Source organism: Ruania zhangjianzhongii (genome assembly GCF_008000995.1).
Taxonomy (GTDB): Bacteria; Actinomycetota; Actinomycetes; order Actinomycetales; family Beutenbergiaceae; genus Ruania; species Ruania zhangjianzhongii.
Genome location: NZ_CP042828.1, coordinates 2285679 through 2343349 on the forward strand (window position 1 = coordinate 2285679; position 57671 = coordinate 2343349).

At 69.9% G+C, this 57671-nt stretch carries 45 protein-coding genes, 1 other RNA gene and 1 pseudogene (2 of these 47 cut by a window edge); 19 read left to right on the forward strand and 28 right to left on the reverse strand.

Annotated features, from left to right (window positions below):
• The 3 genes in view from FU260_RS10630 to FU260_RS10640 are tightly spaced (at most 7 nt apart) and all read left to right on the forward strand, a layout consistent with a single transcriptional unit that may run on beyond the window.
• Nucleotides 1-104, forward strand: the final stretch of a protein-coding gene (locus FU260_RS10630) for a Nif3-like dinuclear metal center hexameric protein (RefSeq protein ID WP_147917038.1). Its footprint begins 1054 nt before the window's first position; the window shows 104 of its 1158 coding nt (coding positions 1055-1158); its start codon lies beyond the left edge, outside the window; it ends in the stop codon at nt 102-104.
• The gene (locus tag FU260_RS10635; protein ID WP_147917039.1) at nt 101-832 is read left to right on the forward strand and encodes a zinc ribbon domain-containing protein; all 732 of its coding nucleotides are present in this window, start codon (nt 101-103) and stop codon (nt 830-832) included. The genes FU260_RS10630 and FU260_RS10635 overlap by 4 nt, the downstream gene beginning before the upstream one ends.
• 7 nt (nt 833-839) lie before the next feature.
• Nucleotides 840-1589, forward strand: coding sequence for a DUF1353 domain-containing protein (locus FU260_RS10640; protein ID WP_147917040.1), 750 nt, complete (start codon nt 840-842; stop codon nt 1587-1589).
• A gap of 13 nt (nt 1590-1602) precedes the next feature.
• On the opposite strand, the gene FU260_RS10645 is transcribed toward FU260_RS10640, so the two are convergent.
• Nucleotides 1603-2388, reverse strand: coding sequence for a YaaA family protein (locus FU260_RS10645; RefSeq protein ID WP_147917041.1), 786 nt, complete (start codon nt 2386-2388; stop codon nt 1603-1605).
• Nucleotides 2389-2502: 114 nt separating this feature from the next.
• Here FU260_RS10645 and rnpB point away from each other — a divergent pair.
• Nucleotides 2503-2874: RNase P RNA component class A (gene rnpB, locus FU260_RS10650), an RNA gene on the forward strand.
• A gap of 73 nt (nt 2875-2947) precedes the next feature.
• Here rnpB and ppgK read toward each other — a convergent pair.
• Entirely contained in the window at nt 2948-3739 is a 792-nt protein-coding gene (gene ppgK / locus FU260_RS10655) for a polyphosphate--glucose phosphotransferase (protein WP_147917042.1), read from the reverse strand.
• Between the two features lie 132 nt (nt 3740-3871).
• Between ppgK and FU260_RS10660 the strand changes: the two genes are divergently transcribed.
• Together FU260_RS10660 and FU260_RS10665 are read left to right on the forward strand one after the other, a co-directional pair.
• Nucleotides 3872-4078, forward strand: coding sequence for a hypothetical protein (locus FU260_RS10660; protein WP_147917043.1), 207 nt, complete (start codon nt 3872-3874; stop codon nt 4076-4078).
• Between the two features lie 15 nt (nt 4079-4093).
• Nucleotides 4094-4900 (forward strand): N-acetylmuramoyl-L-alanine amidase family protein, encoded by an 807-nt coding sequence (locus FU260_RS10665; protein WP_147917044.1) that lies wholly within the window; start codon nt 4094-4096, stop codon nt 4898-4900.
• Nucleotides 4901-5120: 220 nt separating this feature from the next.
• Here FU260_RS10665 and panB read toward each other — a convergent pair whose 3' ends face one another.
• On the reverse strand, nt 5121-5978 hold the full coding sequence (gene panB, locus FU260_RS10670; RefSeq protein ID WP_147917045.1) for a 3-methyl-2-oxobutanoate hydroxymethyltransferase: 858 nt from the start codon (nt 5976-5978) through the stop codon (nt 5121-5123).
• Between the two features lie 175 nt (nt 5979-6153).
• Between panB and glnA the strand changes: the two genes are divergently transcribed.
• Nucleotides 6154-7488, forward strand: coding sequence for a type I glutamate--ammonia ligase (glnA, locus tag FU260_RS10675; protein ID WP_147917046.1), 1335 nt, complete (start codon nt 6154-6156; stop codon nt 7486-7488).
• 10 nt (nt 7489-7498) lie between these two features.
• Nucleotides 7499-10558, forward strand: coding sequence for a bifunctional [glutamine synthetase] adenylyltransferase/[glutamine synthetase]-adenylyl-L-tyrosine phosphorylase (locus FU260_RS10680; protein ID WP_244951274.1), 3060 nt, complete (start codon nt 7499-7501; stop codon nt 10556-10558).
• A 189-nt stretch (nt 10559-10747) separates the two neighbouring features.
• Here FU260_RS10680 and FU260_RS10685 read toward each other — a convergent pair whose 3' ends face one another.
• From FU260_RS10685 to FU260_RS10715, 7 genes and pseudogenes are all read right to left on the reverse strand, one after another.
• Nucleotides 10748-11203, reverse strand: coding sequence for an SRPBCC family protein (locus tag FU260_RS10685; protein ID WP_147917048.1), 456 nt, complete (start codon nt 11201-11203; stop codon nt 10748-10750).
• A gap of 136 nt (nt 11204-11339) precedes the next feature.
• The gene (locus FU260_RS10690) at nt 11340-12197 is read right to left on the reverse strand and encodes an FAD binding domain-containing protein (protein ID WP_147917049.1); all 858 of its coding nucleotides are present in this window, start codon (nt 12195-12197) and stop codon (nt 11340-11342) included.
• Complete coding sequence (locus tag FU260_RS10695) at nt 12194-14632, reverse strand: xanthine dehydrogenase family protein molybdopterin-binding subunit (protein WP_147917050.1); 2439 nt, start codon at nt 14630-14632, stop codon at nt 12194-12196. The genes FU260_RS10690 and FU260_RS10695 overlap by 4 nt, the downstream gene beginning before the upstream one ends.
• Nucleotides 14629-15105, reverse strand: a complete 477-nt coding sequence (locus FU260_RS10700) for a (2Fe-2S)-binding protein (RefSeq protein WP_147917051.1) — start codon at nt 15103-15105, stop codon at nt 14629-14631. The genes FU260_RS10695 and FU260_RS10700 overlap by 4 nt, the downstream gene beginning before the upstream one ends.
• Before the next feature lie 82 nt (nt 15106-15187).
• A pseudogene (locus tag FU260_RS10705) lies at nt 15188-16316 on the reverse strand (XdhC family protein).
• Nucleotides 16309-17472 carry a vWA domain-containing protein gene (locus FU260_RS10710; RefSeq protein WP_147917052.1) on the reverse strand — a complete coding sequence of 388 codons (1164 nt, stop codon included), beginning with the start codon at nt 17470-17472 and terminating at the stop codon, nt 16309-16311. The pseudogene FU260_RS10705 and the gene FU260_RS10710 overlap by 8 nt, the downstream one beginning before the upstream one ends.
• A 1-nt stretch (nt 17473) precedes the next feature.
• Complete coding sequence (locus FU260_RS10715; RefSeq protein ID WP_147917053.1) at nt 17474-18394, reverse strand: AAA family ATPase; 921 nt, start codon at nt 18392-18394, stop codon at nt 17474-17476.
• A gap of 147 nt (nt 18395-18541) precedes the next feature.
• On the opposite strand from FU260_RS10715, the gene FU260_RS10720 reads away from it, so the two are divergent.
• Complete coding sequence (locus tag FU260_RS10720) at nt 18542-19189, forward strand: nucleotidyltransferase family protein (protein ID WP_147917054.1); 648 nt, start codon at nt 18542-18544, stop codon at nt 19187-19189.
• Nucleotides 19190-19358: 169 nt separating this feature from the next.
• On the opposite strand, the gene FU260_RS10725 is transcribed toward FU260_RS10720, so the two are convergent.
• From FU260_RS10725 to FU260_RS10750, 6 genes are all read right to left on the reverse strand, one after another.
• Nucleotides 19359-21938: a polysaccharide lyase family 8 super-sandwich domain-containing protein gene (locus FU260_RS10725; RefSeq protein WP_147917055.1), complete on the reverse strand. Its 2580-nt coding sequence runs from the start codon at nt 21936-21938 to the stop codon at nt 19359-19361.
• A 587-nt stretch (nt 21939-22525) separates the two neighbouring features.
• Nucleotides 22526-25051 (reverse strand): glycosyl hydrolase 53 family protein, encoded by a 2526-nt coding sequence (locus FU260_RS10730; RefSeq protein ID WP_147917056.1) that lies wholly within the window; start codon nt 25049-25051, stop codon nt 22526-22528.
• 134 nt (nt 25052-25185) lie between these two features.
• Entirely contained in the window at nt 25186-26091 is a 906-nt protein-coding gene (locus FU260_RS10735; RefSeq protein WP_147917057.1) for a sugar ABC transporter permease, read from the reverse strand.
• A 2-nt stretch (nt 26092-26093) separates the two neighbouring features.
• Entirely contained in the window at nt 26094-27797 is a 1704-nt protein-coding gene (locus tag FU260_RS10740) for an ABC transporter permease subunit (protein WP_147917058.1), read from the reverse strand.
• A 65-nt stretch (nt 27798-27862) separates the two neighbouring features.
• Complete coding sequence (locus FU260_RS10745; protein ID WP_147917059.1) at nt 27863-29125, reverse strand: sugar ABC transporter substrate-binding protein; 1263 nt, start codon at nt 29123-29125, stop codon at nt 27863-27865.
• Between the two features lie 55 nt (nt 29126-29180).
• Nucleotides 29181-31310, reverse strand: coding sequence for a beta-galactosidase (locus FU260_RS10750; protein WP_147917060.1), 2130 nt, complete (start codon nt 31308-31310; stop codon nt 29181-29183).
• A 142-nt stretch (nt 31311-31452) separates the two neighbouring features.
• Here FU260_RS10750 and FU260_RS10755 point away from each other — a divergent pair, with 142 nt between their 5' ends.
• A complete protein-coding gene (locus FU260_RS10755) occupies nt 31453-32502 on the forward strand; it encodes a LacI family DNA-binding transcriptional regulator (RefSeq protein ID WP_235912197.1) in 1050 nt (349 codons plus the stop codon).
• Nucleotides 32503-32535: 33 nt separating this feature from the next.
• Here FU260_RS10755 and FU260_RS10760 read toward each other — a convergent pair whose 3' ends face one another.
• Entirely contained in the window at nt 32536-33051 is a 516-nt protein-coding gene (locus tag FU260_RS10760) for a GNAT family N-acetyltransferase (RefSeq protein ID WP_147917062.1), read from the reverse strand.
• Nucleotides 33052-33099: 48 nt separating this feature from the next.
• Between FU260_RS10760 and FU260_RS10765 the strand changes: the two genes are divergently transcribed.
• The 9 genes from FU260_RS10765 to FU260_RS10805 all read left to right on the forward strand — a co-directional run bounded on the left by FU260_RS10765 (nt 33100) and on the right by FU260_RS10805 (nt 44465).
• A complete protein-coding gene (locus tag FU260_RS10765; RefSeq protein WP_147917063.1) occupies nt 33100-33675 on the forward strand; it encodes a GNAT family N-acetyltransferase in 576 nt (191 codons plus the stop codon).
• Nucleotides 33676-34071: 396 nt separating this feature from the next.
• On the forward strand, nt 34072-34761 hold the full coding sequence (locus tag FU260_RS10770) for a GntR family transcriptional regulator (protein ID WP_168211733.1): 690 nt from the start codon (nt 34072-34074) through the stop codon (nt 34759-34761).
• The gene (locus tag FU260_RS10775) at nt 34758-35705 is read left to right on the forward strand and encodes a carbohydrate ABC transporter permease (RefSeq protein ID WP_210418245.1); all 948 of its coding nucleotides are present in this window, start codon (nt 34758-34760) and stop codon (nt 35703-35705) included. The genes FU260_RS10770 and FU260_RS10775 overlap by 4 nt, the downstream gene beginning before the upstream one ends.
• Nucleotides 35705-36526: a carbohydrate ABC transporter permease gene (locus tag FU260_RS10780; RefSeq protein WP_147917065.1), complete on the forward strand. Its 822-nt coding sequence runs from the start codon at nt 35705-35707 to the stop codon at nt 36524-36526. Before FU260_RS10775 ends, FU260_RS10780 begins: the two co-directional genes overlap by 1 nt.
• A complete protein-coding gene (locus FU260_RS10785; RefSeq protein ID WP_147917066.1) occupies nt 36523-39216 on the forward strand; it encodes an alpha-L-rhamnosidase in 2694 nt (897 codons plus the stop codon). The genes FU260_RS10780 and FU260_RS10785 overlap by 4 nt, the downstream gene beginning before the upstream one ends.
• A gap of 115 nt (nt 39217-39331) precedes the next feature.
• Complete coding sequence (locus FU260_RS10790; RefSeq protein WP_147917067.1) at nt 39332-40594, forward strand: ABC transporter substrate-binding protein; 1263 nt, start codon at nt 39332-39334, stop codon at nt 40592-40594.
• Nucleotides 40595-40767: 173 nt separating this feature from the next.
• Nucleotides 40768-41634, forward strand: coding sequence for a dihydrodipicolinate synthase family protein (locus FU260_RS10795; RefSeq protein ID WP_147917068.1), 867 nt, complete (start codon nt 40768-40770; stop codon nt 41632-41634).
• Between the two features lie 147 nt (nt 41635-41781).
• A complete protein-coding gene (locus FU260_RS10800) occupies nt 41782-43320 on the forward strand; it encodes an exo-alpha-sialidase (RefSeq protein ID WP_168211734.1) in 1539 nt (512 codons plus the stop codon).
• Entirely contained in the window at nt 43320-44465 is a 1146-nt protein-coding gene (locus FU260_RS10805) for a sialidase family protein (protein WP_147917069.1), read from the forward strand. The genes FU260_RS10800 and FU260_RS10805 overlap by 1 nt, the downstream gene beginning before the upstream one ends.
• A gap of 33 nt (nt 44466-44498) precedes the next feature.
• Here the strand turns inward: FU260_RS10805 and FU260_RS10810 are convergent, their stop codons facing one another.
• The 11 genes from FU260_RS10810 to FU260_RS10860 all read right to left on the reverse strand — a co-directional run.
• A complete protein-coding gene (locus FU260_RS10810; protein WP_235912198.1) occupies nt 44499-45968 on the reverse strand; it encodes a DHA2 family efflux MFS transporter permease subunit in 1470 nt (489 codons plus the stop codon).
• Nucleotides 45969-46209: 241 nt separating this feature from the next.
• Entirely contained in the window at nt 46210-46650 is a 441-nt protein-coding gene (locus tag FU260_RS10815) for a CBS domain-containing protein (RefSeq protein WP_168211735.1), read from the reverse strand.
• Between the two features lie 239 nt (nt 46651-46889).
• Complete coding sequence (locus tag FU260_RS10820) at nt 46890-47354, reverse strand: SRPBCC family protein (protein ID WP_147919433.1); 465 nt, start codon at nt 47352-47354, stop codon at nt 46890-46892.
• Nucleotides 47355-47452: 98 nt separating this feature from the next.
• A complete protein-coding gene (locus tag FU260_RS10825; protein ID WP_147917071.1) occupies nt 47453-48211 on the reverse strand; it encodes a sugar isomerase domain-containing protein in 759 nt (252 codons plus the stop codon).
• Nucleotides 48204-48956 carry a 6-phosphogluconolactonase gene (locus tag FU260_RS10830; protein ID WP_147917072.1) on the reverse strand — a complete coding sequence of 251 codons (753 nt, stop codon included), beginning with the start codon at nt 48954-48956 and terminating at the stop codon, nt 48204-48206. Before FU260_RS10830 ends, FU260_RS10825 begins: the two co-directional genes overlap by 8 nt.
• Nucleotides 48953-50272: an aspartate aminotransferase family protein gene (locus FU260_RS10835; RefSeq protein WP_168211736.1), complete on the reverse strand. Its 1320-nt coding sequence runs from the start codon at nt 50270-50272 to the stop codon at nt 48953-48955. The genes FU260_RS10830 and FU260_RS10835 overlap by 4 nt, the downstream gene beginning before the upstream one ends.
• On the reverse strand, nt 50269-51657 hold the full coding sequence (locus tag FU260_RS10840) for a hypothetical protein (protein WP_147917074.1): 1389 nt from the start codon (nt 51655-51657) through the stop codon (nt 50269-50271). The genes FU260_RS10835 and FU260_RS10840 overlap by 4 nt, the downstream gene beginning before the upstream one ends.
• Nucleotides 51654-53285, reverse strand: coding sequence for an amidohydrolase family protein (locus tag FU260_RS10845; protein WP_210418246.1), 1632 nt, complete (start codon nt 53283-53285; stop codon nt 51654-51656). Before FU260_RS10845 ends, FU260_RS10840 begins: the two co-directional genes overlap by 4 nt.
• Nucleotides 53278-55506, reverse strand: coding sequence for a heparinase II/III family protein (locus tag FU260_RS10850; RefSeq protein ID WP_147917075.1), 2229 nt, complete (start codon nt 55504-55506; stop codon nt 53278-53280). Before FU260_RS10850 ends, FU260_RS10845 begins: the two co-directional genes overlap by 8 nt.
• A complete protein-coding gene (locus FU260_RS10855; protein ID WP_147917076.1) occupies nt 55503-56579 on the reverse strand; it encodes a Gfo/Idh/MocA family protein in 1077 nt (358 codons plus the stop codon). The genes FU260_RS10850 and FU260_RS10855 overlap by 4 nt, the downstream gene beginning before the upstream one ends.
• Before the next feature lie 11 nt (nt 56580-56590).
• Nucleotides 56591-57671, reverse strand: the 3' portion of a protein-coding gene (locus tag FU260_RS10860; protein ID WP_168211737.1) for an ABC transporter substrate-binding protein. The gene runs 257 nt beyond the window's last position; only the last 1081 of its 1338 coding nucleotides appear in the window; the start codon falls outside the window, past its right edge; the stop codon is at nt 56591-56593.

Below are 57671 nucleotides of genomic sequence, written 5' to 3' on the forward strand. Positions count from 1 at the left end.
TGGACGCCGATGCCGCCGGCCGGCTGGAGACCATCGTCAGCACCCGCGTGAGTGACCCATGGACCATTAGGCTGGGTGCAGCCGACCCCGGAGGAACTTCGTGACCACAGCACCCGCTGCCGACCAGCTCCGACTGCTGGACGTGCAGGCGCTCGACACCCATCTGGCTAAGCTCGCCCACCAGCGCAAGACCCATCCCACTCTGGCGGCGCACGCCGAGCTCACCGCCCGGGCCGAGGATCTGCAGCGGGCGAAGACTGCCGCCGAGGTGCTCATCTCCGACACCCGGCGTGAGCTCGCCAAGGCCGAGACCGACGTCGAGCAGGTGGAAACCCGGGCGACCCGCAACCAGCAGCGCCTGGACGCCGGCGCCGGCAGCGCCAAGGATCTGCAGGCCCTCGGTCATGAGCTCGAGTCCCTCGCCAAACGGCAGTCCGACCTGGAGGAGGTCGAGCTGGAGGTGATGGAACGGATGGAGCGCGCCGAGAAGGACGCCGTCGCTGTGAATGAGCAGCTCGAGGCGCTGCAGGCCGATATCGCCCGAACCGAGAGCGAGCGCGATGAGGCCCTGGCGGCCCTGGACGCCGAGACCGCCGAGACGCAGAGCAAGCGCGAGACGGCAGCCACCGGCATCGACGAAGGCCTGCTCGCCCTCTACGAACGGGTTCGCACCCAGACCGGGGGACTGGCCGCCGTCGCGCTGCGCGGGCTGGCCACCGAAGGAGTGCAGGTACCGCTCAGCCTGACCGAGAAGGACGCCATCGCCAATGCCGGTCCGGACGACGTGATTCGCAGCGAGGACTACGACTACATCCTCATCCGCGTGTCCTGAGCCGGGCGTGGGCCACTTCTCCGACGCCCTCGACGGCGGCCCGCTGCGCTTGGAGCTGCGCAGCATCAACGGCCGCGACTTCGCGCTGCTGCGCCCGATCGCCTACAGCGCCGACGACTACACCGAACCGTTCGTGGTGCCCGCCCAGCTGGAGACCTTCCGTACCGATATGGCCTCGGTGCCGTGGGTGTTCACCTGGCTGGTGCCGCGCAGCGGCCGGTTCCTGCCCGCCGCAGTGCTGCACGACGCCCTCGTGCTCCCGGGTTCCTATGCCGGGCCGGAGGTCACCCGCCCCGAGGCGGACCGGTTGTTCCGGGTCGCGATGCGCGGCCTCGGCACCGGCGTGATCCGGACCTGGCTGATGTGGTCGGCGGTGTCCATGGCGACCATGTGGGAGGCGAAACATCCCCGCTGGTACTGGCGGAGCGCTGTCGTCGGCCTGATCGCTGTGGTGACCGTGCTCGGCATCCTGGCCACCCTGGACCTGTTCGACGTGTGGAACCTGCTGCCCTGGATGGGGGAGCGGAGCCTCGGCGCGGAGCTGCTGGGCGGGGCCCTCGGGGCGCTGGTGATCCCGGCGGTGCTGGCCTGCAGCTGGGGTCGCACGTTCGCGCCGGCGGGCATCATCACCGCGGTGGCACTGGCGTTCCTGGTGCATGTGACGCTCGCGATCGCGCTCGTCTACACCCTGTACTGGCTGCTCGAGCGGGCGGTGAGTGGGCCGGCGGTGCGGCGCGGGCCGCCGTTCGGCGGCTGAGAACGCCCGACGGTCAGCTGAGCACCAGCTCCAGGGTGTCCGGGCCGGTGGCCGCCCGGAGGTGGTTCACCTCGCGCAGCACCGGACCGATGAGCTCGCGCGTGGCCGCGACCACCGCCGAGATCGTGCGCGGCGGGCTGCCGGGGCGGGTGAGCAGGTGGTGGGTGAGCAGACCGCGGGTGTGTTTGGCGTGGTGCGAGACGACGGTGCGCACCCCGTCGGTCTCCGCGACCACCCGCACGGTCAGCCACGGGGTGCCGGCGGGCGGTTTCCACGCCGCCAGGTAGGCCGCCGAGCGGCAGTCGATGATGACCTCAGTGTCGGTGGCGCGACCCGGGCCCGTCAGCTGGTCTCCCAGGGCCCGGCTCCAGTGCCGAGCCAGCGGACCGGTGCCCGGCAGCGAGGTGCCCATCGAGAGCCGGTAGGCGGGGACCTTGTCCGCGGGGGAGAGGACGCCCCACAGCGCAGAGACGATCCGCACACTGGTGTTCGCCCGCCGGCGGGCGGTGCCGGTCAGCTCGGCCAGGTCCGCCGCCGCGTACAGCACGCCGGTGTAGACCTTCGCTGCGGGGGCGGCGTGCGCCTGTCGGAGGGCGGTGTTCCTGGCCACCTCCTCGGACAGGGAGGCGCCGACGCCGAGCAGCGCGGGGGCGTCCGGGCGCGCGCTGACCTGCTGCAGGGCGTCCAGGACCTGGCTGCGGGCGGTGGTCAGGTCCGGTCGGGTGAGAGCGGCGAGATCGACCGGCCGGCCGCGGGCGGGAGCGGTCTTGCCCTCCGAGGGCGGCAGCAGGATGAGCACGGGGTCTGAGTCTACGGCGCGAGTGCCAATCGACGGATATACGGCGGCGTGTGCGAAATATGGCACCGCCCGCCGTATATCCGTCACTTCGACCCAGTTAGACTAGGCAGCGGATGAGTCGGCCAGGCGGTCGCGTCGCGGGGGAACCCGCGCCGAGGAACGTCCGGGCTCCACAGGGCAGGGTGGTGGGTAACGCCCACCCGGGGTGACCCGCGGGACAGTGCCACAGAAATCAGACCGCCACTCGGTTCGCCGAGCGGTAAGGGTGAAACGGTGGTGTAAGAGACCACCAGCGCACCGGGTGACCGGTGCGGCTAGGTAAACCCCACCCGGAGCAAGACCAGACAGGAAGTGTTCGAGGGCTGCTCGCCCGAGCTTCCGGGTAGGTCGCTGGAGGCGTGCGGCAACGTACGTCGTAGATGGATGGCCGCCACCGGGTCCGTCAGGATCCGGCTACAGAACCCGGCGTACCGGCCGGCTCATCCGCCCCCTTCCCCCTCGGGTCGTCAGGTGAGGGGTGCGCTATAGCGCACTCCCCGCAGGACGACCCCCGGGCAGGTCAGGCGTTGTCTGCCGCCAGCGCCGCAGCGCCCACGATCCCGGCCTTGTTCCGCAGCTTCGCCGGCACGATCGGCGTCTTCAGGTCCAGCAGCGGCAGGAACTGCTCGTGGTCCTTGGACACTCCGCCGCCGACGACGAACAGGTCCGGGGAGAACAGGAACTCCACGTGGGAGAAGTACCGCTGCAGCCGCTCGGCCCACTCGGGGTAGGAGAGGCCTTCCTCCTCCTTGATCGAGGAAGCGGCACGGCTCTCGGCGTCATAGCCGTCGATCTCCAGGTGCCCGAGCTCGAAGTTCGGAATCAGCACACCGTCGCGGATCATCGCGCTGCCGATCCCGGTGCCGAGGGTGAGAACCAGCACGGTGCCCTTCTTCCCCTTTGCCGCGCCGTAGGCGATCTCGGCGTACCCGGCGGCGTCGGCGTCGTTGGCCACATACGCGGTGTGCCCGGTCCAACGCCGCGCCACCTCGGCCACATCGGTGTCCACCCAGCGCTTGTCCACGTTCGCCGCCGAGTGCGCCACACCATCCTTCACGATCCCTGGGAACGTCACCCCGATGTGCGCCATCCCCGGCAGCTCGAAGTGCTCGACCACCTCCGCGAGCACTGCGCCCACCGCCTCCGGGCTGGACTCGGCCGGCGTGGGCCGGCGGAACCGCTTGGTGAGGAGCTCCCCAGTGCCCAGGTGCACCGGCGCACCCTTGATCCCGGACCCACCGATATCGATGCCGAAGCCGATCTTCTCGGCCTCGACCTCCGCGACCTTCGCCGCGTCCTCGTGCTTGCTCATCGTGGATCGTTCCCTTTCGTCAAGTACAGCTCCCACCCACGGACCTCACGGCAGGACTCGGGCCAAGCAGCAGTCTAGAGTTTCCGGTACGTGCCGATGCCGCCGTCGTGGAGCGAGAGGAATGGTGAGACCGTGACCGAGCACACCGACCCTGATCAGGCGTACTACTACAATCTCGAAACTGGTAAGGTCGAGCGCGGTCTGGTCAGCGACTGGACCGACCGACTTGGTCCGTACCGCACCCACGATGAGGCTGCGAACGCTCTACAGCGCGCGAGGCAGCGCAACAAGGCGTGGGAGGAACAGGACCGCGAGTGGGACGACGACCCTGAGGACTGACCGAGGAGCGCACGGATGAGGCAACGGATCCACCGGCTGGCTGGTGCGGCGGCTCTCGCCGTGGGTGCATCGCTGGCTCTGGCTCCCGCCGCCTCAGCGGATTTCTCGCCGTACGTTCCGTTTCCCGAAGGCAAAGACCCGGGCGTCAGCCTCGCCGCACAGCCGCTGATCGGCGTCCGGATCGCTGTTGACCCCGGGCACAACGGTGGGCGTGCCGACGATCCGGAGGCCGCCAACCGGCCGGTCGCCGACGGGCGCGAGGGTCGGACCGCCTGCGGCTCCACCGGTTCCGCCAGCGTCGACGGCTACGCCGAGCACGAGTTCGCCTTCGAGGTCAGCGAGCAGCTCACCGCGGACCTGGAGACCCTGGGCGCCTCGGTCTCGATGACTCGCACCGACGATGACGGCATCGGCCCGTGCGTGGACCGCCGTGGCACCTTCGCCGAAGATCAGGACGTGGACCTGATGGTCTCCATCCACGCGGCCAGCGCCGAGGACGAGGACGCGCCGGGCTTCGCCGTGGTGGTGGCCGACCCGCCGCTGTCCAGCTCGCAGCGCGAACCCAGCCGCGAGCTCGCCGAGGAGTTGGTCGATGCCCTCGAGGACGGCGGCTTCACCCCGAACGACGAGCTCGAGGACCCGATCGTTGAGCGTTCCGATGACGCGACCCTGAACTTCGCCCGCCGCCCAGCCGTACTGCTGGAGCTCGGTGAACTGCGCAACTCTGGCGACGCCGAGGTGATGCGCAGCGAGGACGGACAGCAGCGGTATGTGGAGGCGGTGACCGCAGGCGTCATCGCCTGGGTGCACGAGAACCGCTGATCGCCGTGCGCTGAGGGTGATTCGGCCGCAGGTGCGCCAGCACCCGCGTGGTTCCGCTGAGGAGCGCTCGTGTCTTCCCGCGGAGGGTCGCTCGTGTCTTCCCGCCGAGGCGCGCTCGTGTCCTCCCGCCGAGGCGCGCTCGTGTCCTCCCGCCGACGACGGCGCAGGGCGTCCTGCGTAGTCGTCGCACCCGGCGCTGGACTGCTCCAGGCGCGCCGGGTCACTCCTGGTAGGAGTGCTCCTGCGCCGGGTAGCTGCCGGTGCGCACCTCGCCGGCATAGGCCTCTGCCGCGCGTCGCAGCTCGGCACCGACCTGCCCGAACTGCTTGGCGAACCGCGGTGCCCAGTCACCCATGCCAGCCATGTCCAGCCAGACCAGGACCTGACCGTCACAGGCCGGGCCGGCGCCGATGCCGATCGTGGGTACCTGCAAGATCTCGGTGACCCGGGCGGCCACCGGGGCAGGCACCATCTCCAGCACCACGGCCACGACACCGGCCTCCTGCAAGGCGACCGCGTCCTCGCAGAGCTTCTCCACGGCGTCCTCCCCGCGGCCCTGCACCCGCTTTCCGCCGAGGATGTTCTCCGACTGCGGGGTGAAGCCGAGGTGCCCGACCACCGGGATACCGGCCCCGGTGATCAGTTCTACCTGCGCGGCCACCCGGACACCGCCTTCGAACTTCACCGCATGCGCGCCGGTCTCCTTCATCACCTGGACTGCGGCGGTGTAGGCCTGCTCCGCGCTCGCCTCGTAGCTGCCGAACGGCAGGTCGACCACCACCATCGCGCGCTTCGTCGAGCGGACCACTGCGCGGGCCGGGGGGATCATCTCCTCGACGGTCACCGGGAGGGTGTTCGCATGGCCGAGCATGTTGTCGCCGATCGAGTCGCCCACCAACAGCATGTCGATCCCGGCCTCGTCGAAGATCCGCCCCGTGGGGGCGTCATAGGCGGTGAGCATCGTCAACCGTTCACCGGCCTCTTTGGCAGCGGCGAGGTGATGCACGCGCACGCGCTTGCCAGAACCGACAGCGGGAAGGACCGAGCCTGTGGGGGCGTCCGGGGTCTGCTGTGACATGGGCACCAGCCTAGTGCGAACCCGCGGCGGCAGGGTGCCCGGCAGCGCGTCACGCTGACAGACTGGGGGCGATGACCGCACCGGCGGGCATCGGCGTGACGCAGCCCACTCCGGGGCTGACATGATGGGACTGGTCGGAGCACGCCCGGGAGCGGATCAAGAGCAGGAGCAGCGTATGGACAAGCAGCAGGAGTACGTACTGCGAGCCATCGAGGAACGCGACGTGCGGTTCATCCGGCTGTGGTTCACCGATGTGCTCGGGGTGCTGAAGTCGGTGGCGATCGCCCCGGCCGAGCTCGAGGGCGCGTTCACCGAGGGCATCGGCTTCGATGGGTCCTCGATCGAGGGGCTGTCCCGGGTGAGCGAGGCGGACATGATCGCCCAGCCCGACCCGAGCACCTTCCAGATCCTGCCCTGGCGCGGCGGCCACCACGGCACCGCCCGGATGTTCTGCGACATCCTCACCCCGGACGGGCAGCCGGCCGCAGCCGACCCACGAAACGTGCTCAAGCGCGCGCTGGCCAAGGCGGCCGACGCCGGATTCACCTTCTACACCCACCCCGAGGTGGAGTTCTACCTGTTCCAGGCGCTGGAGTCCGAGACCGACCCGCTGGTGCCGGTGGACAACGCCGGCTACTTCGACCACGTCGCCCGCGGGCAGGGCCACGACTTCCGCCGGGCGGCGATCACGCTGCTGGAGTCGATGGGCATCTCGGTGGAGTTCTCCCACCACGAGGCCGGCCCGGGGCAGAACGAGATCGACCTGCGCTACGCCGACGCGCTGAGCACTGCGGACAACATCATGACCTTCCGCTCGGTGGTCAAGGAGGTGTCCATCCAGCAGGGTTTCACCGCCTCCTTCCTGCCCAAACCGCTCGCCGGGCAGCCGGGGTCGGGGATGCACACCCATCTGTCCCTGTTCGAGGGGGACACCAACGCCTTCCACGAGCCTGGCGCCCGCTACCAGCTCTCCTCCACCGCGCGTGCCTTCATGGCCGGGCTGCTCGTGCACGGCGCGGAGATCACCGCCGTCACCAATCAGTTCGTGAACTCCTACAAGCGGCTCTGGGGCGGGCAGGAGGCCCCGAACTACCTGTGCTGGGGGCACAACAACCGGTCCGCACTGGTGCGGGTGCCGATGTACAAACCCACCAAGGGCCAGTCGGTGCGGGTGGAGTACCGCGCGCTGGACGCCTCGGCGAACCCCTACCTGGCGTTGGCGGTGCTGCTCCGGGCCGGGCTGAAGGGAATCGAGGAGGGTTACGAGCTCCCCGAGGAGGCCGAGGACAACGTCTGGGAGCTTTCGGACAACGAACGCCGCGCGCTGGGCATCGACCCGCTGCCCGGCAGCCTGGACCAGGCGGTGGGCCTGATGGAGGACTCCGAACTGGTCGCCGACACCCTCGGTGAGCAGGTCTTCTCCCATTTTCTGGCGAACAAGCGGCAGGAGTGGCACGACTACCGGGCGCAGGTCACCGGCTACGAGCTGTCCCGCCTCACCCTGATCTGAGCGGGCACTGGTGCGACCGCAGAGCCTGACCGCAGCGCTGGCCCGGGCGGGGTTCACCGACACCGCCCGTTCCGCCGACCTGCTCACCGAACCCGCACTGGCCGCCCTGCTCGACCCGGCCGATGTCACCGCCCTGATCGGGGCGTTGGGCAAGGTCGCCGACCCGGATCGGGCGCTGCTCGCCCTGGTCCGCCTGGCCGAGACCGAGGCAGACCTGAGCGTTCTCACCGGCGACGGCGCAGCATCCGGGGGCCAGTCCAGCCCGCCGGGCACGGGAGCTGGGCTGGGGCGGCTGCTCGCCGTACTCGGTGGGTCCTCGTTCTGGGCGGACTACCTGGTGGCGCACCCGGCTCAGGTGGCCGTCGTGCTCACCGGTGCTGTGGCGCTACCGGGCGCCGCCGAGTCGGACGCGACCCAGGTGCGGGCCGAGCTACTGCGCGCCGTGGGGGCCGACCCGGCCGCGCAGCTGCCGGTGGCCGCGGTTCGAGCCGCTGACGGCGGAGTGGACGATCTGCGCCGCGCCTACCGTCACCTGCTCCTCGGTATCGCCGCCGAGGACCTGTCCGCACCGGACCCGGTCGCGCTGCTGCCCCGCGTGGGTGCTGCACTGGCGAACCTGGCCGCCGCTGCACTGGACGGCGCGCTCGCGCTCGCCCGCGCCGAGCTCAGCGACCACGGCGCCGGGGTGCGCCTGGCCGTGCTCGGGATGGGCAAGACCGGTGGCATGGAGCTGAACTACATCTCCGACGTCGATGTGGTCTACGTGGCTGAACCGGTCGGCAACACCCCGGAGGACGAGGCGTTGCCGGTTGCCACCAAGCTGGCCGCCACACTGGCCCGGATGTGCTCGATGCCGTCCCGGGAGGCGCCACTGTGGGAGGTGGACGCAGCGCTGCGCCCGGAGGGGAAGAATGGGCCCCTGGTGCGCACTCTGGACTCGCACCTGGCCTACTACCGGCGCTGGGCGAAGACCTGGGAGTTCCAGGCGCTGCTCAAAGCCCGGCACGTGGCCGGGGATGCCCCGCTGAGCCAGGCGTATCTGGACGCCCTGCGCCCCATGGTGTGGACCGCCGTCGAGCGGGAGCACTTCGTGGAGGACTCCCAGGCGATGCGCCGCCGGGTGGAGGAGCATGTGCCACCGGTGGAGGCGGACCGGCAGATCAAGCTCGGCCGTGGGGGCTTGCGGGATGTGGAGTTCACCGTGCAGCTGCTGCAGCTCGTGCACGGGCGGGTGGACGAGGGCATCCGGGCCGCGAACACATTGGCAGCACTGGAGGCGTTGTCCGCTACCGGCTACGTGGGCCGGGACCACGCCGATCAGCTCGCCGGATGCTACCGGTTCCTCCGGGTGCTGGAGCATCGGGTGCAGCTGATGCGGATGCGGCGCACCCACCTGCTGCCCACCGATGAGCAAGAGCTGAACGTGCTGGCGCGGGCGGCCCGGATCGAGGGAGGTGACGCCAAGGCGCTGCTGGCGAAGTGGCGCTCGGTCCGCCGGCAGGTACGCAGCCTGCACGAGGACCTGTTCTACCGCCCACTGCTGCCGCAGGTGGCTCGGCTGTCCGCCGACGATGTCAGCCTGGACCCCGAGCGTGCCCGGGAGCGGCTGCGCGGAATCGGCTACCGGGACCCGGCCGGTGCCATCCGACACATCAACTCCCTCACCGAAGGGGTGTCCCGGCGCGCCGCGATCCAGCGCCAGCTGCTCCCGGTGATGCTCGGCTGGTTCGCCGAGGGCCCGGATCCGGACGGGGCGCTACTGGCGTTCCGGAAGATCTCCGACTCCCTCGGCGCCACCCACTGGTACTTGAAGCTGCTCCGTGATTCTGGTGCCGCCGCCGAGCGTCTGGCACACATCCTCTCTGCCAGCGCCTACGCGGCCGAACGGATCGCCGGCCTCACCGAGGCGGTCACCTGGTTGGACGAGGACGCCGACCTCGTGCCGCGCTCCCGGGAGGCGCTCGAGGCGAACATGACAGCCATGCTCGCGCGCCGCAAGGACACCGGTCAGCCAGAGCTTGCCGTGCGGTTCATCCGGCGCCGCGAACTGACCCGGGCGGCGATCTCCGACGTGCTCACCGAGGTGCCGGCGGCCACTTGCGCGGCGATCATCACCCCGGCCGCCGAGCTCGCCCTGGTGGGGGCACTCGGGATCGCCCGGCGGTCGGCGACGGCGAAGCTTGCCTTGGCGCAGGAACCGTCCCGGTTCCTCGTGGTCGCGATGGGGCGCCTGGGTGGGGCGGAGATCTCCTATGCCTCGGATGCGGACGTGATGTTCGTGCACGATCCGCTGCCCGGGACCGGCGCCGACATCGCGCAGAAGTGGGCGCTGGAGGTGGCCACCGCAGTGCCGGCGCTGCTCGGGTCCACCGGCAGCGAGCCGAAGCTGGCGGTGGACGCGGACCTGCGCCCCGAGGGCCGACAGGGGCCGATGGTGCGCACGCTCGCTTCCTACGCGGAGTACTACGCCCGGTGGGCGCAGGGCTGGGAGCGGCAGGCGTTGCTGCGGGCACGGGCGGTGGCCGGGGACACCGGCCTGGGGGAGGAGTTCACCGCGCTGATCGACCCGCTGCGCTATCCCGAGGGCGGGGTGGATCTGCACGAGCTGCGTGAGCTACGCCGGATCAAAGCGCGGGTGGGGTCCGAGCGGCTGCCGCGCGGGGTACCGGATACTCACCACCTCAAGCTCGGCAGTGGCGGACTGGCCGATGTGGAGTGGACCGCGCAGCTGCTGCAGCTCCAGCATGCGCACACCCACCCGGAGCTGCAGGTGACTGGGACGCTGGCCACGCTGGCGGCGGCCGCGGAGGCCGGGCTGATCGGCGCTGCGGATGCGGCCTCGCTCGCGCAGGCGTGGGAGCTGGCCACCCGGCTGCGGAACGCGAATGTGCTCGCCACCGGTCGGCTCACCGGAGCACGGATCGACCAGCTGCCGGCGGAGCGCTCCGCGCTGGTGCGGATCTCCCGGCTGCTCGGGTATCCGGCCGGGCATGCGGACGATCTGGAGCAGGACTGGATGCGCGCCGCCCGGCACGCCCGCAAGGTGATGGAGGACGTCTTCTACGGGTAGCCGCGCACGCCACCCACGTCACCCGCGCTGTGCCCACCGCGTCGGAGGCAACTTGCGGGGTCGGAGTGAGGCTCTACCTTGGTTCCGATCCCGCAAGGTACCTCCGATGGAACGGGGCGAGCGCGAGCGCGGCGTGGGCGAGGGGGCGGGGACAGGAGCAGGGGCGCAGCGCGGGGCACCGGCGGCGGGTCAGACCTCGGCGCCGCCCGTCATCTTCTCCCGGATGCAGGCGAGGAACCTGTCCAGCATCTTGTTCGAGATGCTCTGGATCATGCCGCGGCCGAACTGGGCCGGTTTGCCACCGATGTCCATCTCGGTGACCACGTCCACAGCGGTGCCGTCCGCCACCTCGGTGAGCACCGCCGTCACCGTGGCTCCGGCGGTGCCGTTACCGCGGCGATCCTTGCCTGAGGCCTCGATCACGATCCGCCCGGCTGCCTCGTCGCGTTCGAGGAAGCGTCCGGTGCCGTTGTAGAGCAGCGAGATCGGTCCGAGCTTGACCTTGACCGCCCCGGTGAACTCGTCGCCGTCCACCTCCCCGATCGTGGCGCCCGGGAAGCACGGCACCACCTTCTCCAGGTCGTTGAACGTGTCCCAGGTGGTCGACATCGGTGCCGGCACCTCGAACTGGTGCTCCAGCCTCACATCTGCTCCTTTCGCTGCTGCGGGCCCACCACTCGGCCGTTCCGGCCCGCCACTCGCGCTTACCGATCCACTCGCTCTTTCCGGCCCGCCACTCGCGCTTACGGATCCACTCGCTCTTTCCGGCCCGCCCCGCGGCTCAGCTGCCACCGATCGCGGTGAGCACCGCCCGCCGGGTGAGCACGGTGGCCAGGTGCCGCCGGTAGGTGGCATCACCGTTGAGGTCGTCAGTGGGATTGGTGCCCTCGGCGGCGCTGGCACAGGCTGCTGCCACGGCCTCCTCGGTGACGGAGCCGCCGGCCAGTGCCTGCTCCACGGACGAGGCCCGCACCGGCACAGTGTCCATGTTTCCCAGGGCGACTCTGGCCTCGGCGATGGAACCACCGTCGAGGCGCACCATCGCCGCGACCGAGACGATCGGCCACTGCTGGGCCACCCGGGTGAACTTCTCGTATCCGACGCCCCAGCCGTCATAGGTGGGCACCCGAATCGAGGTGAGGATCTCGTCCTCCTCGACCACCGTGGTGAAGAAGTCCACGAAGAACTCCGCTGCCGGCACGGTTCGCTCACCGCTGGCCCCGACCACGGTCATCTCGGCCTCCAGAGCGGAGAGCGTGGCGGGCATATCGCTGGCGGGGTCGGCATGGACCACCGCGCCACCGATGGTGCCCCGGTGTCGCACCTGGGGGTCGGCGATCTCACCGGCGGCCCGGGCCAACAGCGGTGCGTGGGAGGCGATCACCGGATCACCGGCGACGTCGGCATGCCGGGTCATCGCCCCGATCACGATCGACCCACCGTCGAGTCGCACCCCGCGCAGCTCATCGATCTTCGCGAGCGAGACCACCAGCTCCGGGTCGGCCATCCGCAGCTTCAGCACCGGCAGCAGAGACTGCCCGCCGGCGAGAATCTTCACATCCATCGTGTCGTCGGCCAGCAGCGACAGCGCCTCGGCCACCGTGGCCGGTGCCTTGAAGTCGAACGAGCTCGGAATCATCGTTCCTCCTTCCGCCCACCGCTGGTATCGCCGCCGGCGCTCGTACGCGGCGGGCCACTTTCGGTACCTGATCCGGCGGCCTGGATGGCGTGCCACACCCGGGACGGTGAGCACGGCATCTCCACCTCGGTCACGCCGAGGTGGCGGAGTGCATCGAGCACCCCGTTCACGATCGCCGGTGTGGAGGCGATCGTGCCCGCCTCGCCGACGCCTTTGACGCCGAGGGCGTTCGTGGTCGACGGCGTGACGGTCCGGTCGGTGATGAACTCCGGCAGGTCGGGCGCCGAGGGGACCAGATACTCGGTGAACGAACCGGTCAGCAGGGTGCCGGCGTCGTCGTAGACCGCTTCCTCGTACAGCGCCTGGGCGATCCCCTGGGCGAGACCGCCGTGCACCTGCCCCTCCACGATCAGTGGGTTGACCACGTTCCCGATGTCGTCCACGCACACGTACTTGCGGATGCTCACCTGCCCGGTCTCGGTGTCCACCTCCATCGCTGCCAGGTGGGTGCCGTGCGGGAAGGAGAAGTTCTCCGGATCGAAGGTGGCATCGGAGTCCAGGTTGGGTTCGAACCCGTCCGGGAGGTCGTGGGCTGCGAACACTGCCAGGGCGACGTCCCCGAAGGCGACGCTCTGGTCGGTGCCGCGGACGCTGAACGTGCCCGCGGTGAACTCGATGTCATCGGTGGCGGCCTCCAGCATGTGCGCGGCGACCACCTTCGCCTTCTCGATCACCTTGTCCGCGGCGGCCACCACCGCCATCCCGCCCACGGCCAGCGACCGGGAGCCGTAGGTGTCCAGGCCGCGCTGGGAGATCTGCGTATCGCCATGCAGCACCTCGACGTCCTCGAACGCCACCCCGAGCCGGTCGGCCACGATCTGGCTCCAACTGGTCACGTGCCCCTGCCCGTGCGGGCTGACACCGGTGACCACCTCGACCTTCCCGGTCGGCAGTACCCGCACCTGGGCGTGCTCCCACCCGCCGGCGGCGTAGCGCAGCGCCCCGAGGATCCGGGACGGGGCCAGACCGCACATCTCGGTGAACGTGGAGACCCCGATGCCGAGCTGGACCGGATCACCGGACTCCCGGCGCCGGGCCTGTTCGGCGCGCAGCTCGTCGTAGCCGAACAGCTCGAGAGCCTTCTCGGTGGCGGCCTCGTAGTTGCCGGAGTCGTACTCCATCGTGGAGATCGTCTGGAACGGGAACTCCTCGTGCTTGATCCAGTTCTTCTCCCGGATCTCGATCGGATCCATGCCCAGCTCGGTGGCCAGCTCGTCCATCATCCGCTCGATCGCGAACGTGGCCTCGGGCCGGCCGGCGCCGCGGTAGGCATCGGTCCAGACCTGGTTGGTGAACACGTTGGTGCACTCGAACCGGTAGGCGGGGAACTTGTAGATCCCGTTGAACATGAACGCCCCGAGGATCGGGATGCCCGAGGTGATCAGGCCCAGGTAGGCGCCCATGTTTGCCACCAGGTGCACATCCAGGCCGGTCACCGTGCCGTCCCGGTTCGCCGAGATGCGCATCGTCTGGATCTGGTCCCGCCCGTGGTGGGCGCCGATCATCGACTCCGACCGGGTCTCGGTGTACTTCACCGGCTTACCGGTGCGCTGCGCGGCGAGCAGGGTGATCACCTCTTCCGGGGTCACCTGCAGCTTCCCGCCGAATCCGCCGCCCACATCCGGGGCGATCACCCGCAGCTTCGACTCCGGGATGCCGAGGGTGAGGGCGAGCATCACCCGCAGGATGTGCGGGATCTGCGTGGCCGACCACATCGTGATCTGCTCCCCGGTCGGATCCACCACCGTCGAACGTGGTTCCATGAACGCCGGGATCAGCCGCTGCTGCCGGAAGGTTCGTTCGACCACGATCTCGGAGCCGGCGATCGCCTCCTTGATGTTTCCGCCGGTACCAGCCTCGGCAGAGTCGAACACCCACGTCGCGGAGTGGTTCGTGCCCAGGTCCGGGTAGATCAGCTCCTCGTCTCGGGCCGCTGTGGCCAGGTCCACCACCGGGGTCAGCGTCTCGTAGTCGACGTCCACCAGCTCCGCGGCATCGCGGGCGGCGGCGGGGGAGCGGGCGATCACCGCGGCGACGATCTCGCCGGCGAAGTTCACCATCTCCTCGGCCATCGCCGGGTGCGGTGGGGCCTTCTGCTCCTCGGTGATCGGCCAGGCGTTCGGCATCGATCCCTGCTCGGCGGCCAGATCGGCACCGGTGAGGACTTTCACCACACCGGGGGCGCTGCGCGCGGCGGAGGCGTCGATCCCGGTGATCCGGGCGCGGGCGACCGGACTGCGCACCATGCTCATGTGCAACATGCCAGGCAGGACGATGTTGTCGGTGTACCGGCTGCGGCCGGTGATCAGCCGGGCGTCCTCCTTGCGGGGGCGGGCGCGCCCGATCTCCGGGGCGCGCTCCTCGGTGGCGGTCATCGGGCCACCTCCTCCCCAGCAGCCTGCTGCACGGCGGCGACGATGTTCTGGTAGCCGGTGCACCGGCACAAGTTGCCTTCCAGGCCGTCCCGGACTTCCTCGTCGGTGGGCCGGGGGTTCTCGGTCAGCAGGGACGCGGCCTGCATGATCATTCCGGAGGTGCAGAACCCGCACTGCAGGGCGTGGCAGTCGTTGAACGCCTTCTGCAGGGGGTGCAGCTCACCATCGTCGGCCAGTCCCTCGATGGTGGTGACCTGTTGCCCGTCGGCCTCCACGGCGAGCATCGTGCAGGATTTGATGCTCTGCCCGTCCACCAGCACTGTGCAGGCACCGCAGTTGGTGGTGTCACAGCCGATGACGGTGCCGGTCTTACCGAGCACCTCGCGCAGGTACTGCACGAGCAAGAGCCGTGGCTCGACGTCGTCGGTGTATTCGACCCCGTCGACGGTGAGCGTGATCGTGTGCGACGTCATCTGTTGCTCCTTCGCGCTGCGACATCTCAGATGGTGGGCACTCTACCGACGAATGTGACCTAGCGCACAGGAATGGGTCGAGCTAGCCGACCAGGTCGTCGTGGTGGATCCGGCCGGACACCTCACGCAGCGAGGACCGGCCGCCGCCCCACTGCACCGCGATGATCTCTGCGGCGATCGAGACCGCGGTCTCCTCCGGTGTGCGCGCCCCCAGGTCAAGCCCGATCGGGCTGTGCAGCCGGTCCAGCAGTTCCTCGCTCAGCCCCGCCTCGCGCAGCCGGCGCTGCCGGTCGGAGTGGGTCAGCCGGGAGCCCATCGCCCCGATATAGGCCACGTCTAGTCCGAGTGCCACCTGCAGCGCCGGCACATCGAACTTCGGGTCGTGGGTGAGCACGGCGATCACGGTCCGCCGGTCCACCCGGCCGGCGTCGACCTCCGCCTGCAGGTACCGGTGCGGCCAGTCCACCACCACTTCGTCGGCGTCCGGGAACCGGGCCGGGGTGGCGAACACCCCGCGGGCGTCACAGACGGTCACCCGGTAGCCGAGCATGGCTCCCTGCCGGGCCAGAGCGGCGGCGAAGTCGATCGCGCCGAACACCAGCATCCGGGGCGGTGGCGCGAAGGAGGACACGAACACCCGCATCCCGTCCTCCATCCGCTGCCCGTCCGGGCCGTAGGTGAGCATCCTGTTCCGGCCGGTGGCGAGCAGGCCGCGGGCATCATCGGTGACGGCCTGGTCGGTGCGCTGCGAGCCGAGGGTGCCGGCGGTGCGATCGGCGAACACCACCAGGTGCCGGCCCACCCGGGGCCGGATCGTCATGTTCGGCCACGACCGCCAGGGCCACCGGGGTGCCGGCCTCGATCGCGTCGGCCACCTCGCCGAGCTCGGGAAACGACTGCTGCGAGACCGGTTCGACGAACACATCGATGATTCCGCCACAGGTCAGTCCCACGGCGAACGCCTGGTCGTCGGAGAAGCCGTACCGGTGCAGCTCCGCCTGCCCGCTCGCCAGCACCCGGCGGGCCGTCTCGTACACGTCCCCCTCCACGCATCCGCCGGAGACCGAGCCGCTCACCGTCCCGTCGGCGTCCACCACCATGGCGGCACCGGGCAGCCGCGGCGCGGACTGGAACGCACCCACCACGGTGCCGAGCCCCACCGTGCCGCCGGCCCGCCAGGCCGGTACCAGGTCGCCGAGCACATCACGCATCGATCGTCACCTCCTTCGTGGCCTGGCCGGTGCGGCCGGCCCCGTTCTCGAGCTCGCGGAGCACCTGCTCGAAAGCGGCCAGCGAGTGTCCCGCCACCAGGGCGTCCAGATGCGGCAACGCCGCGACGATTCCGCCCTGCACCGGCTGGTAGCCGGCCTTTCCCGCGTGCGGGTTGGACCACACGATCCGCCGAGCCAGCCTGGCGAGCCGGCGCAGCTGCTCGCCGAGCAGTGCCGGGTCGCCGCGCTCCCACCCGTCGCTGGCGATCAGCACGACGGCGCCGCGCGCCATCCCGCGCCGCCCCCACCGGCGCACGAAGGCGCCGAGCGTATCGGCCAGCCGGGTGCCACCGGACCAGTCCGGGATCGCCGCACCGGCGCGCTGCAGGGCGATATCGACGTCCCGGTGCTGCAGCGCCTGCGTCAACCGGGTCAGCCGGGTGCCGAGCGTGAACACTTCGATATTGTGGCCGCTCCTGCCCCGGACCAGGTGATGCGCCAGCCGAAGCAGCGTGTCCGCATAGGGCCGCATCGACCCGGAGACGTCGATCAGCAGCACCAGACGGCGGGGTGTGCGGCGGGGGCGGGAATGCTGCAGCGGTCCGGGTTCACCGGCGCGGCGCAGCTCGGCGCGCAGGGTGCGCACCCGGTCCACCCGGCCGTGGTGGAACGGTTCGGTGCGGTGCGTGCGGCGGATCGGGTGGGGCAGCGGCAGGGCCCGGATCGCCTGGTTCAACCAGGCCCGCTCGGCGAGGTCCAGCTCGGCCACGTCGCGGTGCCGGAGCTGCTCCGTACGCGAGGCGAGCGTGGCGACCACGGAGGCTGCGCCGTCGTCATCCTCGCCGGCCTGCACCGCGGCCTGGTGACCGACCTGATCCGGGCGAGGCTGCGCCGTCGGCGGTAGTTCGCGCTCGAACCACGCAGTGAACACCCGGTCGTAACCGATCAGATCGGCTGCGCTGCTGCACAGGGTGGCGCGGCCGGCCCAGTACACATCGCTGCGGGAGGTGAGGTCGAGGCGGGCCACGGCTTCTACGAAGGAGCGGGTGGCCGCGGTGGTCACGGGCAGGCCAGCAGCGCGCAGGGCGTGGCCGAAGGCCACCAGGATCGTGTCCGGGGAGTGCCGGATGGTCGACGGCGGAGCGTGCGTGGCCATGTCACGCCGCCAGCAGCCGGTCGAGTTCGGCGCGCACGCGGTCCAGGTCCTCGCGGTGCTTGCACACGGCACCCACCGTGGCGGCAGCGGTGGCCAGGTCCAGCGTCTCGGTGCCCAGGTGCAGCAGCGCCCGGGCCCAGTCCAGGGACTCGGCTACCCCGGGCGGCTTGATCAGGTGTTGGTCGCGGCGCAGCTGCTGCACCGCGGTGACCAGCTGGCTGGCCAGGCGCTCGGGGATGTCCGGCAGCCGGGTGCGCACGATCGCCACCTCCCGGTCGAGTCCCGGATGGTCGATCCAGTGGTAGAGGCAGCGGCGCTTCAGGGCATCGTGAAGCTCGCGGGTGCGGTTGGAGGTGAGGACCACGATCGGTGGGTGCTCGGCGCGGATCGTGCCCAGCTCCGGGATGGTCACCTGGCCGGCGGAGAGCAGCTCCAGCAGGAACGCCTCGAACTCATCATCGGCGCGGTCGATCTCGTCGATGAGCAGCACCGCCGGACCGTTCCGGAGCGCTTGGAGCAGTGGCCGGTCGAGCAGGAAGCGCTCGTCGAACAAGGACTTCTCGATCTCCTCGGTGTCCAGGCCGGGGCGCGCGGCCGTCCCGCGTGCACCCTGGGCGACCGCGGCGGTCTCCAGAGCACGCAGGTGCAGGATCTGCTTGGTGAAGTCCCAGTCATAGAGCGCCTGCGAGGCGTCGATGCCCTCATAGCACTGCAGCCGGATCAGCGGGTAGCCCAACCCTTCGGCAAGTGCCTCCGCGAGCGAGGTCTTCCCGGTGCCCGGCTCTCCCTCGAGCAGGAGCGGGCGGTCCATCGCCACCGCCAGGTAGGTGATCGTGGCCAGGCCCTCGTCGGTGAGGTAGCCGGTGGATTCCAGCATCGTGCTCACCGCGTCGCTGGAGGAGAGAGCCGGCGTCGCAGTCATACCCCCAACATACGCGGCAGACGGCGCGGGTGAGCGGTGGATCGGCGCCGGGCCGGACGGCGTGCCAGCGGTTGGCGCGCGCGGCACCCCGGCCGCACCTGCGTGCGGGGAAGCGGCGGGCTGGGCCTGCCGTACGCTCTGTAGGTCATGGAGGCGGACGCAGGCGGCAGCGCGCGCGGCGCGCAGGATCGGCCCGCTGTGGGCCTGGTGCTGGCGGGCGGCCAGGGGCGGCGGCTCGGGTTGGGCGCGAAGGCGCTGCTGCGCAGTGGGGGAGCGAGCCTGGTGGCGCGGGCGGTGGGTGCACTGCGTGCGGATGGGTGCGCGCCGGTGCTGGTGGTGGTGGGCGCTCAGGCCGAGGAAGTCGCGACCGAGGTGGCGGTTGCAGGAGGCGTGCCGGTCCGCAACCAGGACTGGGCGAGCGGGTTGGCGTCCTCGTTCCGGTGCGGAGTGGCAGCGGTGCCGGCCGATGCCGCACGGGTGGTCGTGACGTTGGTGGACCAGCCGGGGGTCGGCGCCGACGTGGTGGCGCGGGTGCTCGGCGCGCACCGGCCGGGACGGATCGCTGCGGCCACCTACGAGAGTGTTGGCGATCCCCACACAGGTCCTCGCGCCCGGCACCCGATGGTCTTCGACGCCGCCCTCGCGCGGGAGGCTGCGGACCTGGCCGAGGGGGACCGGGGCGCCCGGGAGTTCCTGCGCCGACGACCGGACCTGCTCGACCTGGTGGACTGCACCGCGCTCGGCTCCGCCGCCGACGTCGACACTCCCGAGGATCTGCACCTGCTCGGGCCGTAGGGCGGCGGTCGCTCGGTGAGGCTTGGCGCCGCCTGGGTACGAGCCGGCGCCCCTCGCCCGCCTGAGTAGCGATCTGCAGGCGGAGGACCAGATTGTCGGTCCTCAGCCTGCAAATCGCTACTCAAGCGAATGGACCGGAGGCCGCGGGTGCGCTGGCGAGCGCGCGGGCTCAGGCGATGCCGCGGCCGCGCATGCTGACCGTGAAGCTCGCCCCGTACGCCTCGTGCGTGCGGAAATCGAGTCGCGTGCCGCCTCGTACCGGGTGCACGGTGACCTCCGGGTCCGCATCCAGCACGGGCCGCCGGCCGCGGATGGTCACGCTCACCGTCTCCCGCGAGAACGTCGGGTCGGAGACCGCGATCGTGGTGCCGCGGCCGGCGCTCTGCGCTATGACCGAGGCGGGCCCGTCCACAGTGAGATTCTCGATCTCGTGTTCGCCGTCGCTGAACGTGTTCACGGCGAGCAGGTCGAGTCCCGGGTGGCGCACCGCGTGCACCTCCTCGCTGTGCTGGACGATCTGCGGACCGGCGTCGGCGTAGTTGCTCAGCGCGTCTGCGCCGGCACCGGGAACGATCGCGTACGCCATCGAGCCGGGTGCGGCGCCCGCGTCGCGGGTCTCGGAGACGTCGAAGACCGTCTTGGTGATCGGGGTGTCACTGTTCGAGGTGCGCACGTAGTCCCGGCCGCGCTCCACCTCCTCGATCCGCACGTCCAGCTCATGATCGGTGTAGAAGACATAGCCGATGGCCGTGCCCCGGGTGGCGTTCGCGTAGTGCAGCCAGGCCAGGTTGCTCATCGTCCCCGCGCTGGCCACGGAGGCGCCGCTGCGGGTGGCACCGGCGAACCGCACCTCGTCTCCCGGGTCGCTGATCCGGGCGTCCACAGTGGTGATCGTGCCGCGGTCGTGCTCGTCGGTGATACCAGAAGCCAGGACCACGATCTCGTCGTCGAACATGAACCAGGACTTCGAGGACCGGGAGTTGGCGTAGACCACGAAGTCCTCGGGCAGCTCACCGGCCTGCTTCGCCACGTAGGCGGCGTCGTCGGCCTGCTGCATACCGGCGACGGCGTAGGTTCCGAGGGTCGTCCCACCCGAGTAGGCGTTCGTGCCCAGCGGGAAGTAGACGAAGAGGTTCTGCTTCACCGAGGAAGGAGTGAAGTCGGCCTCTTCGTTGTCGTAGAACAGCTCACCGTAGAGCTCGGGCACCGTCTCGCGCTCCTCGACCGGCGCCGTCACGCCGGCGAGGCGGTCCGCATCGACGGCGGTGAAGTAGTCGACGCCGAACGCCTCGTTCTGGTCATCGCCGGTGAGGTACAGGTAGTGCGCGCCGTCGCCCTGGAACCATGGCCGCAGGTTCTCCCCGCTCATGTACTCGTACTTGCTCACCCGCGCCGAGCTGCGGGCGAGGGCGTAGGTGAAGGTCGAGCGGTGGTGCACGTGCCGGTCCATCGCGTTGTACGCGAACGTGGCCTCCTCGGGCACCAGGTTCGCCGGAGTGACGTCCGGATCCTCCACGGTCTCGGTGTAGGCCACGATGTTCGCCGGGTTCGCGAACGAGGACGGCGAGATGTCCATCTGCTCGATGCCGTGCAGATAAGCCACGTAGGCCGCCAGCTCGGCGGCCGGCTCCTGCTCGGCGAACCGGGAGAGTGCCACCACCGACTCCACCACGGCGGTGCCGTTGTCGTAGCCGGATTTGGTCCGCGAGACCGAGCGGCCCTTGATGATCTCCATCATCCAACCCTCGACGATCACCGGTCCGAAGCTGGTGGCCAACCACTCGTTGATCCGGCTCTGCAGGCCGGGTTCGGTGGGGAAGGAGGTGCCGTCCAGGATCGCGATCGTCGTGGTGACGCGCTCCAGCAGGCCGATGCCGTAGCTGCCGGTATAGGCCACCGAGGAGTGCATGAGGAACGAGCCGTCGGCGTAGAAGCCGTCGGTCACCCCGTGCTGCAGGTGGTAAGGATCGATCACCTGGTACACGGTGAGCTGGTCGGAGATCGCCTTGGTGATCCGGTCGGCGTCGTCGAGCACCGCGCCCTGCACGATCCGGTTCGTGGTGATGTCGGCGAGATTGGCGCCGGTGTGGAAACGCGAGTCGAGGTCGACGTCGCCGTCCTTGCCGTTGCGCAGGTACCGATCCATCGTGTCCACGTACTGCTGAGCAAGGTCCGGATCTGCGGAGGCGATGTCATCGTGGAGCAGGGCGAGGATGCGGCTGACATGCGTGGGGATGCCGATCTCCCAGTTGTACCAATTGCCGTAGTACCCGGCGTCGGTGTCGCTGTAGAAGGTGTCGTAGAGCCAGCGGAGCGCGTCAATCACCTGCTGCCGGGCGTCGGCGTCCTGGTACAGGTCGGTGGGTACCGTGGCGCCGTCGGGCACCGGCATCACTGTGGCGACGGCGATCTCGTACAGCTTCTGGAACGTGGTCTCGAGGTTGCCGTCGTCACTGCCGAGCTCGCGGCCAGGGAACAGGGCGGTCGTCGGGTCGGCGATCAGGGAGTCGAGATTGTCGGTGGCAGTCTCGTACAGATCGGTGAGCTTCGGCTGTACGGCAGCGGCGGCGTTGGTCTCCTCGGTGCCCGCCAGGCCGGCGACGATATTGGCAAGCAGCGCCGCACGGTCTGCGGCCGGCGCTCCGGCGCCGGGGCCCGCTGCGAAGGCGATCTGCGGCTTCGGCAGGGTAGCGGCCAGCGCTGTCACCCCTGCCGCGGTCAGGACGGTCCGGCGGCTCACGCTGCGCATGCATACTCCCTTGTTGCTTCTTGACGCGGGCACCGGCGATCCGGTGGCTCGGTTACACCCTACTTGGACCCCAGGGATGAGCCAGGACCGCATCGGAGCCAACCTCCGGGTAGAGGTTCTCTCCGATCGCGGAACACACCTCCGATGGGGAGGTGTGCGGGGGAGTGAGTGGGGCGCCGCCGGGCGGATCACTCGGGGTGGGTCAGTTCGATCGCCTCGTGCTTGTCCATGACCCGATCCCGCGTACCGTGAATGGCAACACCCCGGAACCGTCCCTGTCACTCCCTCGGGAGTCGATCACACGGCCGGGGTTTTGCTTGCTGTCACCCGACGTTGGCAGAAGTTCCGTGGGACTCGATCTGCGCCGACTCCCACCTGTGGATAACCTGGCAGCGGGCGCACCGTCCCCCGCCTGAGGTAGCCCCACCCGGACGGAGGTATGTTCCGCGATCCGAGTCAAGGTAGAAGCTTGCTCCGATCGTGGAACATACCTCCGCTGGGCGAGGCGGGGAGGAGCTGAGCGGGGCTCCGCTGCGTGCATCAGTCGGGTTGGGGACGTCGGTGCAGGTGACTCGTGCCGCGGCGGGTCAGCTGGTGCCTTCGCCGCGCTGGGTCCGCCTGCGCACAATCAGCAGCATCGCGCCGACGGCGAGCAGCCCGGCGATCAGGGCGAGCGGCACGGTGGCGCCGGTCAGGCTCAGCGCGCCGCGCGCGTCGTCGGTCGCACCGTCGGCGGCGTCCGGACCACCTGCGGCCCCGGCAGTCCCAGCCGGATCCGTGTCGCTCCCGGCGCTCGCGCTGCCATCGGCCCCGGAGTCAGCGTCGGAATCGACGTTCGCCCCATCACCGGTCTCGTCGTCTGCGCCACTGGTGCCGTTGTCGCCGCTGCCGGCACCGTCATCGACACCGCCAGCACCGGTCTCGTCGCTGCCAGCCTCCACCAGCCCATCGAGCGCGGCCTCGAGCTCCTCTAGCGCAGCATCCACACTCGCTTGGCCGGGCTCCGGCGAGTCGAGCACGAACGCGGCTCGCGCCAGCGCGGCATCCAACACTGCCAGCGATTCCGCGGTGTATGCCGCCCGGTCCACCTCGCCGGCGCTGTCGACCAGCGCCTGCAGCTCACCCAGCTCCACCTGCGCCGCTTCGGTCACGGCGGTGAGGGAGAACGCATCCAGCGTGCCCCACGCTCCGCCGCTCAGCGTGGCTTCCGCCCGGACTGTCACCACCCCGTCCGCGCCGACGGTCAGCACGCCGGTCCGCGGCGTCTGCCACTCCCCCCACCCGGTCAGGGTGAAGTCTGCCGACAGCGTCGAGATGCCCGAGTGCGCGGCGATCTGCAGCGAGTCGTCAGCGCCAATGTCCCCGCCCTGCGCCTGCGCGGAGAGCACATACTCACCGGCCGGCACCCCGGTGAGCCGCTGCTCGATCGCGAACGTGTAGTCCGCATCGGCAAAGAAGTGCGTGGAGCGCTCGCCCTCGTACGGATCGTCCGGGGAGCTGATCGTGTACCCCGTCCCGGTACCGGTCCACGGCTCCTCGCCATCCTCGAAGCCCGCGTTCACCACCAGGTTCTCGCCTGCTCCTGTCTCGGTCAGCACGGTCACCGTCGCGACCACGTCAAAGCCCGCCGCGGTCGTCCCGGCCACGGTGTAGGTCCCCGGGCCGAGGATCCAGCGCACGTCGCCGGACCAGGTCACCGTCTGCAGCTCGCTTGTCCCGTCGGTATAGGAGACCTGCACCTGCTCCGGCAGCTCGATCGGTTCGCCGTCGGCCACACTCACCGAAGGATCGGCCACCGAATCGAACTCGCGCGGCCCGACCGACCCGGTCACCGCGTACTCGTACACCCGCAGCGACTCCAGCGGTGTGCCGTCGAAGCCGAAGAGTGCCTGGTTGTCCCACCCGGAACCGCCGAACTCATCGGCCCACTCATCCCCGAGCGAGCCGTCCGGGTCGTAGAACTCCTGCGAGTACGTGCTGGCCCAGCCGGACCCAAACTCCTGCCACAGGTCCCAGTTCGCATCCGCGTCCGCCGGCGGCCCCACCGGAAGCCACGCCGGCTCCCAGTAGAACGTACCCAGCCCGCGGCCCTCGGACACGTCCGCCACTGCCTGCATCACATCGCGGACCGCCAGCGCCTGCCCCTGCACTGACGCGGAGTACTGCTCCGACGCGGAATCCACCGAGTTCGGGTACCCGTCGCCGTCCTCGAGCGTGTACGCCGCCGAGGTCTCCGCGACCGCGACCTCCTTGTCGTAGGTGGTGGCGACCTCATCCAGCACCGCGGTCAGGTTCGCCAGCGACCCGTGCCAGAACGGGTAGTAGGAGGACAGGAACACGTCATAGTCCACCCCGCGTTCGTGAAGCTCGCGGGCCACCGTCGCGTACTGGCCGGCGCGTTCGGGGTTGGTGAAGTGCACCGCCACCTTCACCTCATTGCCGAGGGTTTCCCGCACCGCCGCCGAACCGGCCTGGAACAGCTGCGCCGTGTTCTCCCAGCCGCTCACCCCGGCGATCTCGCCACCTGTGGTCTCGTTGCCGATCTGCACCATCCCGACGGCGACCCCCGCCTCGCGCATCATCGTCAGCGTGTCTGCGGTGTAGTCGTGCAACGCCTGGGTGCGCTCGGTCAGGTCCATCCCGCGCCAGGCACGGGGGGAGTGCTGCTGGCCCGGGTGGGCCCAGAAGTCGGAGTAGTGGAAGTCCACCAGCACCTGCATCCCGGCTGCGGTGGCCCGCTGCCCGATCTCCGTGGCCCGTTCGGCATCCACGTTCCCGCCGCCGTAGCCGAGCGCGGGATCAGCCGAGGAGTAGGGCTGGTTCCAGACCCGGATCCGGGCCCAGTTCACGCCGGCATCGGCGAGCACCTCGAACAGGTCCGCCGGCTCGCCGTTGAAGTCGCGGAACACCACTCCGGACTCTTCGAGCGAGAGCACCGTGGACAGGTCCACCCCGTTGATCCAGTCCTCACCCATGCCTTCGACCTGGGGCACAGTGATCCCGGCCTGGACCGGTTCGGGGCCTGCGGCGGCGGCGGGAGTGGCGGCCATGGCCCCTCCGATCAGTGCGGCGGCAACTGCGAGTGCGGCGGCGGAGCGCCGGCGGGTGGTCATGTCGATTCTCTCCTGACGATCGTCGTCGATACGGGTAGTGCGGGTGGAGCCGCCCCCACCTCGGTCGTCATGTGAGGGGTGCGCTATAGAGCACGCCTGACATGACGACCGTGGCAGGGTGGGCGGCGCTGGGGTCAGCCCTTGACGGAACCGGAGGACAGGCCTCCGACGATGTAGCGCTGCAGGGACAGGAACAGGGCGAGCACCGGTAGCGAGGCGATCATCGCCCCGGCCGCGAACAGGCCCCAGTTGGAGGTGAGCTGGTTGGACACCCACTGGTACATGCCCACGGCGAGGGTCCAGTTGGACTGCCCGGTGAGCACGATCTTGGCCAGGATGAAGTCCCCGAACGAGGCGATGAACGCCAACAGGCCCACCACCGCCAGGATCGGCACCACCAGCGGCATCACCAGCCGCCAGTAGATCTGCGCGTGCGAGGCGCCGTCGATCCGGGCTGCCTCATCGATCTCGATCGGGATGGTGTTGAAGAACCCGTACATCAGGAACGTGTTCGCGCCCAGCGCCCCGCCCAGGTACACGCAGATCAGGGCCAGCTTGGAGTTGATGCCCAGCGCCGGTACGGCTTCACCCAGGGTGATCAGCAGCAGGAACACTGCCACGAACGCCACCGTCTGCGGGAACATCTGGATGATCAGCAGGCCGGTCAGCGAGGCACGGCGACCGCGGAACCGGAACCGGGAGAAGGCGTAGGCAGCGGCGGCGCCCATCATCACCGCGCCGAACGCGGCCGACCCGCCGACCAGCAGCGTGTTCCCCACCCAGGTCCAGAACATCGTGTCGCCCAGGGCCTGGAAGTTCGCGAAGCTGATGGTTCGGAACAGGGCACCGGAACCCGCCAGCGACCCGCTCTCGTCCAGTGCCGCGGAGAGGGCGTAGACCAGCGGGAACGCGGCGTAGAACACGATCACCAGGGCGACCGGATACTTCCAGCCCACCTCGGCCCACCAGCGACGGCGGCGGGCCGGGGTGTTCCGTGACGGTTGCCCGGGGTGGGAGGTGCGGGGGGAGAGCGCAGTCATGGCTAGATCTCCTCGAGCTTGCGGGTCTGGCGAAACGCCAGCGCCGAGATGATTCCGATGACGATGAACACGATGATCGAGAGCGCACTGGCCAGGCCGTAGTCGGCGCGCCCGCCGGAGACACCGGAGATCTGGTAGATCGCCGAGATGAGGATGTCCGTGGAGCCCAGCGGCACCGAGGCACCGGGGAAGGCCGGACCGCCCCCGGTGAGCATGAAGATGATGGTGAAGTTGTTGAAGTTGAACGCGAACGAGGCGATCGCCAGCGGTGCGGTGGAGATCATCAGCAGCGGCAGCGTGATCGAGCGGAACTGCCGCCACCGGCCCGCGCCGTCGATCCGCGCCGCCTCGCTGACATCCGAGGGCAGACCCTGCAGCGCGCCCGTGGAGACCAGGAACCAATACGGATAGGACAGCCACAGGTTCACCCAGAGGATCACGAACTTCGCGAGCCACGGGTCGCCCAACCAGTCGATCCCGCTGCCGAAGAAGAACCACTCGTTGATCACGCCGAACTCGGAGTTCAGCATTCCGCGCCAGAGCAGTGCAGACATGAACGCCGGGAACGCATACGGCAGGATCATGATCGTGCGCAGCACCTTCTGCCCGCGCACCCGGGGGTCGTTGTAGATCATCGCGAACAGCAGCCCGAGGCCGAAGCTGGTCAGCACGGTCAGCGCGCCGAACGCGAACGTCCACACCGTCACCTGCAGCAGGGGGCCGGCGTAGGCGGTGTCGGTGAACGCCCGGACGAAGTTGTCGAACCCGACCGGCACGTACCAGCCGGCGGCGAGGCGCTCACCGTCCCCGCTGACGAAGTTTCCCCGGTCGTCGGGGGAGTAGACGGTGCCGGTCTCGGTATCGGTCAGGGTGGTACTGGCCGGATCCCACTCCAGGCTGGAGGAGTAGATCGAGCCGGTGGAGCCCTCCCGGGTGCGGATCGAGCCGTCCTCGGCGGCCTCGGACACCGGCACCCGTAGTTCGACCACCCGTTCCTGCAGGGCTGCATCGGTGAACAGGTCGGTGCGTGGGACCACCTCCCAGTCCGGCACCTCGACCGGGGTGCCGGAATCGTCCACCACCGCGCCGCCGACTGCCTCCAGCGGGTCCTCGGTGGTACCGATCCGGACCACACCCTCGTCATTGATCGCGAAGCCGAGATCGTTGCCGTCCCGGACCACCGCGAGCGGGTAGCTGGGGGAGTCCTCCACCCGCTGCTCGGCCTGGATCAGCGCGGCGTCCACGGCCTGTTCCATCGAGCCGAGGTGTCCGGTGCCGTAGTTCGTGAAGGCGACGTACCCGGTGTAGACCAGGGTGAACATCTGGAACACCGCGAGGAACACCAGGCCGGGGTAGAGGTACTTCAGCGGCAGCGCGCGGCGGGCGAAGTAGATGATGTCCGCGGCCAGCAGCAGCACCACCAGCACCGCCAGCACTACCCAGGAACCGGCGTTGTAGGCGGACAGGATGGCCATCACACCGATGGCGTTGACCACCATCATGATCAGCAGCTTGGCCAGGAACCCCCAGCCGGGCCCGGACCAGGACCGGGCGTGACTCTCCTGGGGCGACCCGGAAGCCCCGGGCGTCCTGGAAACCCCGGGCGAGCCGGGTGTCCGGGGCGAGCCGGTTGTCCCGGGGGCCTTCGGCTGCCCGGGTGAGACTGCGTCGTCGGCGGCGCTCTTACCCTGCCTGCTGGCGGACATCAGGTACTCCTCGTCGGTGAGGTCCCCGCCGGTGGCTCAGGGGCTCCACCGGCGGGGACGAGCAGCTATTCGGCGATCGCGGACTCGATGCTGCTGACCATCTCCGGCCAGATCGTCTCCGGGTCCTCACCGTTGATCAGCGCAATCTGCACCGGATTCCAGAAGTCCCACACCGCACCCATCTCCGGGATGTTCGGCATCGGGACACCGTTCTGCGCCGAGGACAAGAAGCCAGCCATCACCGGGTCATCGGCCACCGATTCGGCCACAGTGGTCAGCGCCGGGATGCGCGGGTCGGCATCGTAGAGCGCCTGCTGCGCCTCATCGCTGGCCATGTAGTTGGTGAGGAACTCGTTCGCGAGCAGCGCGTTCGCCGACTGTGCGGACAGGTAGAAGCCCTGCACACCCACGAACGGGGCTGCCGTCTCGCTGCCTGCGGAGGGGATCGGGTTCACGGCGACGTCGATCCCGGCGTCGGTGTAGGTCGGGATCACCCACGGTCCCTGCACGATGAACGGCGACTCTCCGGTGGAGAACAGCTCGTTGCCGATGTCGTAGTCGATCGTGTCGGTGAAGATGCCGGTGCCGGCGGAGCCGTTGTCGTAGAGCCACTGGGCGTAGGCCTGACCGCCGTCGCCACCCAGGCCCACCTCAGTGGTGTAGGAGCCGTCCTCGGCCTGTTCGAAGATCGGTGCCCCGAACGAGGTCTGGAAGGCGTAGGAGGTGTACTGGTCACCTTCGGCGCCGTTGGTGTAGAGGATGAACGGGCGATCTTCGAAGCCGGCGTCCTCGGCCATCGCGATCATCTCGTCCCAGGTGCCGGGTGCTTCCTCGCCCACCAGCTCGGTGTTCTGGATCAGCGCGACCGCTTCCTGGGCGTAGGGCAGGGCGTAGAGCTGGCCGTCGTAGGTGAAGGCGTCCAGGGTGACCTGCTCGAAGTCACCGGCCCGGTCGCCCAGGTCCACCGTGTTCACCACACCGGACTCGACGAACTCGCCCAGCCAGTCGTGGGCGCCCACGGTCAGGTCAGGGCCCTCGCCGGTGGGGACCTGGGCGAGGAAGTCTGCCCGGAGGTCCTCGAAGTTCTTCTGCACCACGGTGACGGTGGCGCCGGTGTCCTCTTCGAACTGGGCAGCGGCGTTCTCGATCGCTTCGGCGCGCTCGGCGTCGGACCAGACCACCAGCTCAGCACCCTCGGCGCCGCCGCCGGTGGTTTCCTGGGTCTCGGCCGTGGGTTCGGTGTCGGAGGAGCCGGAGCCGCTGCCGCAGGCCGCCACCAGAGCGACCGATGCGAACAGGCTGACCCCGAGTCCGAGGTACTTGCGCATGAGATGTCCTTCCTGACGTGGCACGGGGTGTGCCGAGGTGATCACTGCGTTGCGGTCACCGGGGTTGGGGATGGGTGATGGGCTCCTGGGTACGTACGACGGCGGTGCTTCCGCCGGGCAGGGTGAGCTCGCCGTCGATGAGCTCACCGGTGAACAGGTCGGTGCCCGGGACCTTCAGGGTTGCGGCGTCGGGGCGATGGTTGACGGCGATCACGTACTCGGTCGTCCCGGTCGCCTCGCGGTCGGCGTCCGCGGTTGGCGCGTGTTCGGTTGACGCGTGCTCGGCTCGTGGGCGCTCGGTTGGCGCGACGGCCGGCGTGTCCGGTTCGTCCCGGACGTACCGGCGCATCACCTCCAGGCCTTCCGGATGCCCGGCCGGGGTGAGGCCGGCGTCGGCGTAGGCGGCCTGGAACACCGGGGTGAGACCGGCCAGGTCCAGCCGGGTGCTCACGTACCAGCCGGTGCCTGAGCCGTGCCGGTGCCGGGTGATCGCCGGGGCACAGTCCGCCGGGCCGCCGCGGTAGTGGCCGAGTACCTCGGCACCGGCGAGGGTGAGGTCCTCGGTCCACACGTCGGTGGTCAGCGTGTGGCCGTTGAAGTCCACCTGGCAGGTCTCGCCGGTACGCATCGGCAGGTACTCCTGGACGCTGACGCCGAGCGCGGTCTGCAGCGGGACACCGAATCCACCGGGGTGCACGGCATCGTTCTCGTCCACTGCGGCGGCGAAGCAGGAGACCAGCAGCGTGCCGCCGTCAGCGACATACCGGGTGAGGTTCTCCGCCGCTGCCGCAGTGAGCAGGTAGGAAGCGGGCGCGACCACGAGCCGGTATCCGGACAGGTCAGCGCTCGGGTGGGCGAAGTCCACCGCGATGCCGTCCCGCCAGAGCCGCTCGTAGTAGGTGCGCATCCGTTCCCGGAACGCCAGGTCGTCGCTCGGGCGCCACTCCAGGTCCTGGGCCCACAGGGACTCCCAGTCGTACAGGACCGCGACCTCGGCGCGGGTGCGTCCGCCCTGCAGCTCACCGAGCCGGCCGAGCCGGTGCCCGAGCTCGGTGACCTCGCGGAACACCCGGCTGGAGGGGCCGGCGTGCGGGAGCATGGCCGAGTGGAACTTCTCCGCCCCGGAGCGGGAGGCACGCCACTGGAAGAACATGATCGCGTCGGCACCACGGCCCAGGTGAGTGAGGGCGTTGCGCTGCATCTCCCCGGGCCGCTTGGCGATGTTCTGGCCCTGCCAGTTCACCGCGGAGGTGGAGTGCTCCATCAGGATCCACGGCCGGCCACCGGCCACCGACCGGGTCAGGTCCGCGGACAGGGCCAGGGCTACGTGCGCGTCCGGGTCGGGGGACCACAGGTAGTGGTCGTCGGAGACGATGTCCACCTCCTGGGCCCACTTCCACAAGTCCGTGTTCCAGGACTGGTGCGCCATGAAGTTCGTGGTGATCGGCTGCGTGGCGTGCGCGCGGATGGCGTCCCGCTCCAACCGGTAGCACTCGCGCAGCTGATCGTCGGTGAACCGGGCCCAGTCCAGCTTCATCGCCGGGTTCACCACGGTGGGTGTGCGGGCCGGGGCCACCACATGGTCCCACTGGCGGTAGTACTGCCCCCAGAAGGCGGTGCCCCAGGCGGCGTTCAGGTTCTCGAGGCTCTGGTAGCGGTGCTGCAGCCAGTTGCGCCAGGCGGCCACGGACGCCTCGGAGAAGTCCTCACCGACCGGCACGCCGTACTCGTTGTGCACGTGCCACATCACCACACCCGGGTGGCTCGCGTAGCGCTCGGCGAGCTGATCGGCCATCTGGACGATCGCGGACCGATACTCCGGTGACGCGTGCGAGGCCATACCGCGAGAACCGAAACCCATCACCACGCCGTCGGCATCGATCGCACGAGCCTGCGGATAGGCGGCGAAGAACCACGCCGGCGGGGAGACGCTCGGGGTAGCGAGGTCCACGGCGATCCCGTGGCCGTGCAGCAGGTCGAGCAGCTCGTCCAGCCAGGTGAAGTCGTAGACGCCTTCTTCGATCTCGAGCTTCGCCCAGGAGAAGATCCCGACGCTGACCAGGTTCACTCCGGCCTCGCGCATCAGGGTGACGTCCTCATCCCAGACGTGCCGAGGCCACTGCTCGGGGTTGTAGTCACCGCCATAGGCGATCGCACCGGGTAGGGGCCACACTTCGCTGGACATCTCTCTCCGTCGAACGGCGGGGACAGGGGGTTCGCCAGCACTGCCACGTGCTGGGCGTTGCCCTACTGTGAACGTGCACAGTCTCATCTGTCAAGCGATCGCACCGATTGGTGATCTTTCTGTGATGTGCCACCCTGGGATCGTGCACACCACTTCTCCCGAGGACCGGCAGCGGACGGGTTCCGACGATGCGCCGAAGCGTCGTCCGACCATCAAGGACGTTGCCGCCAGCTCTGGGGTCTCCCGGGGCACCGTGTCCCGGTTCCTCAACGGCGGCAAATGGGTCTCGCCCGATGCCCGGGAGGCGATCGAGCGGGCGATCCGACAGACCGGCTACCGCGCGAACCAGCACGCCCGGTCGTTGGTGACCGGGCGGGCGAACGCGTTGGCGTTCCTGCTCGCGGAACCGCAGGAGAACCTGTTCGCGGACCCGACCTACACCCCACTGCTTCGCGGTGCTGCGGCGGCCCTGGCGCAGCGGCAGAAGACGCTGAACGTGCTGGTGGCGAGCACACCGGAGGAGCGGGAGAACGTGGTGGCCTACATGGCCGGTGGGCACGTGGACGGGGCGATGCTGATCTCTTCGCACGAGAACGACCCGCTGGTGGATCTGTTGCTGGAGCGCGGCATCCCGGTGGTCTCGTGCGGGCTGCCGCTGGGCCGGTCCGGCTCGCTGGCATCGGTCTCGGTGGACGAGGCTGGGGGAGCGCGGACCATGGTGGCGCACCTGCGCGCGACCGGTCGGCGCCGGATTGCGATGATCACCGGTCCGCTGGACCTGCCGGGCGGGCGCTATCGGCTGGAGGGCTACCAGGACGAGATGGGTGCCGACTTCGACGAGGCGCTGGTGGCCCACGGCGACTGGGGCCACGAGTCGGGGACTGTGGCGATGGCCGAGCTGCTTCGCCGGGCTCCCGATATCGACGCCGTGTTCGCCGCCTCGGACACGATGGCCGCCGGTGCGATCACTGCGCTGCGCCGCGCCGGGCGGAGCGTGCCCGACGACGTGGCCGTGGCCGGCTTCGATGACTCACCGCTGGCAGCGAGCACCGATCCACCGCTGACCACGATGCGCCAGCCGTTCGAGCGGATCAGCGCCGAGATGGTCGCCCTGCTGCTGGACATCGTCGCCGGTGGCGAGATCAAAGCGGTGACGTTGCCCGCGAAGCTGGTGGTGCGGGAGAGCGCCTGAGCGCTCCCGTTGGTCCGCGGGACGCTTCCAGGGTCAGTTCTGCCAGCGGATCTCGCCGTCCACGAGCATCTTGGTCGGCCTCAGCCCGATCGCTCGGGCGACGGCTGCGGACGCGCGGTGATCGGGGTGGACGTGGGCCACGATCTCGCCCACACCCTGTTCTCGGAGCCAGGTCACCATGACCTGGGCCGCCTCCCGGGCGTAACCCTGGCGCTGAGAGGAGCTGCCGATGACCCAGGCGACATCCGCGCTCAGGCCGGTCTCACCCTCGGTGACAGTCGCCTGGACGGTGCCGACCGCCTGGCCGTCCTCCTGCCGCAGGATCCAGTTGAACCAGAGCTGACTGCCGTCGGCTGAGCGCCCGGTCGCCTGTCGCGAGTACCGCCCACGCAGGCCCTCGAGCGTTGCCGGCGCCCCGCCGATGAAGGTGTGCAGGTCAGGATCATCGAGCACCGGGGCCATCTCCTCGGCGTGCTCGGTGCGCAACGGTTCCAGCCTCAGGCGCTTGCTGGTCAGAGTGGCGGGAGGTGCGAAATCGTCCAGTGGCATCGCTGCCGACCCTAGCGGCGGTCGGAGGGCTAGTGGTGGAATGGCCCTATGTCATGGCAGACACATCCGGTGACGCCGGACCGCTTCGAGGACTTCGCCGACGTCATCAATCAGAGGCGCCGGGAGAAGCACTGCTGGTGTCTGTCCCACCGGCTGCGGCAGGCAGAGATCGACGAGCTCGGTGACGGGGACCGGGAACAGGCGGTGCGGCGGCTCAGCGAACGGGAGAATCCGCCGGGTGTGGTCAGCTATGCCGACGGTGAGCCTGTCGGCTGGTGCAGCATCGGCCCGCGCAGCGAGATCACCACCCTCGTCAAGTCCACCCTGATCCGGCCGATCGACGACGTGCCGGTGTGGAGCATCATCTGTGTAGTGGTGCGACCGGGGCACCGCCGGCAGGGCGTGGCGGTGCGGATGCTTGAGGACGCCGTCGCCTACGCGGGCTCCCGCGGCGCGCCGGCAGTCGAGGCGTACCCGGTCGACCCGCCGGGTCGGATGGACCTGACGATGGCCTTCGTGGGCACCAAGACGATGTTCGAGCAGGTGGGGTTCCAGGTGATGGGTAGCACTGACGCCGTCGCGAGCAGGATGCCGCGGCTGGTCATGCGCCGTGACCTGACCTGACCTGATCTGCCCTGATCTGATCTGCCCTGATCTGATCTGCCCTGATCTGCCCTGAGCGACCACCCTGGTCCCATCCGCTCGGGATTGGCCCGGCGTCTCAGGTACTCGGGGCGGTCTGAGGTCGGCGGCGCCTACCTCAGACCGCGTAGGTGACCTCCGCTGGTGGAGACGGTGGCCGTGCAGGTGGTGCGGGAGGCGGCGGCCGTGCGGGTGGCGCGGGCGATGGCGCGGCCGTGCGGGTGGTGCGGGCGATGGCGCGGCCGTGCGGGTGGTGCGGGCGATGGCGCGGCCGTGCGGGTGGTGCGGGCGGTGCTGGGCATAGATGTGCGCCGGTTGACCCTGCCTTCCGATTCCTGTTTACTGTCGATCGTTAACGGTAATCGGAAAGGTAGGGCGATGGTTGCTCTCAGACCCACACGGGCACCGGCGCTGGGCGACCAGCTGGCCGGCGTGCTGCGGGACCAGATCGTGCGGCGCACTCTCACCGCAGGCACCCACCTCGTGGAGGACACGCTCGCGGCGGAGTACGACGTCTCCCGCGGGCCGGTCCGGGACGCGCTGCGCCAGCTGGAATCGCAGGGCCTGGTGGAGTCCCGCCGCCGCGGCTACTTCGTCGTCGGCCTCACCCAGGAGGACATCGACGACCTCTACGAGCTCCGGGAAGCCATCGAGCTGGTCGCCGTCGCGAAAGCGATGGAGCGGGTCACCGCCGACCAAGTCAAGGCCGGCCGCGCGATCGTGCAGGAGATGACCGCCTGTGCCGACCGGTCGGCGGCCGCAGAGTTCGCTGACGCCGACATGCGCTTCCACGCCCTGCTCTACGAGATGAGCGGCAACCGGCGGCTGATCGATGTGTGGAAGTCCTATGAGCCGGTCTTCGCCAGCATCATCCAGCTCACCGTGGAAGAGGATGTGGACCTGCACCCCTCCGCCGGTGACCACGGACACCTCATCGACCTCCTCGAGGGCAACGACCCGGAGGCTCTGCGCACCGAGCTGCGTGACCACCTCGGCGGCGCCCGCGCCCGGATGGCCCGAGCGGTCCAGGCCCTGAACGAGGCAGCGGACTCCGGCCAAGCCTCATGACAGCGACCGCCCAGCACACCCCAAGCACCACCGACCCGCGCCGATCGGCGGACCGCCCGCGCCGGCGCCGCTACGCCGGGGTGGGTCGCGCGAAGAGCATGCTGCTGTTCGCGGTCCCCGCCCTGGCCATCTACGCCTTCGCCGTCGTGGTTCCCTCGCTGCGTGGCGCCTACCTCGCGTTCACCAACTGGGACGGGTTGTCCCAGACCTCCGACTTCATCGGCTTCGACAACTTCGTCCGCATCTTCACCTCGGAGAGTTCGCTCGACGCACTGAAGATGACGCTGGTGTTCGCACTGGCGATCACCGTCCTGCAGAACGGCGTCGGGCTCATCCTGGCCCTCGGGGTGAACAGCGGCCTGAAGTCGCAGAACTTCCTCCGCGTGCTGCTGTTCGCACCGGTGGTGATCACCCCGGTCGTGGTCGCGTTCCTGTGGAAGTTCATGCTCACCCCGAACGGTGCCGTCAACTCCGTGCTCGCCGGCATCGGGCTCGGCGACGTCGCACCGAGCTGGCTCGGCGACCCGTTCTGGGCGGCGGCGTCGATCGTGATGATGGTGGTCTGGCAGAAGGCCGGCTACTCGATGGTCATCTACGTGGCCGGACTGCAGTCCATCCCGCAGGAGATCAACGAGGCCGCGGTGATGGACGGCGCCGGGACCTGGCGAAAGTTCGCGTCCATCACCTGGCCGCTGCTCGCTCCCGCCACCGCGATCTGCGTGATGCTCACCGTGATCGGCGGTCTGAAGATGTTCACCGAGGTCTTCGTGCTCACCGCCGGCGGCCCGGGCGGTGCCACCGAGACGCTGTCCACACTCCTGTACAAGTCGGCGTTCCAGTTCAACGAGTTCGGCTACGGCATCTCGCTGGCCCTGGTGCTCGCACTGGTCGTCGGCTTCTTCTCGGTCGCCCAGCAGCGGCTGGCCCGAAGGGGGCAGTACTGATGTTCCGTTACACGAAGAGCACCTTCGCCCGCGAGGTGGTGATGTTCCTCGTCGCCCTGCTGTTCATCGTCCCGGTGTACATCCTGGTGAACATGGCGTTGCGCCCGGCCGGGGACAGCTCCTCACCGCTGGTGCCGCCGAGTGATCCCACGCTGGCCAACTTCGCCGAAGCCTGGCAGCAGGCCGGGCTCGGCTCGGCACTGCTGAACTCCGTGATCGTGACCGTGGTCAGCGTGGCCGGGATCGTGGTGGTCTCCGCACTCGCTGCCTACCCGCTCTCCCGGGTGCTGTCCCGGCTGTCCAGCGTGCTGTTCTGGATCGTGCTCGCCGGGATGATGATCCCGTTCCAGGTGGCCCTCATCCCGCTGTACCAGACGATGCGCGACCTCGGCCTGCTCGGTACCCTGCCCTCCCTCATCCTGTTCTACATCGGTAGCCAGGTGCCGTTCTCGGTGTTCCTGTACACCGGCTTCCTGCGCACGCTGGAGCGGGACTATGAGGAGGCCGCCGCGATCGACGGCGCAGGACCGTTGCGTACGTTCGTCGCCATCGTCTTCCCGCTGCTTCGCCCGATCACCGGCACGGTGATCATCCTGAACGCGATCGAGGTCTGGAACGACTTCCTGGTGCCGCTGCTCTACCTCAGCGGCACCCCGCAGCAGACCATCACCGTGGCGCTGTACGCGTTCGTCGGGCAGTTCGTCTCGAACTGGCCGGTGGTCTTCGCCGGGCTGCTGATCAGCGTGGTGCCGGTACTGCTCGTCTACTTCCTGATGCAGAAGCAGATCATCAAGGGATTCGCCGGAGGACTCAAGGGATGACTGCTCTCCAGCCCTACGCGCTGCGCGTAGACGGACAGGACGACCCGCAGGGCATCGTCAGCGCGCCGACCTTCTCCTGGCGGCTGCGCGGCGAGGCCCGCGGGGCCGAGCAGACCAGCTACCACCTGGTGGTCTGGCTGCTGATGCCTACGGGTGAGCAGGTGCAGGTCTGGGACTCCGGCCAGGCCACCACCGCAGCGCCGAGCGCGGCCTACCAGGGCGCGCCGCTGCAGACCTCCGCTGACTACCGCTGGCAGCTGGAGGTCACCGACGCCGCCGGTGTCACCGCCTCCGCGTCGGCGAGCTTCGGCACCGGGATCGTGCACCCGGGGGAGTGGGAAGCGCTCTGGATCGGCCGCGACCTGAACGAGCAGAAGACTGCACTGCCGCCGCAGGACACCGACATCAGCTACACGGTGAACAAGCTGCGCCCGGTGCGCCGGTTCGTGCGCCACCTCGATCTCGACCAGGTGCCCGCGCGGGCGAAGGTGCACGCCAGCGCCAAGGGCAACTACCGGCTCTACGTGAACGGCCACAAGGTCGGCACCGACGAGCTCACCCCCGGCTGGACCGAGTACCGGGACCGGATCACCTACCAGTCCTGGGACGTGACCGCACTGCTGCAGCCGGGCCGGAACAGCATCGCCGCGCTCCTCGCCGATGGCTGGTACGTGGGCTTCATCGGCACCGACCGCCGGCACCAGGCCCAGCACTACGGCGAGGAGCCCGAGCTGCTGGTGCAGCTGGTCAGCGATGCCGCGAACGGGCAGCGGACCGTGATCGGCACCGATGCGCGGTGGCACCAGCAGCAGAGCGACATCCTCTACGCGGACCAGCTGATGGGCCAGTACGAGGACTCCCGCCTGGCGCAACCCGACTGGCATCTCCCGGTCACGGACGTGACCGGCTGGAGCTCCGCCGTCGTGAAGGATGACGACTACAGCCGGCTGGTGCCGGAATGCGATCCCGGCGTGCGCGCGACCCGCCGGCTGCCGGCGCTGAGCGTGGTCCGCCAGGCCCGCGACCGGCACATCGTGGACTTCGGCCAGAACCTGGTGGGCCGCATCCGGCTGGTGATCCGCGACCAGGCGGAAGGCACTCGGATCCAGCTGAACCATGCCGAGGTCCTCGACGACGCCGGTGAGCTCTACACCGCGAATCTGCGCACCGCCGAGCCGGTGGACGTGTTCTGGACCGACGGCAGCGCGGAGCAGGTCTTCGAACCACGGTTCACCATGCACGGCTTCCGCTACGCCGAGGTGGCCGGCCTGACCGGCGAGCTGACGCCGTCGGACCTGGAAGCCGTGGTGCTGCACAACGACTTCGAGATGGTCGGTGAGTTCTCCTCCTCCAGCCAGGACCTGAACCAGCTGTTCAGCAACATCTCCTGGGGACTGCGCGGCAACTTCGTCTCTATCCCCACCGACTGCCCGCAACGGGACGAACGTCTCGGCTGGCTGGCCGATGCGCAGGTGTTCGCGCCGACCGCGCTCGCCCTGGCGGACGTAGGGCCGTTGCTGCGCCGTTGGCTGCGGGATGTGCGCAGTGCTCAGAACGACGACGGAGCCTTCCCGGACATCGCACCGCACCTCATTCATCTGCGTGAGGGGGCACCCGCGTGGGGAGATGGCGGAGTCACCATTCCGTGGGCCGTGTACCGCACGTCGGGCGAGACGGCGGTGCTGGCCGAGGCCGCCGATTCGATGGTCGCCTGGGTCCGGCACTTGGAGCGTCACAACCCGGACCTGATCTGGCGCCATCAGCTCGGGAACAACTACGGCGACTGGCTGCAGATCGGCGAAGAGACCCGCAAGGACGTGCTCGCCACCGCCTACTTCGCCTGGAGCGCGGAGCTGACCGCCCGTTCGCTGCGGGTTCTCGGCCGGGACACAGAGGCTGAGGAGATCGCCGCCCTGGCAGCCCGAGTGCGGGCGGCGTTCCGCGCCGAGTTCCTCGAGGCCGACGGGACCGTCGCCGGGGATACCCAGGGCGGCTACCTGCTGGTGCTGGCCTTCGACCTGTGCGAGTCCGCTGACCAACGAGAGCTGGTGGCGCAGCAGCTGGTCCGCGCGGTCCAGCGCCGCGATGTCAGCCTGACCACCGGGTTCGTCACCGTGGGCCTGCTCTGCCCGGTCCTGGCCGAGATCGGGCGCGAGGATCTGGCCTTCCGGCTGCTGCACCACGACGGGTACCCGTCCTGGCTGTACTCGATTCGTAACGGTGCCACCACGATCTGGGAGCGGTGGGACGGCTGGACCGCCGAGCACGGCTTCCAGTCCGCCCGGATGAACAGCTTCAACCACTACTCGCTCGGTTCCGTGGGCCAGTGGTTCCTCACCGGGATCCTCGGCATCGACCAGGCGCCGGACTCGGCCGGCTACCGCGCGGCGGTGCTGCGGCCGCGCTTCGACCCGGAGCTCGACTGGGCCGCGGGCGCCCTGGAGACCAGCCGTGGCCGGTTCGAGAGTCGCTGGCAGCGCGACGGCGAGGAGCTCAGCTGGGCGGTCACGATCCCGCCCGGCGACCCGGCACAGACCTTCATCCCTGGCGTGACCGCCGCACAGGTGCACGAAGGAGGTGAGAGCGCGACCGCCTCCGCGGGCATCACGATGCTCGAGGAGAGCGCGGCCGGAACATGGTGGCAGCTGCCACCGGGACGCTACGACCTCCGGTTCCCCGCTGAGAAGTAGCGATCCGTACCCCACCCCCATCCCCACCCCCACCCACAGTGGGTCGTCATGTCAGGGGTGCGCTCTGGCGCACGGCTGACATGACGACCGACCTCACATTGGAGTTGCAGACAGTATGAAACTGCGTACCACCGGCCTTGTTGCCGGCGCCGCTGTCACCGCTCTGGCGCTGGCAGCCTGCTCCTCCTCGGAGCCGACCGAGGCGAACACCGAGGCGACCGACTCGCTCACCATCGCGACCACCTCGAACAACCAGGCACCGATGGAAGCGGTCGTCGAGGCCTACCGCGAGGAGACCGGTCTCGAAATCAACGTCACCATCGCGGACACCTCCCAGTACCAGTCCACGCTGCGCACCCAGCTCTCCAGCGGGACCGGCCCGGACGTCTTCACCGTGTGGGCCGGGGGCGGCAACCCCGGTGCCGTCGAGGTGCTCCAGGAGGCCGGCTACCTGCTCGACCTCTCCGACCAGGACTGGGTCTCCTCGATCGACCCCGGCACTGCGGAGACGATGCAGATCGACGGCAGCACCTACGGTCTGCCGTCCAAGCTCGACGCGATCGGCACCATCTACAACACCGCCACCCTGGACGAGCTCGGTCTCGAGGTGCCCACCACGTACACCGAGATGCTCGGCTACTGCGAGGACGTGCGCGAGGCCGGGAAGGTCGCCTTCGCACTCGGCATCCAGACCGACTGGGTCACCCAGCTGGTCGCCTACGCGCTGACCGCGTCCTCGGTCTACGGCGACGCCCCCGACTTCGACGCACAGCTCGCCGACGGTTCGGCCACGTTCGCCGGATCAGGCTGGGCCGACGCGCTGCAGAAGTACCTGGAGATGCGGGACGCCGGCTGCTTCAACGAGGACCCGCTCGGCACCGACGTCACCGCCTCCTACGACCTGGTGAACAGTGGCGAGGCCGTCGGCGTGGTGCAGGTGCTCGCCTCCTTCGCCCAGATCGCCTCCACCGCCCCGGAGGGCACCGAGTTCGGCTTCTTCCCGCTGCCCGGTGACGACAGCGGCGTGAACCCGATCCCGCGGGGGATCGGCGTGAGCTTCGCAGTGAACGCCACGGCGCAGAACCAGCTGAACGCGGTGGACTTCGTGGACTGGCTCGCCGGGCCGGAGGCCACCGAGATCTGGTTCCAGACCGCCCCCGGGCTGCCGGCGCTGACCGATGCCGAGGTGGACCTCGATCCGGTGATGCAGGCCGCGACCGACATCATCGCTGACGGGCACACCGCCCCGATGCCGGACCAAGGCTGGCCGAACGCCAAACCGCAGTCCGCCCTGTTCATCGGCGTCCAACAGCTGTTCTCCGACCAAGCGAGCGTGGAGGACGTGCTCGGCTCGATGGACGAAGCCTTCGCCAACTGATCGACGCACAGGGGTGCGGGGACGGCCCCGCACCCCTGCCGCGAGCAGACGCCCGTCCCCGGGCTGGCTGCCGTGACCCGCGCCAGCCCGGCGCACCCTGACCTCGTGCGCACACCTCCCGGACCGGGAGGTGCGCGGCACCGCCCGACCAACGGAAAGAACCTCACCCGCACATGCGCTCGCACGACATCATCACCGCTGTCCCTCTGGCGTTCCAGGACTCTGGCGCGCTCGACCTGGAGGGCAGCCGCGCGATTCTCGAGTACGTCGCCGGCTCCGGGGTCCAGGGCGCGCTCGTCCTGGGTACCACCGGCGAGTTCCCGGCCCTGTCCATCGAGGAGCGGAACACTGTGGCCGCTCTGGCGGTGCAGACCCTCGCGGACCTGCGGGTGATCGTGCACGTGGGTGCCGCCAGCCGGTTCGAGGTGTCCCAGCTGATCGCTGGTGCGCGGGCAGCCGGTGCCCGGGAGATCGCCGTACTGACGCCGTACTACCTGCCGGCTCCGCCCGAAGAGGTCTACGACTTCTTCTCTGCCGTGGTGGCCGAGGCCGCCGGCCTGGACGTGTATGTGTACATGTTCGAAGCGCGCACCGGTATCCCGGTGGACGAAGAGCTGATCGTCCGGCTCGCCGAGCTGCCCGGAGTGGTGGGGGTGAAGGTCAGTGGTGAATCGCTGGACCGGATCAGCACCTACCGGTCCCGACTCGCTGACGACTTCGCGATCTACACCGGTGCGGACGGCGACTTCGCCCGCGCCGGCCAGGCCGGGGCCGACGGGGTGATCTCCGGCGTCGCCTCGGTGTTCGCCCAGCCGTTCATCGCGATGCGCGAGGCCCTGCTCGCCGGCGATGACGAGGCGATCGCGCGGGTCCAGCAGGACATCGACGAGGTGGTGGCCGCCGTGGACGGTTCGCCGGCCCGGATGCGCGCCGTGCACCGGCTCGCCGGCCGGCCGGTCGGAGGCAAGCGGATGCCGATCCCGGACCCGGACGCGGCCACCGTGGACCGCCTCAGCCGCGCGGTGTCCCGGCACCACTGATTCACCCCAGCCAGCGCCTCCGTGGGTGAGGCTTCCGTCGCCAGAGCGCGATTCGGCGACGGAAACCTCGCCCACGGCGAGCGGGCCTGGCGGCTCTTGACCCACCCAGCAGCACGAACCGAGGCTTCACCCGATGAAGGAGAGACAATGACGTACGAATTCACCCCCGCGCGCCGGACCGTGCTCGCCGGATCCCTGGCGGCCACGCTCGGCGCCACCCTGGTGGGCACCCGCGCCGCGGCGGACGCGCCGGCCAGTTCCGCCGCCGCCGCGACCGGGCCGTTCCACGTGGTCGATGGCCTGATCGACACCTCGGACGAGAATGCCCTCGGGCTTCCGCCAGCGGCCAATGCCGAGACGGTGACCATCTTCGCCCCCGGAGACGAGGACCTGAAGTTCAACCACGGGGTGGTGCTGATCCCGTTCGCCGGTCGGCTCTACGCCCAGTGGCAGAGCTCGGAGCGGGACGAGGACGCCCCGGAGACCATCGTCACCTATGCGGTCAGCGAGGACGGCCTGACCTGGAGCGAGCCGATCGCGCTGACCGAACCACGCGCGGATGGCTACACCTCCAGTGGTGGCTGGTGGACCGATGGCGAGACTTTGGTGGCCTACCTGAACGTGTGGCCGGCGAGCCTGGAGCCGCGCGGTGGCTACACCGAGTACGTGACCAGCAGCGACGGCGTCACCTGGTCCGACCCGCAGCCGGTCACTGACGCTGACGGGAACCCGGTACTGGGGATCATCGAGCAGGACACCCGCGCGCTACCCAGTGGGCGGCTGCTGACCGCGTTCCACGTGCAGCCGGGTCTGTTCGTGAAGCCGTACTACACCGACGACCCGCTCGGGCTGACCGGCTGGACGCAGGGGGAGTTCGAGAATCAGCCGAACGTCCCTGGCGAGATGTCTCGCGAGCTGGAGCCGAGCTGGTACGTGCGCCCCGACGGTGCAGTGGTGATGGTCTTCCGCGACCAGGGCGGCAACACCATGCTCAAGCTCGGTGCGGTGAGCGAGGACGACGGCGAGACCTGGACCGAGTCCGAGCTGACGAACGTGCCGGACTCGCGCACCAAGCAGAGCGCAGGCACCCTCCCGGACGGCACCGCCTTCCTGGTCGGCAACCCGACCGGCACCAAGAACCGCTACCCCCTGTCCATCCTGCTCAGCGCGGACGGGGTGAGTTTCGACGTCGGCTACGGCCTGCGCGATACCGACGATCTGCAGGAACGCCGCTACGAGGGCCAGTACAAGAGCAGCGGCTACAGCTACCCGAAGAGCGTGCTCGCCGGCGGCTACCTGTATGCCGCCTACGGCACGAACAAGGAGGACGTGGAATACACCCGGGTGCCGGTCGAGGATCTGTCCCTGCGCAGCGTTCCGGAGCAGCTGGAGCGACCCACGGCCTGGGCCGATTCCGGGCGCCGGCTGCACGTGGCCTGGGATCCGGCCACCGGCGAGGGGGACAGCCCGGTCACCGGTTACGTCGTGACCGCCACCTCACGTTCCGGTCGCAGCGTCGAGGTGAGCGTCGGTGCCAACGAGCGGCGCACCACGATCACGGGAGTGCACCCCGGCCGCTACCAGGTCAGCGTGGCGGCGAAGAACGGCTACGGTGCGGGCGAGGCCTCCGAGCCCTCCGCATGGGTAGTGGTCACCGGGCGCCCCGCTCACCCTGGCGAGCACTGATGGATCGGGGACCTGCGGCAGCGACGACCCAGGAACCTGGTCCGCCGTTCCGGGTGCTGCCCGGCCTCATCGACACGGCGGAGGAGAATGCCCTCGGGCTGCCGCAGGCGGCGAGTGCTGAGACCGTGACGATCTTCGCGCCGGGGGAGCAGGACCTGAAGTTCAACCACGGCGTGGTGCTGATCCCGTTCGCCGGTCGGCTCTACGCCCAGTGGCAGAGCTCCGAGCGTGACGAGGACGCCCCGGGCACGATCGTCACCTACTCGATCAGCGACGACGGCACCACCTGGAGTACGCCCGTCGCGTTGACCACGCCGCAGGACGACCGGGAGATCACCAGCGGCGGTTGGTGGACCGACGGCAACACGCTGGTGGCGTACCTGAACGTGTGGCCGCGCGGACTCGATCCCGAAGGTGGCAGCACCGAGTACGTCACCAGCACCGATGGCGTCTCCTGGTCTCGGCCGGAGCCGGTGACCGATGCCGAGGGAGAGCCAGTCCTGGGGATCATCGAGCAGGACACCCGCGCGCTGCCCAGCGGCCGCCTGCTGACCGCATTCCATCGACAGCCGGGCCTGTTCGCCACGCCGTACTACACCGACGATCCACTCGGGCTGACCGGGTGGCGACCAGGGCAGCTGGAGAACGAGCCGAACGAGCGGGGCACCCAGTCCCGGGAGCTGGAACCGAGCTGGTTCCTGCGCGCGGACGGCGCGATCGTGATGGTCTTCCGGGACCAGGCCGGTGAGTCGATGGTCAAGCTGGCCGCGGTGAGCACCGACGATGGCCAGACCTGGACCGCCCCGGTGCCCACGAACGTGCCGGATGCCCGCACCAAACAAAGTGCGGGCAACCTGCCGGACGGCACTGCCTACCTGGTCGGGCACCCGACCGGGCGGCGGGCCCGGTATCCGTTGACCGTGTTGCTCAGTGCGGACGGGCAGACTTTCGACGTCGGCTACACCCTACGCAGCACCGAGATGCTCCAGGATCGGCGGCACACCGGGCAGTACAAGGGTGCGGGCTACAGCTACGCGAAGAGCGTGCTCGCCGGCGACTGGCTCTACATCGCCTACGGCACGAACAAGGAGGACGCCGAGCTCACCCGCGTCCCGGTGGCTGACCTGTCGCTGCGCGGCGGCTGACCCACAGGGCGGCCTGCCCGACGCCCCGGCCCGTCAGTCGTCGGTGGGCCCGCCGGTCAGCTCTTCGACCTCGATCGGCTTCGGCTCCGGCCGCTTGAACAGCAGCGCCACCACGATCGCCACCACGCCGATGCACGCCGCCACCATGAACGCGAGCTGTAGCCCGTGGGCGTCCGGAATACCCGGGGGACCCTGGCTGCCGAGCGCGGCGACGGTCACGAACACCGCACTGCCCAGCGCCCCGGCCACCTGCTGCAACGTGGCGAGGATCGCGGACCCGTGCGAGTACAGGTCGTCGGTGAGCGCACCGAGCGAATCGGTCATCAGCGGCGTCATCATCAGCCCCAGCGACCCCATCAGCAGCATGTGCACACCGATCACCGCCACCAGCGGCGCCTGGTCACCGAGTGCGGCGAACAGCCCGAGTGCGAGAGTCATCCCCACGGCACCGGGAATCACCAGCGGGCGAGCACCGACCCGGTCATACAGCCGCCCCACCGGCCGGGCGATCGCCGCCATCAGCAGCCCACCGGGCAGCAGGGCCAGCCCCGCTACCAGGGTGTCGTGCTGAAGCACGTTCTGCAGGTAGATCGGCAGCAGGATCGCGCCCGCGCCGAGCAGCGCCATGAACACGAACAGGGACAGGATCAGGGCAATCCGGAACCGCGGGTAGCTGAGCGTGCGCAGGTCCAGCAGCGGGCGGTTCTGCCGCTGTAGCCGCTGCTGCCGCAGCACGAACAGCACCAGGCCGACCACGCCGATACCGATCGACGCCCACGGCGGCAGCACACCGCCGCCCTGCCCGATCGAGGACAGCCCGTAGACCAAGCCGGCGAAGCCGAGCGCAGAGAGCAGCACGGACGCACCGTCGAGGGGCACCCGCCGGGTCTCGCTGGGGACGTACAGCCGGAGCAGTCCGAACACGAACATCCCCACGGCCAGGATCAGCACCAGCCAGAACATCCACCGCCAGCCCAGGGCGTGCAGGATCGCCCCGCCGACGGTCGGCCCGATCGCCGGCGCCACGCCGATCACGATCGAGATGGTGCCCATCATCGCCCCGCGCCGATCGGCCGGGATCAGTTTCATCACCGAGGTCATCACCAGCGGGATCATCACTGCAGTGCCGCAGGCCTGCACCATCCGGCCGATCAGCAGCACCGGGAAGTTCATCGCCAGCGCGGCCACCAGGGTGCCGATGGTGAAGGAGGCGATCGCCACCAGGAAGACCTGCCGCGGGGTGAACCGCTCCAGGAGGAACCCGGTGGTGGGGATGACCACGGCCATCGTCACCAGGAACCCGCTGATCAGCCACTGCGCGGCGCTGGTGGTGACGTCCATCTCCACCGCCAGATGGGGCAGCGCGATGGAGACGATCGTCTCGTTCAAGATCATCACGAACGCCGCGACGACCATCACGCCGATGATCAGCCCCGGACTGGACGGGGTGCCCTGGGGCCGCTCCCGCGCGTCGTGGCTGATCGGGCTTGCCGACTTGGACACGCTGGTACTCCTTCTCTGGCCACCGCGGATAGTGGTGGGGCCCGAGGCTGCGCACGAGGCGATCTGCTCAGGGCCGGCGTGTCATAGCTGAGGACAACCGCAAGGGACGCGCATGGCCACTGGGAACGATACTCGCGCCGCCCGAGCCAGGCGAACCTCATTTTCGCATCGCCGACGGCGCAGCCTCCGGGCGAGGAACGTCACCCGGAATAGGACGCACCCCGGGTGCGTTGAACAGTGCTCAGGACCCTAGGCAGAAACCATCCCGGTCGTGGTTCAGGGCGAGCAAGCCGCGCAGGGTGCGGCCATCGTCGGCGAGCACCACCAGGCGCACCGTCTCGGTGGAGGCCATCAGGTCCAGGGCCTCCTGCATCGAGCGTTCCGGCGTGATCGTGGGCACGCTGCGGCGGGCGAAGCCGCGGATCGGTGCCTCGTCGGTAGCCGACTCCGGCAGGTCCTCCCGGTCGAGGAGACCGGCGAACGAGGCGCCGTCCACCAGCGGGACGGACAGCACCTTCGGGTTACTGAACAGGGTGCGGGCATCGCCGGCGGTCGCCGCCGCGGGCAGGGTCTTCGGTGTGCTGATCATCACATCCCGCACCGGCCGGGTCGCCGCCTGGTCCCGGCCCACGGACGGGTTCGCGCAGGCGGCGGAGTCCGCTTGCGGATCTGTGCTGGTCATCGTCGCTCCTTCGCCGGCGGACGTACTGGCTCCATTCTGCGCCGGTACGGACGGTGACGCCATGGCAGGCACTGTGCGGGTGGAACTGGACAGGTGGCGCGCCTGCCCCGTTCGCCGAGGCCCTCGACGTGGCCGAGCCCCCGCCTCGCGGACCCGACAACACGTTCGGAGGTAGGGGAGCCGGCGGGCGGCACGCGGCATCGGCCGAGAAGACCCTTCATCTCAGAGACGCGAGGCGATCAGGTCGTCCTGCCCTCGGCGATGGCCGCCAGTCGGTCCACAGATGCCTGGAGCTTGTCGGACGTCGTCGCCTTGGCTCGCGGAATCCTCTGTTCGTCCACCAACCTCGTCCAGTCGTAGGTGTGGATCACCCGCGTGGTCGATGCGTCGGTCGGCTCCAACTCCCATCGCCACAGGTGTCCTGGCGGTTCCTGACCGGGCGCAGCAGGTAGCCAGGCGATACGCCGTCCCTCGGTGAACTCGACCACCTGGTTCTCTCGGACGCTGCCCTTGGTCAACGTCATGGTGAAGACATCCCCGACGGCGCGGACCCGTTGCCCCGCCCGCGCCTGCGACAGGTTGTCGTTACCGTCCCAGCGCGGTTGTAGAGCCGGATCCGCAATGAGCTCGAAGATGACGGATGCTGGGGCGCTGACATCGCGAACGGCGCTGACAACGCGTTGAAGGTTGCTCTCCGGCGACATTGATCGTTCATACCATGACGACGGCGCAGGCGTCACCCGGGCCGCACGTTGCACTGGCCGCCCCGGTGCTGCCACCGTTCCTGCGCAGCCACCGCGGCTCAGAGCATCCGCACCCGGGCGCGGAACTGGGCGAGGAACTGTGCGTTCGCCTCGTCCCCGCCGGGAGCGTTGCCGCTGCGCCACATCGGGATCGGCGCCTCATCACCGGCGAGCAGCTCCACCACGGAGAGCATCAGCCAGTTCAGCGTGAACGCGTTCGCGAACGTGGACACCGCACCGGTAGCCTCATCGACTCCCGGCACCCGAACCACGGCATCGCCGACCGGCACCTTGGTGTCCAGGTGCACGTCCACCAGATCGTGCAGGTTCGCCCCGCTCGGGTGCCGAGCGGGATGGTCGGGCGCCGTCTGCTCGGCGTGCACCCGGGAGGAGACCCCCACGGTGCGGACCCCAGCCTCCCGGGCGGTCAGGGCAGCATCGATCAGGGCGGCGTTGATGCCGTAGGCGTTCGCGAGGATCAGCACATCGTGCTCGCCGAGCTGCCAGTCCTCGATCACCACCTTCCCGTACCCGGGGGTGCGCTCCATCGCCATCGAACGTAAGGCGCCGCCGGAGAGCAGGGTGCCCTCGTCCAGGATCGCGCTGATGTGCATCAGACCACCGGCCCGGAAGAACACCTCCTGCGCAGCCAGGTTGGAGTGCCCACCGGGGCCGTACACGTGCACCAGCCGGTCGGCGCGGATCTGCGCGGCGAGCAGCTGCGCCGCCGCAGCCACACTCGCCGTCTCCTCGGCCAGGATCTGCTGCATCAGCGCGGTGACCTCGCTCAGGTACCGCTTCCCGCCGGACTCAGACATCGGCGCCCGCCTCCTCGTCGACATACAGGTGGGCATCGGGGTGAAGCTTCAGCGCGGTCCCCGGCACGAGCGGGTCGGGCTCGCCGTGCACAGTGGCGGTGACCGCGCGGCGCTTGGCCCGCCCGGGGACGGAGGCAATGAGGGTCCGTGCGGCCAGCAGCCGGGGGATGGTGACGGTGACCGCATGTGTGGGGACGGCGGCCAGGTCGGGGAAGTGGCCCTCGTCCACCTGCTGCTGCCGGGACACCTGGTCCAGGGCCACGACGGCTGCCGCGCGCGGGTGGTCGAAGTCGGCCGGGGGATCGTTGAACGCCAGATGGGCGTTCTGGCCGAGTCCGAGCAGCACCAGGTCGAAGTCGGCGGTGCCCATCGCCTGTTCGTAGGCTGCTGCCGCGGCGGCCGGCTCCATCGAGGTGTCCATCCGGTGCAGGCGCAGCCTGCCGCCGGTCGGGCGCACCACCCGATCGGCCAGCCAGTTCGCGAACCCCTGGGGCGCGCCAGGGTCCAGGCCGAGGTAGTCGTCCATGTGGAAGGCGTGCACCCGGCTGAAGTCGATCCGCGAGTTGGCCACCAGCGTGGCGAGCGTCGCCTCCTGGCTCGGCGCCGCCCCGAGCATCACCCGCACCGAGTCCTGCTGCGCGAGCAGTTCCGCGAGCAGGTCGGCGGCGTGCCGGCCCGCCGCCTGCCCGAGCTCGGCGGCACCGCGATGGCGGTGCAGGGTCAACGGGTGCAATGCTGCGGTCATCCGTTCTCCTCCTCCTGCAGACCAGGCAGGGCCGCGGCCACGGCCTCGAGAGTCTCGGCCAGCAGGTCGTCGGTGTGTTCGGTGGACAGGAACCAGAGCCCGCGGGGCACGATCGACACCCCCCGGTCGAACAACCGCTGGTGCAAGCGCGCCATCCCGGCGCGGTCGGTCGCCACGAAGTCCCGGTAGTTGCGCACCGTGTCGGCCTCGGTGAGATAGGTCTGGAACACCGCCCCGGTGCCCTCCACCAGCAACGGCACTCCGGCGGCCTGGCCGGCCGCACGCAGCTCGGCCATCAGCTGCTCGCCACGGTGAATCATCGGCGGATAGATCGACTCGCGCTGCTCGTGCAGCGTCCGCAGCACCGCCACCGCAGCGGCCATGGCCACCGGGTGGGAGTTGAACGTCCCGGCGTGTGCCACGGTGCCGTCGGTGATCGAGTTCATCACCTCCCGCGAGCCGGCCAACGCCGAGACCTGCATACCGCCGGCCATCGCCTTGCCGAAAGCAGCCAGGTCCGGCGTGACACCGAGGAGCTCCTGCGCGCCGCCGGGGGCCACCCGGAACCCGCTGATGATCTCGTCGAAGATCAGCACGCTGCCGTGGGCGGTGGTCAGCTCCCGCAGCCCTTCCAGGAAGCCGGGGACCGGCATGATCGCACCGGTGTTGCACAGGAACGGCTCCACGATCACTGCGGCGATCTCGCTGCCGTGCGCAGCGAACGCGGAGCGGACCGCGTCCAGGTCGTTGTGCGGGAGCAGAATCAGCTCGTCACTTCCGTGCGGGGTCTGCCCGGCACTGCCCGGCACGGCGCGCAGTGCCTGCGGGCTGCCGGCCGCTTCCGGATCGGGGTGCACGCTGTACAGCACCGGATCGAGCCAGCCGTGGTAGTTGCCCTCGAACTTGATCACCTTCGCCCGGCCGGTGTGCCCGCGGGCCAGGCGCAGCGCCGCGTGCACCGCCTCGGAGCCGACGCTGTTGAACCGCACCAGCTCGGCGCACGGCACCATCTCGCAGATCAGCTCGGCCGCCTCTGCTTCCAGCTCGTGCTGCGCGGCGTAGGTGATCCCGCGGGTGACCTGCATGGTGACCGCCTCCTGCACCTCGGGGGCGGCGTGCCCGAGCAGGTTCGGGCCCTGGCCGAGCACGTAGTCGATGTACCGGTTGCCGTCGACGTCCCACAGCTCGGCGCCGTGGGCGTGGTCGACGAACAGCGGGACGCCGGGCATCCGGCGGGCGTCGCTGGAGACACCGCCGGCGATCGTGCGCTGCGCGCGCGCAAAGAGCGCCTCGGAACGGGCAGTGGAGCGGGTCATAGCGAGTGTTCCTCCGATGCGTCGGGTGCGGTGAGCGTGCGGCTGAGCAGCCGGAACCGTTGCCGGGGGCGGCCGCCGGTGGGGGAGACCTGCGGCGGAAGCGGCCATGCGTACCCGGCTTCCACCAACTGTTTGATCGTGCGCAGTCCGCTGCGCGCGGTCACGCCGAGCGCGCGAGCGACCTCCTCGGCCCCCACCTCCAGGTAGGGCTGATCGGCCGGGTGCGGATCGCCGTCGCGCACACCCTGGGCCACCCGTGCGGCCAGGGCGCCGGACTTCTCCTCGGCGGGAGCACGCACGGCCACCGGCGGCGCGTTGTCCAGGCCGAGACCGGTGCGCTCCCCGTCGGCGTCGATCAGCAGCACCTCGGTGCCCTCGGCCCGAGCGGAGGCTTCCAGCGCGGTGAAGGCGTTCGCCTCGGCGGCATGGGCCGTGCGTCCGGTGCCCAGCCCGATCGCGAGCGGGATCCCGACCCGGGTGCGCACCGTCTGCAGGAACGGGGCCCAGATCAGCTGCCCGGTGAGCCGGCCCACCCCGCCGGCGGTGGTGGTCACCACGAACTCGGTGTCCGAGCGCCGCGCCACCGTCCCACCCACAGTGCGCGCTTCGTCGATGAGGATCCGGTGCACGTCCAGGCTGCCCTGCTGCTGCCAGTAGGTGGAGACCGCTGGGGCGCCATCGGCCGACGGGCTGATCAGCTGCACCACGATGAACGCGATCTGCTGCTCCTCCAGCCGGGTGCCCCGGGCCTGGGAGATCGCCGAGTCCACCGCCCCGCGCACTGTGGCCAGCGTCGGCGTGATCCGCACCACCGGAAGGCCGGCCGCGGCGAGGGCCTCCTCCACCTCGATGATCGTGGTGAGCGCGCAGCTGGTCTGCCCGGAGGCCTGCGCCTGGGCGTGGAAGTCGAAGTAGTCCTGGACGTCCTCGGGCCGCCGGTACGGGGCGACCGGGACGTCCACGTCCGGCAGGGCGAGCTCGCGGAAAGCTTCGGTGACGGCGTCGGCGGGCAGGGAGTCGATGCTCACCCGGCGCACGTCCACCCCCTCGTGCACGGTGGCGCGCAGCAGGGTGGCGTACAGCGCGGCACCGGTCAGCCGCACGAAGGAGGAAGGCACGGACCGGTAGCCGGCCGCACCGGCCAGATCGAAGTGCATCGGGCCGGGGAACACGGCGGCATCGATCCGGTCGGCCTGGCGTTCGAACTTCTCCCGCGCCTCGGCCATCGTGGTGTGCACCCCGGTGACGAACCGCACGCCCAGCTCCGGGTCCTGCTCGCGCAGCTGGTCGGCAGCCTCGAGCATCGTGGCCACCAGCGGTCGGCGGCCGAACAGGCCGATGGTCAGGTCGCGGCCGGGCTCGGGGCCGGTGGGTGAGGTGATCATCGCGAGGTCTCTCTCCGGGCACGCCCCTCGGCGGTGCGCCAGTCGAACAGCAGGGCAGCGTTGCCGGCCAGGACCGCGTCCAGGTCCGCCGGTGCCAGAGCAGAGTAGGCGATTCGGCCCAGCGAGACGCGCTGGTCGATGAACGGGAAGTCTGAACCGAACACCACTCGGTGCGCGCCGACCTGGTGCACGAAGGACTCGATCACTCGGGCGTTCATGTACGAGCCACAGATCTCCAGGACGGCGCCCGGTACCTCCCGGGTCACCGCCACCGACTCCTCGTACCCGGCCGGCAGTGCGCCGCTGTGCCCGATCAGCACGGTGATGTCCCCGTGCCGCTGCGCTACCTCGGTCAGCAGCGCCGGAGTGTCGAACGGGGAACCGAACCAGGTGTGGGTGAGCACCGGGCACCCGGTGCGCGCGGAGTACTCCCACACCGGGTCGTACCGTTGCCCGGTGAGCGGGTACTCGTGCAGGTCCGGATGCAGCTTGATGCCCACGAAGCGCGGATCATCGATGATCCGGTCCAGCTCGGTCTGCGGGTCCTGCCACGGGTTGACCACGCCGTAGCCGAGCAGCTGGTCCGGGAAGTCGGCGACCGCTCGGGCGGTCTCGTCGTTTCCGCGCCGGGAGTCCTCCTGGATGGCGCGGTTGGTGGAGAGCACTGCCTGGTCCACCCCGGTGCGGGCCATCACCGCGACCATGCTCGCCGGGTCGGACTCGGGGATGTGGAACAGGCTGTACGGGCCGGCGTGTGCGTGCGCATCGATCACCGGGCGGTGCACCGGGCGGCGGTGGTCGGCTGCAGCGCGGAGCTCGGAGCCGGTGGTGGCCGGGCGGGCGGCGGCGGTGATCCGCGAGGCGGTGGCGGCTGCGGAACGATCGGTGGCCGGTTCGCCGAACAGACGTCGGGCATTGCCGCCGGCCACCAGGTCCACGTCGGCGGCGCTGAGCCCGGACCAGGCCAGCTGCGCGATCGCCTCACCCGGATCCCGGCGCGGGGCGCCGGTGGCGAACAGCAGCCGCTGCGCGCCGAACTCGCTGACGAACCAGTCGAAGCCCTGGTGGGTGGAGAAGTTCACCGTGTCCAGGTGCAGGTTGGCATGCCGGTGCAGCAACGGCGCCAGACGGCGGAGCTCGCGGTAGCCGATCCAGCTCACCACGATCGGCAGGTCCGGGTGGCGGGCGGCCAGGGTGGCCAGCTCGTTCCACGCGATCTCCGGACGGTCGATCACGACCGGCAGGCCGGCCGTCTCGAGCAGCTCCCAGGCCGGATCGAGGGAGTCCAGCGCGAAGTCGTGGGTGCGGGGGTAGAGGGTGACCGCTGCGGCGCCGGCGTCCCGGGCGGCCTGCACCTGTGCGCGCATCCCCGGCAGCGTGGTGCCCACATCCGTAGTCAGCGTCCAGCACAACCGCCAGTCATGCCGGCCACGCCGGTCGGGCAGCTCTGCGGCGAGCTCGGCGTTGCCTCGTTCGCAGTCGTGCAACATCGAGGCCACAGCGCCGGCGAGGCCACCGGTGATGCCGAAACCGGCCAGATCCTCCAACGCGGCGGAGCTGACCGCACCGGGCAGCCGGCCGGCGAGCATATGCGCGTCCCAGAGCGCAGGAAGAGACGGTTCAGCCATGGTGACCCGTCACGGTCCAGGTGCCGGCGTACGGCAGCACGAGGGCGCCGGAGGCATCGCGGCCCGGTTCCAGCTCGATCCCGTCCAGGTGCAGGCCGGTGACCGAGGCGCCGAGGCTGATCGTGCACCGGGCCCCGCAGGTGACGGCGGCGGTGAACGCTGCGGCGTCGGACGTCCAGGTGAGGTCCACCTCGCTGGTGGCGCGAAGCGCCAGCTCCTGCCAGTCCAGATGCTGCACACCCCAGCCGAGCAGTGCCCGGCTCCCTGCAGCGTCGGTGGTGTGCTGGGCCACCCACTGCTCTGCCACGGTGACCTCCACCGATTCCCGCCGGAGCACGAGCAGCTCGCCGGACCGGACGAGCTCCGGTGCCTCGAGACCTGGTTCGCGCGGCAGCAGGACGGTGTCGAAGTTGCCGGTGGTGTTGGTCAGCACGACCGAGCTCAGCGGGGCGTAGTCGGCGTGGCCGTACTCGCCGGGCAGGCGGGCGTCACCGAGGTGTGCCCCGGTCTGGGTCGCCGGAGCGTCGGTGAGCAGGAGCAGGTCCGCAGTGCGCCAGTGCCCGCCGCCGGCGGCCCAGTCAGTGGGCGCGTGCCAGCGCAGGGTGAACGTCTCCTGCCCGGTGGGCGCGGTCTCGGCGCGGTCGCGCACGATCAGCATCGGGCCCAGGTGCGAGCTGGCGATCACGGTGCGCCTCTGCTCCAGGCCGTAACCGTGCTGGCTGCCGAGGAAGACGGCGAACCCTGCCCCCATCTGGTGCCGCCCGGTGGCCCGGCGTTCGGTGTCCAGCGGGTGGCCCTCCCGGCTGACCGCATTATGGCCGGCAGCGGCCTGGAACCAGGACTGGTAGTCGGGATCGTCGTAGTGCGGCGGGCCACCGGCCTCCCAGAGCAGCGGCGTTCCGGCGCGGTCGAGCACCAGGTCCAGCACGGCCCGGTGGGAGTGCGACTCCAGCTCGTGCTCCACGTGCGGTCCGTGGTTGATCACCGCACGCAGGCCCGGCTCGGTGTGCAGCAGCGTGTAGCCGGAGTAGGGCAGCGCGACGGCGTTCGTCGCCGTGCCGGGGATGGCCTCGCTGGGCGGATCGGTGCGGGCGTTCTGGGCCCAGCTGGCGGCCGAGGCCGGCAGGCAGGCGAGCTCGCGCTCGAAGAGTGCTGGGGGCAGGACGGCACGGGCGGTGCGCAGCAGGTCCGCGTCCTGCAGCAGCCAGGCACCGCGGAGCAGCACATCGCCGGGCCACTCCACTGGGGAGTCCTGGAATGCCGGCGCCCAACCGGCGCTGGTGACCAGGGTGGCGATCCACTGGTGCGCCTGGTGCAGGCGGGGGTGGGCGGCCAGCTCGCCCGTGCCGTACTGGCGGTCGGCGGCGGCAGCGAGCTGCAGGTTGCGCAGGCACATCAGGTGATAGCCGGGGGAGCGCTCGTAGTGTCCGCCGTCCGGGTAGAAGTCCAGCGCCAGGTGCTCGCGGATCAGCTGGAACCCTCGGCTGCGCCAACCGGGTGCCTCGGCAAGGTCGGGGAGCACGTGCCCGGTGTGCAGCAGCTGGGTGGCGGCCACCAGCTGCCAGTTGCCGTGCCGGAACGCGGTGTGCTCCTCGGCCATCCAGCGGGCGCCGCCGATCACCGTGGTGAGCGTGGTCAGCCAGCCGTCGTCGTCGAGCGCATCGGCGAACGCCGCCAGCGCCGGGAGCAGCACTGTCGACCGGCACCAGCAGCCGAGCGTGTACCAGATGACGTCCAGGCCCGCCCATTCGCCGGTCAGGCTGTCCCGGACCGACTCCCACCGCCGAATCAGCGTGGAGAAGGTCTGCGGGTAGCGCGGGTCGCCGGTGAGGGCGTAGGCGCGGGCCAGCGGGTCCAGCCAGCGCAGGTAGTGGAAGCCGTACCGGCGGGAGCGGCCGAGCTCGGCGCCGGTGACGTCGATGCCGTCGGCCACCAGCGCGTCAGCTGCGCGGATCGCCTCGGCGCCGGCGTCGGTGTCCCGGCTGCCGCGGGCCCAGTCGGCCAGGTTCCACACCGGCGGGTGCAAGGTGAGCTGGGCACGGAGGTCGGCGATCGTGTCCGGCTCCCGGGGCAGGCCGAGGCTGGTGGCCAGGTCCGCCAGCGAGATCGCGGTGATCCGGGCATCGATGTGCCGGGGGTTCTCCGGGCCCGTGGGCGGCGGCTGTTCGGTGGGACGCTGGCCCGCGACTGCCTTCTCGCCGGCGGGTGGCTGCTGGCTCATCGCGCGCTCGGCTCCGGCCGGGGCACCGCGCCGTCCGGCCGCGCCGGGACGTCCACGGGGCGACGCGTGCGAATCGACTCGTGCGCTGCCTCCAGCACCGCGGTGACGTCCCGGGAGTCCTCCAGCGGGATCAGCGGCTCGGTGCCGGTGCGGGCACAGTCCACGAAGTGCCGGATCGCGTCCCGGTAGGCCCCAGCCGGCACTGTGTGGGTGACCCGCTGCAGCATGTTCCGTGGGTGGCTGTAGCCGGAATCGGTGGCGAGGGTGATGTTCTCCTTCTGCCGGTCCAGCTGCACCACCCCGCCGTCGCAGGCGAGCGTGACGTAGGAGTCGACCATGGTGGGGAAGGTGTTCGGGTAGATCCAGGCGGACTCGAAGGTCGCGACTGCACCCCGGGAGTACTGCGCCTGGATCTGCACCGCGTCCGGGGTGTCGATACCCAGAGAGCGCAGCTTGCCGTACCGGGCGGTGGCGTAGACGGAGGTGACGCGATCGCCGATGAACCAGCTCATCAGGTCGATGTCGTGGCTGGAGAGGAACCAGGCGCAGGTGGTCTGATCCGCCCAGGAGAGCATCTCGGTGGGGACGAACAGGGTGTCGTCCTTGCGGGCGTAGCCCACTGCGGCCTCGCCCAGATCGTCGAGCAGCTCGCGGGCCTGGGCGTAGGCCGGCACCCAGCGGTGGTTGTACAGGCACATCGCCACCACACCGGCCTTGCGCACTGCCGCCACCGCCCGGTCCGCCTCCGCCACCGAGGTGGTGAACGGCTTCTCGCAGAGCACGTGCTTGCCGTTCTCGGCAGCGGCGATCACCGCCTCGGCATGCAGATGGTCGGGGGTGGTGACGACCACGGCATCCACCTGCGGATCCGCGACCAAGGAGGCCGCGTCGTCGTGCACAGTAGGCGGAACCGCCTGATCGATCTGGCCGGCCAGCGCCTCGGCGCTGGACCTGCTGCCGCTGGCCACGGCCGTGATCTGCACGTCCCGTTCACCGGAGAGGGCCCTGGCGTTGCCCTGACCCATCACACCGGCACCGATCAGTCCGATGCGAAGCCCGTCCATGCTGCTCATACCTCCTCGATCTACTGCTGGTTGCTGGTCAGCTCGGTGTTCCACTGCTCCTCAGCGGCGGTGAGCGCCTCCTCGGCGCTCTTGCCGCCGTTCATGAACGCGCGGATCTCCTCGTCGAAGATCTCCCGGAGCACCACGTCGTTGTGCGACTGCAGGCCTCCGTCCTCAAGTGCGGGGAAGGTCTCCACCAGGATCGCCCGGCCCTGACCGGCGGGGGTGCTGGTGTCGATATCGGTGAAGTACGGGTCCTCCAGGGAGGCCGGCGTGGAGGGGAAGATCGGCACCAGCTTGCAGAACTCCAGCAGATTCTCGGCGTTCGTGACGAACTTCAGCCAGGCGGCTGCTGCGGCCTTGTTCTCGGAGTCCTGCGGGATGCCGAAGATCTGCTGGGACTGCAGGTACTGGATCCCCGGAGGGCCGGTGACGGCCGGGGCCACGGCCAGGTCCTCGTACACGTCCGGGGCGTTGTTCTCCACGTTCAGCAGCTGGCTGGAGACCCGGGAGGGGTTGAAGGCGATCTGCTCGTTCACCAGGGACTGCTCGTAGTTGCGCGGGTCCTTGCCGAGCACACCGGGAGCGATCGCCCCGGAGTCGAAGGAGACCTTGAACTTCTCCAGCACCTCCACGCACTCCGGGGTGTTGAAGGCCGCGGCGGTCCGGTCCTCGTTCAGCAGGGTGATCCCCTCGGACTGGATCGTGTCCGAGTAGGCCATCAGGTTGCCGCCGTATTCGCCGGTCTCGTCCCGGTACTGCTCGGCGAGCTCGAGCGCCTCGTCCCACGTGGTGGGCGGGTTCTCCGGATCGAAGCCGACCGGCTCGAGTGCGGACTTGCGGTACATGCCCAGCTCGGCGCCGCCGTTGTACCAGGGGATGCCCGCCAGCGTGCCGTCCGGGGTAGTCAGCGGCTGCACCAGCGACTCCTGGTAGGCGCCGAGGTCCTCCTCGCTGAAAAACTCGTTCAGGTCCGACATCGCACCGGCGTACCGGCCCACGGTGTCGCTGGTGTAGTTCACCGCGTCCGGGACCTCACCGCTGGCCAGTGCCGCGAGCAGCTTGGTGTTGATGTCCTGGCCGGGCACGTCCACCCAGTTG

Bases quoted from the DNA above. Each gene is read 5' to 3' on its own strand.
- FU260_RS10855 (WP_147917076.1), bottom strand. From the start codon at position 56,579: ATGAGCAGCATGGACGGGCTTCGCATCGGACTGATCGGTGCCGGTGTG.
- FU260_RS10710 (WP_147917052.1), bottom strand. From the start codon at position 17,472: ATGGCCACGCACGCTCCGCCGTCGACCATCCGGCACTCCCCGGACACG.
- FU260_RS10795 (WP_147917068.1), top strand. From the start codon at position 40,768: ATGCGCTCGCACGACATCATCACCGCTGTCCCTCTGGCGTTCCAGGAC.
- FU260_RS10775 (WP_210418245.1), top strand. From the start codon at position 34,758: ATGACAGCGACCGCCCAGCACACCCCAAGCACCACCGACCCGCGCCGA.
- FU260_RS10730 (WP_147917056.1), bottom strand. From the start codon at position 25,051: ATGACCACCCGCCGGCGCTCCGCCGCCGCACTCGCAGTTGCCGCCGCA.
- FU260_RS10825 (WP_147917071.1), bottom strand. From the start codon at position 48,211: ATGTCTGAGTCCGGCGGGAAGCGGTACCTGAGCGAGGTCACCGCGCTG.
- FU260_RS10790 (WP_147917067.1), top strand. From the start codon at position 39,332: ATGAAACTGCGTACCACCGGCCTTGTTGCCGGCGCCGCTGTCACCGCT.
- FU260_RS10840 (WP_147917074.1), bottom strand. From the start codon at position 51,657: ATGATCACCTCACCCACCGGCCCCGAGCCCGGCCGCGACCTGACCATC.
- FU260_RS10820 (WP_147919433.1), bottom strand. From the start codon at position 47,354: ATGTCGCCGGAGAGCAACCTTCAACGCGTTGTCAGCGCCGTTCGCGAT.
- FU260_RS10715 (WP_147917053.1), bottom strand. From the start codon at position 18,394: ATGACTGCGACGCCGGCTCTCTCCTCCAGCGACGCGGTGAGCACGATG.
- FU260_RS10735 (WP_147917057.1), bottom strand. From the start codon at position 26,091: ATGACTGCGCTCTCCCCCCGCACCTCCCACCCCGGGCAACCGTCACGG.
- FU260_RS10740 (WP_147917058.1), bottom strand. From the start codon at position 27,797: ATGTCCGCCAGCAGGCAGGGTAAGAGCGCCGCCGACGACGCAGTCTCA.
- FU260_RS10750 (WP_147917060.1), bottom strand. From the start codon at position 31,310: ATGTCCAGCGAAGTGTGGCCCCTACCCGGTGCGATCGCCTATGGCGGT.
- ppgK (WP_147917042.1), bottom strand. From the start codon at position 3,739: ATGAGCAAGCACGAGGACGCGGCGAAGGTCGCGGAGGTCGAGGCCGAG.
- glnA (WP_147917046.1), top strand. From the start codon at position 6,154: ATGGACAAGCAGCAGGAGTACGTACTGCGAGCCATCGAGGAACGCGAC.
- panB (WP_147917045.1), bottom strand. From the start codon at position 5,978: ATGTCACAGCAGACCCCGGACGCCCCCACAGGCTCGGTCCTTCCCGCT.
- FU260_RS10815 (WP_168211735.1), bottom strand. From the start codon at position 46,650: ATGACCAGCACAGATCCGCAAGCGGACTCCGCCGCCTGCGCGAACCCG.
- FU260_RS10700 (WP_147917051.1), bottom strand. From the start codon at position 15,105: ATGACGTCGCACACGATCACGCTCACCGTCGACGGGGTCGAATACACC.
- FU260_RS10805 (WP_147917069.1), top strand. From the start codon at position 43,320: ATGGATCGGGGACCTGCGGCAGCGACGACCCAGGAACCTGGTCCGCCG.
- FU260_RS10695 (WP_147917050.1), bottom strand. From the start codon at position 14,632: ATGACCGCCACCGAGGAGCGCGCCCCGGAGATCGGGCGCGCCCGCCCC.
- FU260_RS10785 (WP_147917066.1), top strand. From the start codon at position 36,523: ATGACTGCTCTCCAGCCCTACGCGCTGCGCGTAGACGGACAGGACGAC.
- FU260_RS10770 (WP_168211733.1), top strand. From the start codon at position 34,072: ATGGTTGCTCTCAGACCCACACGGGCACCGGCGCTGGGCGACCAGCTG.
- FU260_RS10725 (WP_147917055.1), bottom strand. From the start codon at position 21,938: ATGCGCAGCGTGAGCCGCCGGACCGTCCTGACCGCGGCAGGGGTGACA.
- FU260_RS10845 (WP_210418246.1), bottom strand. From the start codon at position 53,285: ATGGCTGAACCGTCTCTTCCTGCGCTCTGGGACGCGCATATGCTCGCC.
- FU260_RS10800 (WP_168211734.1), top strand. From the start codon at position 41,782: ATGACGTACGAATTCACCCCCGCGCGCCGGACCGTGCTCGCCGGATCC.
- FU260_RS10665 (WP_147917044.1), top strand. From the start codon at position 4,094: ATGAGGCAACGGATCCACCGGCTGGCTGGTGCGGCGGCTCTCGCCGTG.
- FU260_RS10745 (WP_147917059.1), bottom strand. From the start codon at position 29,125: ATGCGCAAGTACCTCGGACTCGGGGTCAGCCTGTTCGCATCGGTCGCT.
- FU260_RS10780 (WP_147917065.1), top strand. From the start codon at position 35,705: ATGTTCCGTTACACGAAGAGCACCTTCGCCCGCGAGGTGGTGATGTTC.
- FU260_RS10850 (WP_147917075.1), bottom strand. From the start codon at position 55,506: ATGAGCCAGCAGCCACCCGCCGGCGAGAAGGCAGTCGCGGGCCAGCGT.
- FU260_RS10720 (WP_147917054.1), top strand. From the start codon at position 18,542: ATGGAGGCGGACGCAGGCGGCAGCGCGCGCGGCGCGCAGGATCGGCCC.
- FU260_RS10835 (WP_168211736.1), bottom strand. From the start codon at position 50,272: ATGACCCGCTCCACTGCCCGTTCCGAGGCGCTCTTTGCGCGCGCGCAG.
- FU260_RS10690 (WP_147917049.1), bottom strand. From the start codon at position 12,197: ATGATTCCGAGCTCGTTCGACTTCAAGGCACCGGCCACGGTGGCCGAG.
- FU260_RS10760 (WP_147917062.1), bottom strand. From the start codon at position 33,051: ATGCCACTGGACGATTTCGCACCTCCCGCCACTCTGACCAGCAAGCGC.
- FU260_RS10830 (WP_147917072.1), bottom strand. From the start codon at position 48,956: ATGACCGCAGCATTGCACCCGTTGACCCTGCACCGCCATCGCGGTGCC.
- FU260_RS10765 (WP_147917063.1), top strand. From the start codon at position 33,100: ATGTCATGGCAGACACATCCGGTGACGCCGGACCGCTTCGAGGACTTC.